Consider the following 48882-nt stretch of genomic DNA (forward strand, 5'->3'; position numbering starts at 1 on the left):
CTCCTAACTCCCAACCCCTAACTCCCAACTCCCAACCCCTAACTCCCAACTCCCAACTCTCAACTCCCAACTCCTAACTCCCAACCCCTCACTCCTCACTCCTAACTCCTAACTCCTAACTCCTCACTCCTAACTCCTAACTCCTCACTCCTCACTCCTAACTCTTAAATATTCCCTAAACTACTAGAATTTTTTTTAAATCTCCGCTTAGATAGTCGCGTAAACCTCTATTCTAACGATGGGAGTTACGACTCCTAATTTGAACGAAAATAGTTATAACTCATTCATACAAAGGAACCCAAACAGATGATGGATACTACTATTGAAGCGATTGTCGCCCGCGAAATTCTTGATTCCCGTGGTAGACCTACTATTGAAGCTGAGGTACATTTGTTCAATGGTGTTGTCGGATTAGCTCAGGTTCCCAGTGGCGCTTCTACAGGGACTTTTGAAGCCCATGAATTGCGGGATGGGGATAAAAGCCGTTATGGCGGTAAAGGTGTCCTCAAGGCGGTACAGAACGTGAATGAGACGCTAGCACCAAAGCTGTTGGATATGGATGCTCTCAATCAAGAACAGCTTGATAAAATGATGATTGCTCTTGATGGTTCTCAAAATAAATCTAATTTGGGTGCTAATGCGATTTTAGGGATTTCTTTGGCGGCTGCAAAGGCAAGTGCTGAATCTTTGGGACTTCCCCTATATCGTTATTTGGGTGGACCTTTGGCAAATTTATTACCCGTACCGTTGATGAATGTGATTAACGGTGGCGCACACGCTGCAAATAATGTTGATTTCCAAGAGTTTATGATAGTCCCGATTGGTGCATCTTCTTTCCGGGAAGCTTTGCGCTGGGGTGCGGAAGTGTTTGCGACTTTGAGTAAAGTTTTGGATGAGAAAGGTGTGTTAACTGGGGTTGGTGATGAAGGTGGTTTTGCTCCGAATTTGGAATCAAATCAAGTTGCTTTAGAATTATTAGTTGCTGCAATTGAACAAGCTGGTTACAAGCCAGGGGAAGAAGTTGCTTTAGCTTTGGATGTTGCAGCCAGCGAATTTTACAAAGATGGACAATATGTTTACGACGGTAAACCTCATTCCCCCGTTGAATTCATTGATTATATGGCACAATTGGTAAATCAATATCCCATCATTTCGATTGAAGATGGTTTACACGAAGAAGACTGGGAGAGTTGGCAGTTACTTACTGAAAAATTGGGTTCTCATGTTCAATTGGTTGGTGATGATTTATTTGTTACCAACGTTCAACGCTTGCAAAAAGGTATTGAGCAGAAAGCAGGTAACTCAATTTTGATTAAACTCAATCAAATTGGTTCCTTAACAGAAACTTTGCAAACCATTGACTTAGCGACTCGTAACGGGTTCCGTTCCGTAATCAGCCATCGTTCCGGTGAAACCGAAGACACCACAATTGCTGATTTAGCAGTAGCTACCAGAGCCGGGCAAATTAAAACAGGTTCTTTGTGTCGTAGTGAACGAGTAGCTAAGTATAATCGCTTATTAAGAATTGAAGATGAATTAGGAGACAGTGCTGTTTATGCAGGTACGGTAGGAATGGGACCTAAGTAATTTTGGATTTTAGATTTTAGATTTTGGATTGAATTTGAGAAACCCGGTTTTTTTGTTGAAAGAGCCGGGTTTCTTGGTTCGTAATAAACGATTGATCGCAATATTTCATTATTAATAACTGTTTAGAGTGTTATATTGGTACTATTAAAAAATTTGTAAAAAAGGATAATAGAATTGACTAATTTTACCTACGAACCTCCCGAATCAAAGAAGTTTATTCATTCATTAATAAAATACTTCCGACAGAAATATAAAGACGAATTAGCAGCTTTGCTTACTTATTCAAGTTATGAAGTTTTTTCAACTGGACGTTTTTCTAACATTCGTTGGAATGAGTATGATGCAATATTAAAATTTTATGTACCTATTGATTACATCCAAAAATTTACAGAACAAATAAAAAAAGATTTATTAGATTCATCTCGTCAATTTTTTCCAAGTGAAGTTGGTTATTTCATATCAGATTTGGAAATAATTCCTATGCTCGAAGCTCCACCAGACGATGAAAGCAGTTTATCAAATTCTGCTTCACTGGTTTCTACTGGGACTATCGAACATGATGGTTTAAGATTCCGTTCCAGTACTGAAATAAAAGTTTACAAGGCACTTGAAAAACGTAATGTTTTACTCTTCCCTAATGCTACAGCAGTTTTAGGTGGTAAAGGTGTCAAAAGGGAACCAGATTCTTTAGTTTGTCAGAATGGAAAATGGGGGATTCTTGAGGTTATGGGAGACCAGTATCATTCCAGTAATACAGCAATGCGAGACCATAATAGAGCAAGACTTTTCAAAGATTATGGTCTGTTCTGTATAGAATTTTATGATGCAACAAGATGTTATGAGAAACCTGATGAAGTCGTTGATAATTTCCTAGAAATTTTATCCAAAGCTACTTCATAATTAATAGTTAGGAGTTAATAGTTTAACTTGTTGAAACCCGGTTTTTTGAAAAAGCCGGGTTCTTTGGGTTTTAGTAAGGACTTTAGTACTTTCTTCTTTTAATCTGTATGTTTAACTTCCATTTTTGACGGATTATTGCATAGGGTAGCTTTCAGTAGTTCAAATATCTTATTTTTGTCGTTTACCGTTTATTAGTTCTCCTAACTTTTAACTCTTAACTCCTAACTCCTAACTCTACAACAACATCCCCGCAATACAAGCCGTCATAAAACAGGCGATCGCACCACCAATCATTGCTCTAATCCCCATTTGTGCTAAATCTGCTTGACGATTCGGTGCGATCGCGCCGATTCCCCCGATTTGAATACCGATGGAGCCAATATTCGAGAATCCACATAGAGCGTAAGTAGCAATTATTCTCGCCCTTTCAGAAATTGCCGCATCTTTTACCATTTGTTGTAGGTCTTGATAAGCGATAAATTCGTTTAAAATCGTCTTTTTACCCAGCAATATCCCCACTTGCCCGCAATCTGCCCAGGGTACACCCATCAACCAAGCTACGGGGGCAAGTAGGTAAGAAAATATCCACTCTAATGATAATTGTGGTAAACCAGTCTGCGAACCAATATAACCCAAAATACCGTTTACTAAGGCTAATAACCCCAAAAACGCAATCAACATCGCAGCAACATTTAAAGCTAATTTCATCCCTTCACTAGCACCAGTTGCAGCTGCATCAATCACGTTGGAGTAAGCACTTTCTACCTGGATTGTAACTTTACCTGCGGTAGGAGAATCTTCGGTTTCAGGATAAAGCAATTTAGAAACAGCTAATGCAGCAGGTGCAGACATTACTGAAGCTGCAATTAAATGTTCTGCTGACACCCCAAAGGAAATATAGGCAGCCATCACTCCACCTGCGATGGTAGCAAATCCTCCCGTCATAATTGCGTGTAATTCGGAACGAGTCATTGTTGCTACATAGGGTTTGATTAACAAAGGTGCTTCACTTTGTCCGACAAAGATATTCGCAGCCGCACTTAAAGATTCAGAACCCGATGTTTTCATGGTTTTGATCATCACTGCTGCGACGATTTGCACTATTCTTTGTAAGATTCCATAGTGGTATAAGATGGTGATAAAAGAAGAGAAAAATATAATTGTCGGTAGTACTTTGAAAGCAATGTAGTGTTCTTCAAAGTTGTCACCAAAAACGAATCTTGCTCCTGCATCGGAATAGTTGAGAAATTGACTGACTATATCTCCGATAAATTTGAATACGATAAAACCAGGTTTTGTTCTGAGAATTAATACCCCGAAAATCAATTGTAAAGCAATTCCCCAGAGTACCGGAAGCCACCGGATAGCGCGACGATTGACAGACAAACCATAAGAAATACCTACAAATGCAAAAATTCCCAGCAACGATATCAAACGTTCCATAATCAATTATCAGTTAAGTAAGTAGGCACCACTAAAGTCAAAGTCCGATAGTTATAAATACAAGACTTACGTATGTGAAGCCAGAAACCCGGTTTATGCAACGTAAGTCAGAATCAAAATATTTTTTTCTACTATCATATGCCCTAAATGTAATGCTGTAACATTTAGGACATATGATGTGTTTGATTCAAGTAAGCCAGAATTGAATCATGCGGAACACAGGTTTTGATGGGATTACGCAAACACAGTATCAATATTATCAATAAAGGTGCTAGCTGATTGCCAACTGACAACTGCTAGAAGCTCTCCAAACTGAGAAATTTCAGCACCATTTGCACCATCAACAATTGAGAGTTCGTTGAGATTACCAGAAACATCAAAGGTGGTTTGACCTAACTGGAAGTTATTTATCGTATCAATTCCCTTCCCTGCTTCTAAAACAACTATATCCTGACCACCACCAAGCCAGATGATATCGTTGCCAAAACCACCAACAATTTTATCGTTACCAGAGCCAGTGTAAATAGTGTCATCACCAGCACCGCCAAATACGATATTGTCGCCTTCAGCAGCGAAAATCAGGTCATTACCAAAGCCACCATAGATAGTATCAGCTTGAGAACCACCATACATAGTGTCATCTCCAGCACCACCGAATACAATATTTTCACCTTCAGCAGCGAAAATAGCGTCATTACCAGCACCACCATACATAGTATCAGCTTGAGAACCACCATACATAGTGTCATCTCCAGCACCACCGTAAAGAGTATTCATACCCTCGCTGCCGAAGATTTGGTCGTTGCCTCCTTTACCGAAGATAGTATCATCGCCGACTGTACCAAAAAGGGACTCACTATCCTCTGTTCCCAACATTGCCTCCGAAGCTGAAACAATTTTAAAATCGTCTACTAGCAATCCAGAGTCAACAACAGTATCTTGCAAATCTACGACTCCGATACCTACTGTATAGGTACCACCTGCGGAAAACTCAAAGGTGAAATTATCGTAGTCTGTCTCTTCAGAGAAGACTGTGGGGGATAGCTCAAAGAAACTGTTGGTATCAGCTAATTCGGATAATGTATTGGAAGTGATGAACACAAAGGCAAAATCATTGAAGAATGTGGGTGTTCCTTCGTTAGTCAGGAAGTTAAAATCAAAGCTCAAAACATCCCCAGCTTCCACAGTAATTGTTTTCTGCAAGGCTGAACCTTCTGTAGCATCTCCGTTACCGATACTGTCTATATCTCCAGAATTCAAACCCAAGAAGCTTTCTAGAGTGTTATCACTAACTGAACCAACACCTGTGGTTAGCAAAGCTTGGAAATCACCTTGAGTGGGAACAGCACCAAATTCAGCGGTTTGGATACTAGCATCACCGATAGTTCCCCAAGCGGTGAAGTCTCCAGTTTCAAACCCGCCATTTCCAATAACTTCTACGGTAATATCAATATCGTATGTACCAGTACTGGAGCCAAAACCACTACCTGCAATGAAAGGGTTGTAAGAGAAGTTTGCAAAGCTGCTAACGCCAACATAATAGTTATCAGTTGCAGTTGCAAAGAAATCGATGAAAGAGTCTAAGGTAAAGGGTTCTCCAGGAGCAGGATTATCATCACTTACAGCTAATTCATTACCAGCAGAGTCAAACAATCGCAGGATTGGATCTAAACCGGAAGCAAATTCAGCCGAGTCGATGTCGATAGTAAGGCGATCGCCAGCATCAAGTTGCAACTCATAAATATCTACGTCATCGCTAGGTGGGACATCCGGATTGTTGCCAATCTGACTAGATAGGAAGAAGTTTCCTGGATTCGTCGAACTCAAGTTAGTTGTAATTGCTTGAGAAATAGTATCGTTGGGTTCGTTTTCCTCTACTGTTACTGTTAATTCATCAGGAGGATTCGACTCGAACGGTTCTTCTCCTGAAGGAAACCCAGGAGAAGTAAAAACAGGTTCTTCTTCATCGAACGGTTCTTCTCCTGGATTTAAAATCAACTCAGGAAGAATAAAATCGAAATCCATTTTCTTTTTTCCTTTTTACTTAGGTTATTTTTTCGCAGGCATATCTGTACTCGAAGCTTCGATCTGCTTGAAATAAGCACATTCTTAAAAAAATGCGAGTTTTTAAAAGACTAAAATTCCAGCCTTTTTCACCAAACTTATTGACGATTGCAAAATATACTCAATCGCTGATACTAAGCATCTTTTTGCTCTACACAATAGCTAGTAGTCGATTGCATCAAACGCCTGGGACTGCAAGTCCCAGTCTAATAGCGAAAATCGTCTAAAGACGATTGAGAAATAATCCTCAAAACTAATGAAATGAACTACTAGTACTCCACCACATTAATTTTGTGGGGTATTACTTTAGTCCTATTTATAGGACTTATGCTATTAGAGCGGGGAATTTCATTCCCTGGCGGATTGGATGCCCACCTAGCAAAATTAATGAGATAAACAATTAAGAGCAATAACAGGGAACAGGATTTTAACCAGCTAATGAGAAATTAGACTTACACCTATTCACTGTATAATTTTTATCTTCAATAAAAACCCGTATCAACTATCTTTAACTAAAATTTATTTTGAATATGAGAGTTAAAAATCCTCTATTCCTTGTATTAAAGGGAAAATTTCTAATTTATTCAATTAAAAACGGCTATTTAAAATAAAGACTTTGTAATATGTATATTTTATACTTAGACTATTTAGTAGCCGTGAAAATACGTTTAAAATATGTTCGCTTAATCACTTACGATATGTCATTGCGAGCGGAACGGAGTGAAGCAAAGCAATCCCAGGATTTTGGGATTGCTAACGCTTCGCTCGCAATGACAATTGTTTGTCCGGACATGATATAAATGGGGGGGGAATACAGTCCCGACAATATATTTATCTTTCAAAAATGGCATACTTGCCGCAATCAACTGCTAACTAATTTACAATTCCATCACTCCCCGATAATGGGTTTCAATTTCTTTAACAGTTTTTGATTTACGCTTGGTTTGCCATTGACTATGTTTGAATAATTCTTGACGCAAGCTATCAACGTCGATATTTTTAACGTTACCATTACCAACAATTAACTTACCATTTACCCAGACGCTATCTACTACATTTGTAGGTCTTCCCAACACCAATAAACCTACTGGATCGGTACGGGGCAATAATGATAAACTGGTTAAATCGTACATGACTAAATCAGCTTTTTTCCCTACTGTTAAAGAACCAATCTCTTCTCCTAAATTAAGTCCTTTTGCACCACCTAAAGAAGCCATTTCAATTGATTCTCTGGGTGTAATCCAATGCTGATAATCTAAATCAGTAACGTTATGTAAAATCGAACCAATTTTAATCGCTTCTAATAAATCTTGAGAATCATTACTTGATGCACCATCGCAACCAAAAGATACATTTACCCCAACTTGACGATATTTTAAAATCGGTGCAATTCCACTTCCCAAACGTAAATTACTCAAGGGATTATGAACTACTGTCGATTGAGTTTGTGCCAAAATATTAATGTCGCTGTCAGTTAAATGAACGCAATGAGCTAAAGAAGTGCGATAATTCAAATAACCAATTTCGTGTAAATGTTCGACAGCCGTACAACCGTATTTTTCTTTGGCTAACTTTTCCTGAGCTTTGGTTTCCAATAAATGGGAATGACGACAAAGATTGTATTTATCACTTAACTCAATACATCCTTTAAATAAAGCATCGCTGCAAAGTTGAATTCCCGTCGGTGCTAAAGCGATATAAATCCCATCTTCCGGTTGATGAAATTGATTTATTGCTGATTCCATGATTTCCAATGTTGCTTGAGTCGAGCGAAAATAATCCTCATGAATTACATCCGATTCACCCGAAGGAATCCCAGCAGTGAGCGATTGATCTTGAATTAATGGTGCAATAATTGCCCGAATACCAACTTTTCGGTAAGCTTCAACTGCAACAGTGATGGTTTCGAGTTCCTTTCCAGGAATCAAAACTAAATGATCAACTACACTCGTACCACCCGACAATAAAGTTTCTACCGCAGTCCCCAAAGCGCTAAGATAAACTTGTTCCGTATCGAGGGGTGCAAAATCATAAAGTTCTGCCAACCATAATTCTAAAGGATAAATCGACATTATCCCCCGCTGCCACATTTCCGAAGAATGAGTGTGAGCGTTAACAAATCCCGGTAACAGTAACTTATTTTTACCATCAATTACTGCGCCAATTACATCTAAATTGGAAGAAATAGCTGCTATTTTTCCATCCTTAATTTGTACATCAACCGTAGCGTAATCATCTTCAATGGGAATTAAAACATTTTGAATTGTAAAGTTCATGAATTTAAGTTTAATTAAGTATTACAAAGAATTTGAGGTTAAAGGTTAAATAACTCCGAACACGGATTAAATCGATGACGCTGATGACACTGATTAATAATTCATAACTCCTAACTCTTAACTGCTAACTTTTATTATGAAGCCATTACGAACCCTGGGAGTTGCACCAAATGCTTGGATGGTAAATGATACTATCGCAGATATTACTCGTCCTCCCGTCGAACCACAACCCGTTATTGTAGCCACAGAAACCAAAAATGTGCGCTTCGATTTAGCAAAATCCGCTATTATCGTTATCGATATGCAAAACGATTTTTGTCATCCCGATGGTTGGTTAGCTCATATCGGAGTAGATATAACACCTGCACGCCAACCAATTAAACCTTTACGAAGCTTGCTGACTGTATTGCGATCGCAAAATGTACCTGTAATATGGCTCAATTGGGGCAATCGTCCCGATTTACTAAATATTAGTGCAGGTTTGCATCACGTTTACAATCCTACTGGTGAAGGTGTCGGTTTGGGAGATGCTTTACCCTCTCAAAATACGAAAGTTCTCACCAAAGATAGTTGGTCAGCAGCAGTTGTGGATGAATTAGAACAATTACCTCAAGATATTTACATAGATAAATTTAGAATGAGCGGCTTCTGGGATACCCCATTAGACAGCATTTTAAGAAATTTAGGTAAAACAACATTATTTTTTGCAGGTGTTAATGCCGACCAATGCGTTCTCTGTACCCTACAAGATGCTAATTTTTTAGGATACGACTGTATTTTGATCAAAGACTGTACTGCTACAACTTCCCCAGAATATTGCTGGTTAGCAACCCTTTACAACGTTAAACAATTGTTTGGCTTTGTTACAGACTCGAAAGCGCTTATTCAAAGTATTGAGAAAAGGGGTACTCTTAACTCCTAACTCCTACTCCCTACTCCCTACTCCCTACTAAAATGATTAACAGTTGCGTAATTCCGGTTATTAAATCTCCATCTGATTATCAAGCGTATCGGATTAGTCCTAACGATTCTAACCGTTTGGCGATTGTTTTCGACCCGGCGATCGCCAATTCGTCGTTAACTTGTTGTGTGGAGATTTTCGATGTGGGTGGGAAGACTCCCCCTAATCGTCATTTGTTCGCTTTGGAAATGTTTTTTATCCTTAAAGGGGAAGGTCAAGCAACTTGTGATGGTAAAACTGTAAAAATTAAAGCGGGGGATAGTTTATTAGTTCCTGCTACTGGTACTCATGTTATCGAAAATACAGGTTCGGGACGTTTATACACTTTAACTATTATGGTTCCCAATGAAGATTTTGCCGAATTAATTCGCAGCGGTATACCTGTAGAATTGGATGCGGAAGATATGGCAGTTTTGGGTAGACATTCGTCAATGAATAACTAAGAGCAGAAATTGATACTACCTGCTGCTTATGGACTTCCAGAGTCTAATAAAATTATTAAATGAACTTTTAGCTGATTACAATTTTATACATTAAAGCTACTTTGACGACTTAGAGACTGATGAGAATGCAAGGAAAGCTGAGAATGATAATCGTCAGCTGCACGGTGGTTCCTGTAACCTCAATCCGGATTACTGTTGTAGTGGGAGCTTCTAGCTCGCTAGCTGTTACCATCAGGGAGCGAGACGCTGCCACTACGAATAGATGACTCATCATAGCGAGGTTTTCCGTATGTCCTTATGGACACCTAAGAAACTCGCACTACTGAATCTTACGTATTTTTTAATTTGAAATTACTCAAAAAGATTGTTGAACATTAAACAGCTAATTCCAACAAACTTGGATAACCGTAAGAATTCTTTGCTTGTAACGGAAAACTATCGTAATTGTGAAATACAAAATCAGCAGTTACCTGAAGATTATTCTTTAAATGACAATCTTCTCCAAAAGCTTCCAAAGCGATACTCCACCAGCTATTACCATTAATTTCTGTATTAGTAAGTTCAAAACTACAACCGTTATCTATATCAGTATCGGTATTAGTAGAAACAGGTTCTGCTGTATTGGCAGTGATTTGATAAAGTTGCGAATAACGAACTTTTGCGACTCTTACCCATATAGGATTATTGCCAATTTGAGCAAGTTGAAAAGTTTCTTCAGTAGAATCTAAACATCGCCACTTTTTCCATTTTTCCAGATTACCTCTTACCATAGAACCAAAATTTATCTCATTAGAGTCGGGATAACGCCATTTGATTTCCAAGGCTCCTTGACGTAACTTAATCCCTAAATAATCGCATTTTGGAATGTAAAGATACACATCTTGGCGTTTTTCTGGTACTTTTATGGGTGATAAAAGACAATTCTGCTTAAACCAAGATTCAACATTTTCGGGAATATTACCCGAGTAAAACCAGCGCACTTCGTAAGTTGTCAACATACGTGGGACAATAAAACGAGAATTTACCCTTATGGTTACGCATTATTTCCAGCCCAAAGGAACCAAAGCAAATGTGGAAACGAATTTCAGTTACTTTATTTTTAGTATTTAGCTTGTGCCTAACTAATATTAGTACAGCCGATGCTGCCGCACTTAATAGTTATATAGACTCAACCGATGGCTATCAGTTCTTATATCCTACCGGCTGGGTGGAAGTAAAGGTAGGTAACGGTCCGGATGTTGTTTTTCACGATATCATCGAAACAACTGAAAATGTTTCCGTGGTGATTAGTCCGGTAGCATCAGGTAAAACTTTAGCGGAATTAGGTACACCCACAGAAGTAGGATATAAATTGGGAAAAAATGCTCTTGCTCCCCAAGGTTCTAATCGTATAGCAGAGTTAGTTAATGCCGAACAAAAAATCGGGGAAGATGGTAAAACTTACTATTTATTAGAGTTTTTGGTGAAATTTCCCAACAAACGAGAACGTCACAATCTTGCTAGTGTTGCCGTTAGCCGTGGTAAATTATTTACTTTCAATGCTTCAGTACCCGAAAGACGTTGGAATCGCATGAAACGTATGATTCAAGATTCTGTAGGTTCTTTCCGTGTAGATTAATCGATTATCAATTAGAGATTGGGTATTAAGAGTATTAAGTTTTTAACTCTTAACTCCTAATTCATAACTCCTAACTTTTCCTAAATATGGGTACTCCAACATTTGTCCTCGCTTCCGCTTCAACTGCACGTCGTCGTCTACTGCAAAATGTGGGAATTCAACCTTTTGTTTGTCCGAGCGATTTTGATGAGTCTCAAATTCAAATTGAAAATCCAGCAGAATTGGTAGAAACTCTGGCTTTACGAAAAGCCGAAACTGTAGCACCGAATTTTCAATCGGCTTTAGTTATGGGCTGCGATTCGGTTTTGGCTATTAATGGCGAAATTCATGGTAAACCCGTTAATCGAGAAGAAGCACGTCAACGCTGGATGATGATGCGGGGTAACTGCGGTGAACTTTTCACTGGTCATGTATTTATTGATAATCTACAAAAACTAAATTTAGTCAAGCATCAGGTTACAAAAGTTTATTTTGCTTCAGTAAGTCTTACGGAAATAGATGCTTATGTAGCTACTGAAGAACCCCTAAAATGTGCTGGTGCTTTTGCAATGGAAGGAAAGGGTTCTGTTTTTGTTGAAAAAATTGAAGGCTGTTACAGTAATGTAGTGGGATTGAGTTTACCTCTGTTGCGGATCATGTTAGCGCAGATGGGCTATTCTATTGCTGATTTTTGGATTTGAGAAATCGGTTAAAAGTTAGCAATTATTATTAGTATTTTCTTCTCTTGCGGTTCCCTATTCTCTTTTTTAATAATGCTCCCAGTTATTTCTACTATCCCTGTGCGTCAAATGGCTTCGGGTGATGTTTTATCGCTACAAGTTTACAAATTTATCGGTGCTAATGCGGGTAAAAAAGTTTATATCCAATCAAATCTTCATGGTGCAGAAATAGTCGGCAATGCTGTTATTCACCAATTGATTGAATTTTTATGGATGTTAAATAATACAGATTTAATTGGAGAAATTTGGCTGCTTCCAGTTTGTAATCCCATGGGAACTAATCAACGTTCTCACAATTTCTCTTCTGGTAGATACTGTGTTTATGAAGCAAAAGATTGGAATCGTATTTTTTGGGATTATGAAAAGGATATATCTAAAATTAGCAATCACGGAGAAAATCAATTATTAGCATTCGCAAAATCTCAGCTTGATTTGGATACAGAGGAGATTAAAAAGAATTTCCTGAGTGCAATTAAACAACAATTTGTCAAACTTTCAGAACAGATTAATTCTGCTAATGGAGTACCCTATACCGAGAGATTTCGCTACAAATTGCAATCTCTAAGTTTAGATGCAGACTACTTAATTGATATCCACAGTTCGACAAATCAAGGCTTAAATTATCTTTATTATTTTCGCGATCGCCAGGAAAGCGCTAAATATTTTCTACTCGATTTTGGCATTTTATTAGATGAGTATGACGGAGATGCTTTTGACGAAGCTTTTATTAAACCTTGGTTAGCCCTAGAAGAATGTTTTTTGCAGTTGGGTAGAACCGTTAAATTTGATGTGGAAGCTTGGACACTCGAACTTGGCAAGGGAATGACAATGATTCCTGATTCAGTGACAAAAGGTGTTAAAGGTGTAAAAAATTATTTAAAACAAAAGGGTGTGTTATCTAAAGAGTTTAAATTAGATGATTTGCCACAAAAGAATAATCAAATGAGTTTTAAAACTAGAAGTCAAGTTACAAAATATTACGCACCAGTTGGTGGGATGATTAACTCAATCATCGAAGTTGGTAAGGAAGTACAAGCAGGAGAACAACTTTATCAAATACTTAGTTTTAATAAGCAAGGTAAATTACCTACGACGGTAGATATTTTTGCTACTGTTGATGGGTTTGTGTACGATGTTTCGATAAATCAAGCAGTAAATGAAGGTGAATTTGTACTTTCGATTGTTTAATATAGAAAATGAGGAATAAAACCGAAGGGCATTGTGATGAATTAAGCCACCGGAGTTAGGAGTTAATCAAAATTATCCATAATCAGTATATTTCCCTATGGATGAGGCAGATTCGGACGGGCAAGGATGCCCATCCTACAAGAGCTTTATAATATAATGCTGTACCTTATTTATCTGCAAAATGCTGTAACTGTTTGTTTAATACTTATAGTGCTATTCAAGTTTGTTGAACTCCGTTATTTACCCAGTTGATAGAACATTGTTGTATCAGGAACGCTATGTCAGATTCAAAGTTTTTCAATGAAGCTCTAGAAGCACTATATAAAGCCGCGAAGGCATCTGCTAATTTTGTCGAGGTGGCATTAACTTCAAAAGATATTGATTTTAATCCAGCCTATGAAGAGCGTTTAAAAGCGGCGCTTTCGGTATTGAAAATTACATGGTCAAATGAAGACGATGACGAAGATGAAGAATATGAAGACGACGAAGAAGACGAATTACCCTACATACAAAGTAACAATTAGAAGAAAAATATCTGCAAATTAGAACCCTTGTGAAGACGCGATGTATCGCGTCTCTACATTCTTTTTCGGAGATAGATATCTATTTAATTAATAACTTTTGATTGCGCGTTGCATTTCACGCTGATCTTGACGTTTTTTGATGGTTTCTCGCTTGTCGTGAAGCTTTTTACCTCTACCAAGAGCGATACTAACTTTTACCCAACCACCTTTAAAATACATTTTTAAAGGCACTAAAGTCAAACCTTGCTGTTCTGTCTTTCCGATCAATTTGCGAATTTCGTCACGGTGAAGTAGAAGTTTACGGCTGCGACGCGGTTCGTGATTAAAGTATTGTCCGCTAAAATTGTAAGGTGAAATATGTACGTTGAGCAGCCATGCTTCATTGTCACGAATTAACGCATATCCATCTTGAAGATTAGTTTTACCAGCCCGGATAGACTTGACTTCGGTTCCTGTTAGCTGAATTCCAGCTTCGTAGGTTTCCATAATTTCGTATAAAAAACGGGCTTGACGGTTGTCAGCAATAACTTTGTAACCTTGATTTTTTTTATCTTTATCTTTATCTTTGCTCATTGATGATTTTTTGAAACTCCAATAATTATTCCCAATAAAAACTTTCTAAGATTTTATTTTATTAATTTAGCCTTTTTAAATATAGAACCGCTCTCGTTTGACAAAATTTGATGGATTTAGAGTATATAAGTACTATTTGTGAAGCATGATTAACAAATTCAGGACTTACGCAAAACAAATACGAGAGTAGAGCTAATTCATGAATTACTGCAAAAAGAACTCTTTGAGTCACATATTGCTTAAGTCCTAAAATTTTAAAACTTTTATCTAGTAAGGATTTGAGAATTTTGATGACAATGTGCTAGTTTAACTTGCCTGGAAACAATTTAACACCTTTAACCTTTGCTTACCGAAGCTGACTCTACTGTGGGAAGATTATAAATATGTTACGACAAAATCTAAAATAAATTGATGTTGCATTATTGGATTTCATGTTCAACTTATTAAAATCTTGTTTGAAGAGTAGTCTAATTACACTAATGCTGGTAACGCTATTTTTAGGAATAAGTGTAACTGGATGGACTTCTTCGAGTATTGCTGCTCTACCAGCAGGAAATGCAATTACCGATGGTAAAGCTTTATTACGGTATGCACTTCCCATAGAGAATCAACCAGTACGGAAATTGCAAAAAAGCTTGGAAGATATTGCTACCCAACTACGAGCTAATCGGCGGTGGGGAGCTATTAACAATGACTTAAAAACTGCTTCGCGGGTTCTGAGTAAACCAGAAAGTTTACTGACAAGTGTTCCAGAAGAAAAACAAGAGCAAGCAAAGGTTTGGATTAACGAACTGCAAACTGGTGTAGAAAAACTGCAAGAAGTAGCGAAAAATAAAGACAAAGAAGAAACTTGGATCGAACGAGCCAAGCTTTTAGATTTAGTCGGACAACTTGAAGAATCGATGGTGGTGGGTTTTCCCTATGAAGTACCCGCAGAATATAGTAACTTACCCCAATTAAAAGGACGCGCTACGGTATCGGTAAAAACGACTCAAGGAGACTTAGAAGTTGTTGTTGATGGTTACAGCGCTCCCGTTACTGCTGGAAACTTCGTGGATTTGGTCAAACGGGGTTTTTACGATGGTTTAGAATTTTTACGTGCTGAAGATTTTTATGTACTGCAAGTTGGAGATCCGCCGGGTAAAGATGTAGGTTTTATTGACCCAAAAACAGGCGAATATCGTGCTATTCCCTTGGAAGTACTTGTAGAAGGTGATAAAGAGCCAATTTATGGTATTACACTCGAAGAAGCTGGACTATACACCGAAATGCCAGTTTTACCTTTTTCCTCTTACGGAGCGGTAGCAATGGCTCGTCCTGAAACTGAAGTTAACGGGGCTTCTTCCCAGTTTTTCTTCTTTCTATTTGAAGCCGAACTGACTCCCGCTGGACGTAACTTATTAGATGGACGTTATTCGGTGTTTGGTTATGTCACCAAAGGTAAAGAAGTTTTAGAGAAAATTAAGCAAGGAGACAAAATCGAATCAGCCAAAGTTATTCAAGGAATTGAGAATTTAGTTGAACCGCAAAATGCATAGATGTTCAAGGCTTTGTTCCGATTTTTGGCGTTGCTGAAAAGATGCATGAAGATGGTTTTGCGTGATTTTAAAAACCTTGGGAGACGTGATATATCACGTCTCTACATTATTTAAAATTCATCGCTGGATTCAGCAACGCCCGATTTTTGTAAACCAAAAAGTTTAACTGCAACCATCATGTTGATTTTGATCGGCAATGGTTGCGGTTTGTTTTTGCGATCGCCTTGGACGATATTTAACCTCTAACCTCTAACCTTTGACCTTTAACGTGTATTTAACAAAACAAATAAGTACTCACGCAAAATTAATTGTACATTGTCATTGCGAGTGTAGCGTTCGCGCAGCGTCTCGCGAAAGCGACTCAGCGAAACGAAGCATTCACCCGAAGGGTGAATGCTTCACTTCGTAAGCGCTTGCGCGAACGCAATGACACAAATAATTTTGCATACCCACTTATTTCAGTATTTATACTCCAGTTATTCTAACCTCTGAGAGACAAAAATATGAAAAGAGGTCTTATCAAAGCTATTGTTTTGTGTTTTGTCAAGATTTCCTTAAAACGTATTTATCATAGTCGAATGGATTTATCTTATGCAAGCAGCCTTTCCAGTTTCTCCGCTACGACCATTAGAACAATTAATTGACTACACTCCACTGACTGTAGCACCAGAAACAACAGTTTGGGATACCATCGCATTGATGAATAAACATCAACCACCAGCACCATACATTTTGGTAGTGGAAAATTGGCAGGTTGTAGGGTTGTTTTCCTGGGAAGATGTTTTACGGGTTGTAGAATCGGAAATGAATTTAAAAAGCAGTAAAATTACTGAAGCAATGAATATTTCAGTAGTCAAGCTTAGATATTATCAAGTTCAAGACATAAAATTAATATTGGATATTTTTATTCAACTTAAAAATCTACCTATTATAATTGAAGATGAAAAAAAACAATTAGTAGGTTGTATTTCGCCTGAAACGATTACTAATTTTTTACTCAAAGATTACAAATTTAAAATTAGAGAAGCAGAAGATTTCAGGAATATAAATCATCAAAAAATATGGGTAAATTTAGATTCAGAAGAAAAAAGCAAAATTGAAAATTTAGAAACTTTACTTTACCTTCAACAAGCTTTAGAAAGTAGTCGTGAAGGCATTATTATTACAGATTTAGCAGGTAAGGTAATTTATATAAATTCCAGCTTTAGTAAAATTTTGAACTATACTCGTGAAGAATTAAATGCATTAGGAGGATTCTCATTCATCTGGAACGATATAGCAAAATATCAACAATTATTAGCAACCATAAAACAAAGAAAATCATGGCATAGTGAATTAGAGATAAAATCCCGTAATGATGACGTTTTCTATATTAATCTACGGACTGATGCAGTAGAAGACGTTACGGGCAAAATTATTGCCATGATCAGCATTAACACTAATATTGGCGAAGAAATCAAAGCGCAAAAAGCTTTACATTTAAAAAATCAAGCAATAGCTGCTAGTAATAACGGCATAGCAATTTTTGATGTGAGATTACCTTCTAAACCGATTGTTTATGGTAACGCTGAATTTGAACGCTTGAGTGGTAATAGTGTATCGGAAGTATTAGGACTAACAAACGATTTTATTCAAGAGATTAATCATGCAATAAATAAACTAAATAAACTAAATAAATTAAATAAACTAAATAGATTATCTCAACTAGACTCTGAGATTTATTCAAAAGAATTTACACCAATTATACGTAACTACTGTAAAGATGGGAATGAATATTGGTATCAACTTAATTTTTCTCCTATTTTTAACGACAATAATAAATTAACTCACTACATATGCATTCAAACTGATATCACTAAACATAAGCTTGCAGAAATGTCGCTGTTTTTAACACAGGAAAAATTCAAGCACTTACTCTTTTCAAACACGGGAGTAATTTATACTTCTGATTTTTGTGAAGACTATAGTATAACTTTTATCAGCGATAATATTTTTGAGATAATCGGTTATCAAACAGATGAAATTGTGTCCGATTCTAATTTTTGGTTAACTCACATTCATCCCGATGATTTATCCTTATTTCGTACAGAATTGCCCAAGGTATTTACTCAAAAAAAAGTAATTATCGAATATCGTTTTCTCCACAAAAATGGTAACTATATTTGGATATACGAACAATCAAAATTAGTCAAAGATTATAACAATAATCCTGTAGAAATTGTTGGTCATAGAATTGATATTACCGAACGTAAACAACTTGAAGAAGACTTCAAACAAGCATTAGAGAAAGAAAAAGAACTTAACGAACTTAAAACCCGTTTTATTTCTATGACTTCTCATGAATTTCGCACCCCTTTAAGTACTATTCTTTCTTCTTCAGAATTACTAGAAAACTACCGCAATCAGTGGGAAGAAGAAAAGCAACTCAAGCATTTTAATCGGATAACAACAGCAGTCAAGCACATGACTAATTTGTTGAATGATGTCTTATTTTTCGGCAAAGCAGAAGCGGAAAAACTTGATTACAATCCAGTTGAGATGGATTTAGTTGAATACAGTCGGCAGTTAGTAGAAGATGTACAAATTAATCAAATCAAAAATCAAGTTGGTCGTCTAGATGTAGAAATTAACTTTATAACTAATCAAACTCAAATCATCGGTAATCTTGATGAAAGAACTTTAGGACATATTTTAAATAACTTACTTTCAAATGCAACTAAATATTCTCAACCTGGAACTACCGTTAACTTTACTGTTTCTTCTCAAAAACAACAAGTAATATTTGAAATTGAAGATAAAGGTATCGGAATTCCCCCAGAAGATTTACCTTTTTTATTCGACTCTTTTCATAGATGTCAAAATGTAGGGAATATCCAGGGTACAGGATTAGGATTATCGATTGTCAAAAAGTGTTTAGATATGCTCCAAGGCAAAATTAGCGTCACAAGTCAAGTTGGAGTTGGAACAAAGTTTACAGTGACAATTCCTTTAGAATATTCCTGTAATAACTCTTAGATGTTTGCCAATATTTATAATTAACTAAAAAAAATGTAGGTAGATAGTTTTAAGTGTAATTACTATGGCGATCGCAAATAATCCTCTTGTAAAATAAAATCTTATATGATGATTAATTAATGTTTATTTATCTAAACATTATTCATTAATTTTCAATTATTAAATAATAATAAAACAAAAAAATAATTTTATCGCGATGACTAAAATATTAGTAATTGAAGACGAAGAATCAGTTCGTGAAAATATTTTGGATTTACTGGAAGCTGAAAGTTTTGAAACTCTAGCTGCTGCTGACGGAAAAATAGGAATAGATTTAGCAATTTCTGAAGTACCAGACTTAATTCTGTGCGACTTAATGATGCCAAATCTTGATGGTTATGAAGTTTTAAAAAAGCTACATTTACAAGCAGTTACAGCAACCATTCCATTTGTTTTTCTTACAGCTAGAACTGCTAAGGCTGATTTACGTAAAGGAATGAATTTGGGTGCTGATGATTATCTTACCAAGCCATTTACTCGTTCGGAATTGTTAAATACAATCATGAGTCGCTTGGAAAAGAAAGTAACTACTTTCAAATATATTTCTAAAACAAATAAAAATACCGCTAGATTTTTACCAGAATTTCAAATTTTAAAAACTTGTTTGCTAAAAACTTTAGCAAAGAGAAATCTCAAAGAATTTCAAGTTAATTATCAACCAATTGTTGATAGTGGTTTGGGTAATATAGTTGCTGCTGAAAGTTTAATCCGTTGGGAAAGTCCAGAATTAGGTTTAATTTCTCCAGCAGAATTAATTCCTTTAGCTGAATCTACAGGTTTAATTACTCCAATTGGAGAATGGTTAATTAAGAATGTTTGTAACCAAACCAAAATATGGCAAGATGCAGGTTACAAAAATTTCTACTCAACAGTTAATATTTCAATTAATCAATTAATTCAGCCAGATTTTGTTTCCAAAATACTTACAGTATTAGCAGACAATAATTTGCATCCCTCATCTTTAGAATTAGAAATTACAGAAGGGATGGTTGAGCAAGATGTGAATACAGCAATTAATCGAATGGAGGAATTACAATCTTATGGTTTGAAACTTGCTATTGATGACTTTGGTGTAGGTCGTTCCTCGCTGATTTATTTGAAGCAACTACCAATAAATACTTTGAAAATAGACCACTACTTTATCCATAATATTGATAAAGATATACAAAAAGCAGCCATAACTAAAGGCATTATTGAAATGGCTCATAATCTGAATTTAGAAGTAGTTGCTGAGGGTGTGGAAACTAAAGCAGAATTAAATATTGTCCGCGCATATAAATGTGATAAAACACAAGGTTATCTTTTAAGTCATCCTTTACCAGCAGCAGAGTTTGAGGAATTATTACTTACTGATAAACGCTTAATAACCTAGAACTTGCAAATTACTTCTTTTATCAAAAAATAATATACCATATATTGTATTCAATTAACAATATAAATGAAGAAATATAAAGTTGTTTGCCACTATAATTGACAATATTTACATCATATACATGACATCAAGTCTCAGAAAATACTCAAATTCTGGGACTTTGTTGTGTTACTATAAAAAGCTAGATTATATGTAATACTACAGTTGAATATGTTTTTATTTCTCTTAAGGAAGTAATTCTTTGGAAGCAAAAAAATCTCATAATCAAGAAAACTATAAAGCAAGTATTAAGTAATCTCTGATAAAAGTAAATTTTCTGCAAATTTTCAGTTTAGTTTAGTTGATGTCACGAAAAATATGTAATTGTTTATTTGGCTACTTTAATCATATTTTATACACCTATTTTTCAAAAATTGTTTACCTTTCCGTTATTCCTGTGCTTTACCTCTAAATAAAATTATGTATAAAAGGATTGCCTACAAAATTCGGAACGAAGTTTTGTTAAATACTCGTCAACTTCCGTTTTTCTGTACTCAAGCTGAACTTAATTTCCGAACAGCCCAGAAAAAACACTGTGAAAATTTACCAGTTATTTCGGATTACGAGCAAGATTTAATCGCTAAGTTGAGAACAGAAGGAGTAGCAATAACTTCTTTAGAAGCCTTATCAATTCCTTCTACTGAGTTTATGCTTGAAGCTGCTGAAATATTAATGCCAAAAATACCAGCAAACATTTCTGACAATAAGAACGAATTTGTAGTTCATGCTACACCACAGCAAATTTTAGAACATGAAGAAATTTTTCTCTGGGGTTTAGAGCAGCGTTTAATTAACATAGTTGAGAATTATATTGGCTTACCAGTGGCTTATCACGGAGCCTATTTTCGTAGGGATATTGCCAACGAAGTTCAACTAAAATCAAGACTATGGCATATAGATCCTGAAGATAAAAAAGTCTTGAAAATTGTAATTTATCTCAATGATGTTGATGATAATAATGGTCCCTTTGAATATATTCCTAAGTGTTTTACTCCTAAATTAGTTTCTTCTTTAAAATATAATCATGGTTACGTTCAAGATAAAACAATGGAGAAACTAATATCTCCATCAGAATTTAAATCCTGTACAGGAATTGCTGGAACGGTTATTTTAGCTGCTACTGGTGGTATATTTCATCGAGGTAAATTACCAGTATCTTCTGATCGGTATACAGTATTTTTTGATTATACTTCTAGGAAACCAATAGTACATAATCATTATGGTGCCTCTTTCCTTAGTCATGAAGATTTACAATTGTTAAGTAAAAATCTTTCACTTCAACAAAGACAATGTGTTTTTTGGAAAGAAAATTTTTGGTAAACTTTTAGTGGTAATGGGTAATTGGTAATTGGTAATTGTTGACAACCGGACATGATATCATGGGAGAATATCAGCTATTTGAGATAAAACAGTAGTGCAATTCCTGCAATTGAAATGAAAACACCTAAAATTGCTCGAATACTGACTTTTTCTCCCATGCAAATCGCAAAGGGTATAATAAAAATTGGGCTAGTTTGTAAAAGAGTAGAAGCAATTCCCACAGATGTAAATTTAATTGCCGTTTGTTGTAACCAAATTCCCAAGTAAGTTCCGCAGAAAGCCGCAAAAATAGTACCTGCGATTACTCGTAAATTGCGAAAATTACTAATTCTAAAGCTGGTTTGCTGTCTACAAGATACCCATATGAGTAGAATTAATATTCCCGCGCTCAGCCTCAACAAAGCTGCCCATAAAGGATTAATATTACTATCTGCAATCGCACTCCGTGAAAGTACGGCACCAATTGCACCAGCTATTGCTGTTAATAACCCAAAACTTATACCGCGTCGAAATTCCGCAGTTGAAATATCTTTGACATCGGTAGTACGTTCTGTTACTACCCAAGCCACACCCAATATTGTTAACAAAATACCACATCCAGCCAAAATATTTAACTTTTCTTCAAGAAAAATCAGTCCAAAAATTGCTGACATTGGGGAAGTTAAAGTTTGCATCAGCAATGTTCGCCGCGCCCCCAAACAGTTTATAGTAATAAAGAATGCTGTATCCCCCAAACTAATACCAATCACACCACTAAGTAGTAACAAAAACATTGGTAAACTCGGAATGGAGGGAAATATTTCCCCAGAAACAACAATAGTCAAAACAAAAAGTGCGATCGCAATTATTCCTTTAACCAGATTTAACTGTAATGGCGGAATACGCGCACCCAAACGAGCATAAACTATAGATGCTATAGCCCACAAACAAGCAGCAGCCAAAGCTGCTATTTCCCCTAAAAAATCTGTCATTACAAATATTAAGAAATATTAAAAAGAGTAAATGACCCTTTTCAATTAGTGAAAATCTTTAATATTTTAATATAAATAGGGTTTTAAATATTAGCACTCTATGAAGCTGTCTGCTAATTTTCTGTGGAACAAAGATTTTGTTCTTTCGATGATTAAATGCTGACTTTTCACAAAGGTTATTTTAGCACTATATACGGTCTATTACTAGTTTTTTATTGAAGAATAAATCCCATATAGATTTTATTCAAGAATTTGTCCGTAGAAAACGCCTAAAACATATCTTTAAAAATCAAAAGTTTCTTTTACAACCTGGAGGAATGCAATGAAATATACTTTCGATATTGTCGGTGTATCTCCAATTTGGCAATTTTTTAATCATCAACAACAAAGCGAAGAAAATCCTCAAAGTCAAGGTATAGAGTACTTGGGAACTCATAAATGTACTCTCGATGCATTTCTAGAAACAGTCGAACCAGTACCCTCAAAATGGGGATGGAATATGGATGAAGTCGTAGATACCGTCATTAAGTTTTGGATGAATAATTCCGAGAGTATTAATTATTGGAAATCTCGTTTAACCGATGCGGGTAAGGATAATGTAATAGTTGCAAGGATAGCGGATATTAAAGCTTTGAAGTCGGAATTTAATTCCTTGTTGGGAGAAGGTTGATATTTGGGTTGACGATAATACCCACAGATTGAAATCTGGGGCTACACAAACAAAGCCCACCTACGTGGGCTAATAATTTAATTTATTTTCAGTTTAAAATTATATTTTTTTTGCGAATTTGGGAAATATAAATACTAAGACTATCAATGATTAGTCTTGATTTTGATTGAGAAAAAATAATTATCAAATTAGGTGCAAATAATTTTTATGCTTATATTTATTGTGACTTTTATAATTTCATCATTAATTTTTGAATATTGTATAAATGAATTTAAAAGACAAATGAAACGTCAAAAATATGGAATAAACCCGATGCTTATTCCAAAAATGGATGAAGTTGATCACATGAAGGGTAAAGAATTTGACGAATTTGTATTAACTCTATTTGAAAATACTGGTTATAGAGTAGAACTAACTCCCAGAAATCAAGGTTATGGTGCTGACTTAATTCTGTACGAAGATAAATTGAAATTCGCAGTACAAGCAAAAAGGTATAAAAATCCTGTTGGTGTGAAAGCTGTTGAAGAAGTCTTAAGAGGAATGAAATATCATAAAACTAACAAAGCAATGGTTATAACTAATAGTACATTTACTATAAGTGCCTATGAACTTGCCCGTTCTAAATCAGTAGTACTATGGGATAGAAAAAAGCTAATTAAATTAATGCGTCGTGCAACAAGAAAAGTATATTATTAGCATTATAAGGTTGTTTTTATCGATTTTATTAAAAATGTAGTGCTATTTTAATAAGGGAGTTGGAATTGCGATCGCAAATTTCCTATTTACAATATTTAAGCCGTAGAAAGTAGCAAGATATACAAAATATCCAAATACAGGTTATTCTTAACACTCGTCAATGTCAAATTATGTCGGGAATATCAGCACGTAACCGTTGCGTAATTCGCCTTTTATAATAAACAATTAATCCCACAAATTAAGTTGAATTTGTTCTATTTTGTTTTCTATTAAAGGTGTCTTTTTACCATTTCCATTTAACTTTTTATCTATAGGTAGTTCTTCTCCACGCAAATTAGCAGCAAAAGCAGCTTCTTCATAAAGTAATCTTTCTTCCATCTGCTGCAAGTGGTATTCTTCAGAATATATTTTCGCTTTGCTACGTTCTGATGCTTTTTTCGCGACTTGGACATCAAAACAAAATTTTTCAATAGATTCACCAGTTTTTTCTACATAATCTCGCAATGTTTTCAAATTAGGAAAACACCCATCTTCTGAAGGTACTTTACTCAGACGACGTAGCGCGACTTGATGATATTTTGCCTCTAATTCTGCTCCTATAAAATATCGTTCATAGTCTTGAGCAACAACAGCCACTGTACCAGAACCCATATATGGGTCAAATACAATATTATTCTTATTAGTAGTAGATAAAATAATTCGGGCAATCATATCTTCTGGAAACTGACACGGATGTATCGTTTGTTCCTCATGATTGTGTTTGACATTCCGAAATAACCAGATATCACCGGGATTTTTACCATCAGGATTACAAGAAAATTCACCCTTACGATTTCCCCGATAGTGTTTTTTATTTTGATATTTTTGCGGAACTCTAATCGCGTCTAAATTAAATATATAATTATCAGATTTAGTAAACCAAAGTAGCGTTTCATGTCGGCAAGAAAACTTTTTTCGAGCATGAAGCCCGTGCTGTCTTGCCCAAATTATGCGATTTTTGGGAATCAACCCGCAAGATTCCAAAATAGGAAAAAACCTAATATCTAAAGGAATCAACATTCCCTTATTGGAAAAAGCACCAATCTGCCAGAATAACGAACCCGTACTTTTAAGAATTCGGCTACACTCGCGCAGTACAACCGTTTGTTGTAAATAAATTTCTAAACCCTGCTTCGCTTCGTATTCCTTACCTAAATTGTAAGGTGGAGAAGAAACAACTAAATCAACAGATTCATCTGGCAAGCTTTTCAGCAGTTTTAGACAATCTCCTAGGAAAATTTCATTTAAAGGGAGTTGGTTGTTATTATCGGTCACTACCACACCTAATTTTAATAATACTTTTGAACTATTAAGATAATTTAATTTATTTTGGGTTGTGGAGCAAGGGGTAGGTTAATTTTTATCAAGTACTTACATATCTTCAGTTTCTAAAGAAGCCAAATATTTGAGAGCTTCTTCTTTAGATAGTCTTTCTTCTCCTTCAACTTCCTTCATCGCCAAGATTAGCACTTTATCTTCAATGGCTTCTACAATACGTTGGTAATCGCTAAAATCTATTACTACTTTACGGATATTACCTTCAGTATCGGTAATAAATTCTTTCGCAAATGGATATTTATCGGCTTGCATGGGTTTAAACGCAATTGATTATATGTGCTTCTATTTTAATGCTTAAATAAATATTTCGGTTTGAGAGAAGGAATATTTTTAGGCATAAACTTTTCTCAATTCGTAAACATCAACATCTGATTTTTGTTCTTCTACTGTTAAAAAGTCATGTAGTTCTGGGATAGGAATAGATACTTGATAAATATTGTCTTCAGCGTTATAAACTTCTTCAAAAGACTCAATTGCTTCTTTTAATTTAGCAATTGCATTCTCTTGATTATCTCCTTGTCCTACAATGCCATTTTCCAAGCATAAAGCTACCCAATAGCCTGCACTTTGTCTTAATATTACTGTGTAAAAGTCCATTGCAATTTATCTGCTGGGGTTGTAATTCAAGTTTAGCTTGGAATATTATGTTGATTTTCGAGAGTTTTGTTCCGGAGGATGTAACCCAGCTTGAACCCAAAAACCTCGCGCACTCTGGATTGAATCATCTTCGGGGTATAGAGAATTTGCTCTTGTGCGTACCTGTTCTTTAGTAACATCATCAATAGTCATTTTTGAGCTACTAAAATTGCATTTATATAAGTAAAAATTTTATCTAGTTCTCCAATTTCTTCAAGTTCTATAATTTCTTCTAGAGTTAATAGATCGGCTTTTTTACGTTCTAATAGCTCTTCCATCCGTGCTTGCAGTTCATCATTAAATTTGAACAAGTTAAAATTATTTATCGTTTCTACTTTGATGCTGGCAAGTTTTGATGAAGGTCTAGCAATTACAGTCGTCATCGGATTAGAGGCAATTTATTATATGTGTTTCTATTTTAATGCTTAAATAAATATTTCTGGAGAACTATCGCAGTTGTTCAAATTCTTCCTCAGTAATACCTAACTGCTTCAAAATTTCATAAAATAACCAATAACCAATTTCAGATTTACCATGAATCGGAATTGTAGTTGCTCGTCCGTCAGGATGTTTCCAACGAGCATGACTACCCTTTTGCCGAACTTTCTCAAACCCAAGTTTTTGAGCAACCCTTTCAAAATCTTTCGCTTTAGCTGGCATTGGCAATTACTAATTCAACATCTTCTGGTAATAAACGTCCTTCTTCAGCATACTCCTCTTGTATCATCTCAAAAACATTAACGAGTTCAGCACGAGCTTCATAATCAGTTTGTCCCCAAGCGTGACAACCGGGAATTGCTGGGACGTAAGCGACAAAGGTATTATTGTCTTCTGGACGGATAACTATTGTGTAGTCTTGTAGAGACTTCATAAGGTTCGCGAAAGTAAGTTTTATCAATAATGTAGCGCGATTTTAGTTGAAGAAGTAGGAGTGCGATACGCGAAGCGTCAAGCCTCCGGCTTATCGCGCTTCTCAAATCACACGCTAGTGGTAATCGTAGGTTGGGTTAGGCACACGATAATACTTGATATGTAACGAATAATTAGTCATGTGCCGTAACCCAACATCGAATATTGTGATTAATCCAATTATTTTGTGTTGGGTTTTGCGATCGCTCTACCCAGCCTAATTGGTTTCAGTTTCTAAAAATAAGTAGCTTCCAACAATCAGCAATAGATAATTTTCGTATACTTGAGTCATCAAAAATATTTTCAGGCAGATACTCTATTTCGCGGTAATCATAAATTTGAAAAGTTCCGAAATGCAATCTACCAATTTTAGGCTCTGTGTCCATGACAATAAATAAATTTAAAAAGCTTTTTACATATTTGATTTTTTCTCTGAATTATTTAATATATTATCTCATATACTTTGCGTCCCTCTGCGTTAACCTCCGCGCTCCTCTGCGTTTAAAAATAAATTATAAGGTGGGCAATACCCACCCTAAATCAACTACTTCCCAGCCCCACTTGGCATTCCCAAAATATCCTCAATCTTCGGCATATCTTCCAAAGCAATCACCCTCCCCTCATCCTCAAAACCTTGAATTTGATCAAAGTTCAAATAACGATACAAATCATCAGCAAAAGGATGAATTTTCTTCGCCACAATATCCATATATTCTTGCACTGAAGGCAATCTTCCTAACAATCCACAAACCGCTGCTAATTCAGCGGAACCAAGGTAAACTTGTGCGCCTTTACCCATACGATTGTTGAAGTTTCTCGTAGATGTGGAAAACACTGTTGCATTATCTTCTACTCTTGCTTGATTACCCATACACAAGCTGCAACCGGGCATTTCTGTCCGCGCATTTGCGCCTTTAAATACTTCGTAAATACCCTCTTCTTGCAATTGCTTTTCATCCATCCGTGTAGGCGGACAAATCCACAATTGAGTAGTAACTTTTCCGGAGTTTTCTAACACTTTGGCAGCAGCACGATAGTGTCCAATATTGGTCATACAAGAACCAATAAACACTTCATCAACTTTATTCCCTACTACTTCCGATAATAATTTTACGTTATCGGGGTCGTTCGGTGCGGCAACTATGGGTTCTTTGATTTCGTTCAAATCAATTTCGATGATTTCTGCATATTCGGCATTTTCATCACCTGACATTAACACCGGATTCGCTAACCATTCTTCCATTTTAGCGACGCGACGCATAATAGTACGAGCATCTTTGTAACCCCGTGCTGCCATATTCTTTAATAAAGCAACATTAGAACGCAGATATTCGGCAACTGTGGATTCGCTTAATTTAATCGTACAACCAGCACAGGAACGTTCGGCGCTAGCATCTGTTAATTCAAACGCTTGTTCGACTTTCAAATCTGGTAAGCCTTCGATTTCCATTATCCTGCCAGCGAAGACATTTTTCTTGTTCTGCTTCTCTACCGTTAACAAACCTTTTTGAATTGCAACGTAAGGTATAGCGTTAACAACGTCTCGTAAAGTAACTCCCGGTTGCAATTCACCTTTAAATCTTACCAAAACCGATTCTGGCATATCCAAAGGCATTACACCCAAAGCTGCTGCAAATGCTACCAAACCAGAACCTGCGGGAAAAGATATTCCCAAGGGAAAACGAGTATGGGAGTCTCCACCTGTACCCACGGTATCGGGTAACAGCATCCGATTTAACCACGAGTGAATAATACCATCACCGGGACGTAAAGCCACACCACCGCGTTGAGCGAAAAAGTCGGGTAATTCTTTGTGAGTTTCTACGTCAACAGGTTTGGGATAAGCTGCGGTGTGACAGAAGCTTTGCATTACCAAGTCAGCGGAGAAACCCAAACAAGCAAGTTCTTTTAATTCATCGCGAGTCATCGGTCCTGTGGTATCCTGAGAACCAACGGTAGTCATCAACGGTTCGCAAGACATACCGGGGAGTACTCCTGGTAATCCGCAAGCTTTCCCGACCATTTTCTGTGCTAATGTAAACCCTTTACCACTATCTTGGGGTGCTTGGGGACGAATAAATAAGCTACTTGGTTCTAAGTTTAATGCTGCGCGGATTTTATCAGTTAGCGCACGTCCGATAAGTAACGGAATTCTACCACCAGCGCGTACTTCATCAAAAATTGTATCGGGTTTTAGCTTAAACCTAGAAATAACTTCGCCATTTTCGTTGGTAATTTCACCTTTGTAAGGATAAATATTAATTACCATACCCGTTTCCATCTTGGTGACATCGCACTCGATGGGTAAAGCTCCCGCATCTTCAGCAGTGTTGAAGAATATCGGCGCGATACTACTGCCTAAAATATATCCTCCCGCACGCTTATTGGGTACGTAAGGGATATCTGTTCCCAAATGCCACAATACCGAATTAATCGCCGATTTACGCGAGGAACCAGTTCCCACTACATCCCCAACATATGCTACAGGATGCCCTTTCTTCTTTAATTGTACAATAGTTGCCAACCCATCAGGCATGGCATTTTCCAACATTGACAGGGCGTGCAAAGGAATATCCGGGCGTGTAGTAGCATGAGTCGCCGGGGATAAGTCGTCTGTGTTGGTTTCGCCAGGAACTTTGAAAACGGTAACGGTAATTTCTTCGGGTACTTGTGGACGAATTGTAAACCATTCCGCTTCTGCCCAAGAATCAACTACCCGTTTAGCGTAAGGGTTGGTTTCAGATAATTCTAAAACATCGTGGAAGGCATCGTAAACCAACAAGGTTTTACTCAAAGCTGTTGCTGCGTAGGCTGCAATCGGTTCCTTACCTTCACCACCCATTACCAAAGGTGTTTCGGAAGAATCGGATAAGGATGTAGTTGGGGTTTGTAACAATTCAATCAAGGACTGAACGTTGTAACCACCCACCATTGTACCCAGTAATTGTACTGCTTCAATGGGTGAAATTAAAGGCGATTCAATCTCTTTTTTAGCAATCCCTGTAAGAAATCCAGCCTTTACATAAGCTGCCGGATCGACTCCGGGTGAAACTCTTTCTCGCAGCAAATACAGTAAATATTCCTCCTCACCTTTCGGTGGATTTTTCAGTAATTCACACAGTTCAGATGTTTCTTTCGCATCTAGCGGTAAGGGAGGAATCCCTAATGCAGTTCTTTCTTGGGCGCGATCGCGATATGATTCAAGCATTTTCATCTCCATAAATACAATTTAATAATTGATAGTTGGATTTGGATATTTATTATTTACTGTACTTTTTTAGATTAACTTTTCTTAAAATTTTTCCGATTCTCCTACGGATAGAATTATTAGTAATATGATGCCTTTTCTGTTTTATAGGATACAAACCATATTGTGACAAAAATCAAAAAATACTTTTTGAGAAACAATTGTAAGTATAGATAGTTACTTTTATCTGTGACGGCAAATTAACTTATGGCATCGTGGTAATAATCGAAACGAACAGACTCATAAAACCGTTTTAGAATTATTATTATCACTTTATAGCCAATGGTGGCAAATTTATCTAATTAGAAATAATTATTATTTATTTGATTTGATTTGATTTGAGTTTTATTGTTTGTTAGTTGAATTGTCAGATGATTGATAATATAAAATATTAATTGAGTATTAAAACTGCCACATACCGTAATCTTGATATATGTCAAAAATTTATACTGTTGAGTTCATCCATCAAGGTAAAACACATACTTTACAGGTACCTGAAGACAGAACAATTCTATCTGTTGCCGATGAAACTGGCTTAGAATTGCCCTCCTCATGTAATGCTGGTGTTTGTACCACCTGTGCTGGTAAAATCCTTAATGGTGGTAGTGTAGACCAAACCGAAGGTATGGGAGTTAGTCCAGATTTACAGAATCAAGGTTTTGTATTGCTTTGTGTTGCTTATCCTCGTTCCGATTTAAAAATTGAAACTGAGCAAGAAGACATTGTTTATCAAAATCAGTTTGGTAAGGTTTAGTTGCTAATTTTTGTGAGTGATTAACTGTTATTGAATGGCAGTTAATCATTTACTGTCAAATAAATTATTAAGTGAATTAAAATGAATGATTACTCATTTTATTAGTGCGGAAATTGATTTCTCAGAAAATATGATTGAATTACACAAGTTTATAGAAGCTGAATTACATAAACATGGAAAACCTTTACGCTGGGCTATTACTGCTGTTGATTTTAAGAAAAGAAAAGTTACTTTAGAAGGGGTTGTGACAAAGCAAAATTAATAATTACATCTTTATTTGAGTAATTTTATCTAATCATCTATCTTGGATGACACTAAAGGCAATAAATCAAGCGATTTGAGAATATATTGATTAGAATATATTAAAAAGACGAAGTAATTAAATACATTCATCAACAAATGGCTTATAGTGACTTAACATTAAGTAAGTTTAAAAATAATTTTGATATTTCTATAGAAGAAGCCGAAGATTTATTTACCAATGTTGAACCTTTAGAAGCCAGCGATAAATTGAAAAGCGACTTGAAGGAGACTGCTGAATTAGCTTTAGCAATTAATACTAAAAAAGCCCGTTCAGAAATGACGCTTAATGTGAATTAAAATTATCCTTTTTTTAAAAGGGTTCTAAAGCCTACTGAAATTCCTGTTGTGAAATTATTAAATTAATAATTAATAACAAATAACAAAGTCAAAGGTTAAAATTACCAATTACGAATTACCCATAACTAAATATAGCAAATTTCAGTTGAGTCCAACAGAGTAAAACCTCACCCCCTTCCCCTCTCCTTAAAAAGGAGAGGGGTGCCCGGAGGGCGGGGTGAGGTAAAATTTGTATTGCACCCAAGTGAAAACCGCTATAAATGCGTCCATATACCGCTATCTTAATTATTCCCACAGGAGTTGGAGCAGCCATCGGGGGTTATGCAGGAGATGCATTACCCGTCGCTAAAGCGATGGCTGAAGTTTGTGATGTTTTGATCACTCATCCCAACGTTCTCAACGGTGCAACGTTGTATTGGAATCTACCGAATGCTTTGTACGTGGAAGGTTATGGTATTGACAAATTTGCTCAAGGATGTTGGGGTTTGCGTCGAGTACATCAAAATAAAATCGGGTTAATTCTCGACAAAGGAATAGAGCCAGATTTACGTTTGAGAAATCTTCAAGCGGCAGATGCAGCTAGAGCAACCCTAGGATTAAACTTAACCGATTATGTTATTACTGATGCCCCATTAAATGTAGAATTACACTCTGCTGCATCTGGTGCAAGTTGGGGAACTATAGGTAATCCAGATAGTTTGCTAAGGGCTGCGGAATTGTTGATAAATAAAGCTGGTGCAGAGGCGATCGCAGTTGTTGCTCGTTTTCCCGATTATGTTGATGAACAAGCAGAGCAAAATTACCGTCAAGGTAAAGGAGTAGATCCAATTGCAGGTGCGGAAGCAGTAATCAGTCATTTAATCGTGAGAGAATTTCAGATTCCTTGCGCTCATTCTCCGACTTTTGATCCACCACCCTTAGATGCAAATTTATCACCACGTTCGGCGGCGGAAGAATTGGGTTATACTTTTTTACCAAGTGTACTTGTAGGTTTGAGTCGCGCACCCCAGTTTACCACCGGGGATTCTAACCAATTTCCTAACAATAGGGATATATGGATCGATCAAGTTGATGCAGTCATTGTACCGGCAAATGCTTGCGGTAGCAGTGCGTTGCTGAATTTAAGCCAAAGGAAATGTCAGATAATTACCGTAGAGGAAAACCAAACACAGATGCAGGTTACTCCTCAAAGCTTGGCAATCAAAACAATATCGGCAAGTTCTTATTTAGAAGCCATCGGAATATTAGCGGCTCACAAAGCCGGAATTAATCCATATGCTTTAAGTTCTACAATATTTTCTTTACAGCCGTTAGTTTAAATGCTAAATGTTAGTTGTTTAATGGTCTTGCCTTCATTCTTAATTAACTGTTCCCTAGCATTAAAATAACTGTGACACAACAGCAAAAAAACGAGCCAGAAATTCCATACTTGACACGTACTCAAGTCCTAATGGCAATGGGATTGACAGCTATTATTTTGTGGATTATAGCCAAATTATGCCTGGAATTTGGCAATTTTTACTTGATGTCTTGGCATTGGAATCAAAAGGAATTTTTGATCGGAGTTGTATTAGGATTAACTATTACCGGCTTAAGTAGTTTAGCTTATCGCTTTTTTCCAGTTTACCGCCGCAGCGCCAATTATTACTTGGAAATTGTACTCAAACCTTTAGCATTACCAGATTTGATTTGGCTGGGGCTATTACCTGGATTGAGTGAAGAATTATTGTTCAGAGGAGTTATGTTACCGGCTTTAGGCTTTAATCACTTAGCCGTAATTGTATCAAGTATTTGCTTTGGCGTTTTACATCTTAGCGGTTCTGGGCAATGGGCTTATGTGATTTGGGCAACTATTGTGGGAATGATTTTGGGGTACAGCGCTCTTTTAACTGGTAATTTATTAGTTCCGATAGTTGCTCATATTGTAACTAATTTAGTTTCTAGTTATTTTTGGAAAATACAGCAGTATAATTGATAATTGAAAATCATAATTCAAAATCTCCTCACATTTATTTTGGATTTTAGATTTTAAGGACAGTATGGTCTTAGGGTCTCCCCAAGTAGAGTAACTGTCCGGGATTTTAGATTGAAGCGCTTACCCTGGATTAATAACTAAAAAAAATCAACGATTAGACCATGATCCGTATTAAATTTAGGATAAATCGTTCATATTTTTAATCTGTGTATTATTAATAGGGTTTCATGAAACTTACCCGACTTCTCTCCCCACAATTAGAAGTCGGGTTTCTGTTAAAAACCCGACTTCTATTACCTATTACCTATTACCTATTACCTATTACCTATTCAAGCAGCAATGTCTGTGTGAGCAAAATTTTCGTTTGAATTGTTGCGTAAAAGTTGTTTGATTTTGGGTGATTGTTTGTTACGGAATTTATCGGGAAAAATCAGTTCGATGGCAACTTTTCCGTGTTCTTCTTCTACGACATTGATTTCAGCAACAAATCTAGTCGGTGGAGTATTTTCACTTTTTAAGTTTAATAGCAAGCCAACCAGCGGTTTCATATTCCGCATTTTTTCTAAATCTTGTTTTCCGAGTAATCTATCATCATTGGATATCGCTTTTTTACTATCTAACTCTAACCGTAATCCGGTTATTCCTAATTCTGTCGCCACTCCACTAAAGAAATGACCATCCCAATAAAGTTGAGCGTGGTTATTAACCTGTTTGCGTATTTTTTTCGTCGTAGTTGGTTTTAGTTCGCGTAAAGAACGAGTTATACTGCTGGCTAAGAAACCGAGAGAAGCAATTGGTTTATCAGCGTTTTCTCGTTTTTGAGAATACCATTCTTTGACATCAGAATACATCACTAAGGCTAAATCATCCATTTGGGTACGGGTGAGATTAATAAAATCCACTCCTAAATGAGTTTCTCTTTCATTTACAGGAGTAACTCGGATAACCCTTGCAGTTACCAAAACACGAGCGTCAAAGTCTCCCATGACCTCAATTTGGACTTCATCTGGTAAATTAGACCATGATTCCAAAGATATTAAAGCACCAGTTTCGGAGATGTTAATAGTTTCTCCCATGATGGTTTGGTCATCGCTAGAAATTACCACCGGAAGCCGTCTTTGTAAACGGTGGGCGGTACGAATTTGTGGTTGTTCAAAGCCGACGAGTAAAGCTGCTGTGAGCAAAATTAAGTTAAAGCCAGACCATAACGTGTTAACTAATACCGCTTCGGAATCTTCTGGACGCAATAACAACCAATAAGGAACCGCTAGCAAGGAACTGATTACTAACACTGTTACTATCACCAAACCGCGCATTGATGTCCAGTCGAAGGTACGTTTGGTAACATTTATCCCTTTATCGGTAACGTTGAATGTACCCATTTTGGGATTAAACAGTGCTAGCAAAGTTACCCAACCCGCTTGGAAAGACATGACAAATTCAAAAATTTCGTTCCAGAAGGAAAAACGGACGTGTTTGTAAATAATATGGTTAGTAGCCAGAGAGAGAATAATATGCGGTAAGGCATATGCTAGAGTTTCTAAACCCAAACCTTGAATGGGATTAATTCCAAATAGTAGGAATAATGTGGGAATGATGGCATATACCAGTCGAGGATAGCCATATAGAAAGTGAGAAGTAGCGCTTAAATAACAGATACGTTGAGCAAAATTGAGATTTAACTTGGAATTAAATAAAGGGTTTTCAATTCTGAGAATCTGAGCCATTCCCCTAGCCCAGCGTACTTGTTGACCTACATAGGCTGAAAAGGTATCTGGTGCTAATCCCGCTACCATAATTTTGTCATAGTAGATTGATTTATAACCTTTGGAATGCAAGCGTAATGCTGTATGACAATCTTCTGTTACAGTTTCTACTGCAATTCCTCCTACTTCTAAAGCGTGGGTTTTACGAATCACCGCAGCCGAACCACAGAAAAAGGCTGCGTTCCAAAAATCATTACCTTTTTGCAGTACTTTATAAAATAGTTCGTTGCCTACGGGAATTTTACCATCGGTAAGTAAGTTACGCTCGAAAGGGTCTGGGTTATAAAACCAGTGGGGTGTTTGCACAAAGGATACTTTAGGGTCATAAAAGAAACCGATTGTATGTAGCAGAAATTGCCGGGATGGTACGTGGTCGCAGTCTAAAATTAAGACTAAATCACCATCAGTTTTATGAAACGCAGTGTTGATATTACCAGCTTTAGCATGGTCGTTGTTATCTCGTCCCATATGAATACAGCCAAGTTCTGCACACATTTGCTGTAATTTTTCTCGTCTTGCTCGGAAAGTTTCTCGACGTGGGTCATTTTCTTGGTATTTTTCTGGACGACCATCATCGAGAACATAAACCTTTTTTTTGCCGGGAGCATAATCGCAAGCCAAAGCTGCTAATGCTGTTTTACGAACAATCTCCACATCTTCGTTGTATGTGGGAATGTAAATATCAACGTTAAACCATTCTTCTTGAGGAATACGAGAGATATCAATCGGTTTACGTTCTTTGATTTTTAAAGTTTGAAAGTATGCTAATACCAAGGAGAAAATTGCATACAATTCTGCTCCGAGTAGGGTTAAACAAGCAATACTATTTATCCATCCGTCAAAGTTAAGTGTATAGCTCAGACGGTAATATAAATACCGCATTGTTGTTACCAGACTCAACCACACCATAAACAGGTGATAATAATCGCTAACTTTTGTGGAAGATTCTTGTTCTTCTGCTCCTAATACTAATTGACCTAGTAGTACGAGAAATACGGCTATTGCTCCTTGTTGCCAAACTTCTAATGGTGTAATAATCAGTGGTATTGAAAATACTATTAGTAGTAAAATTAGCCATTTAAATTGTTTGATTCCTACTTTTTCTAAGGTGCGGTCAAAAAAGCTGGGTGTCAGGTCAATTAGCCATCTGCTTAAGTTAAAATGTTGGCGTTTTTTGGAATTGCGGACTGATGAGGACATGGTAGGTTGATTAATTTGTGATTTTTAATTAAAAGTGATGCAATTACTCTTTTTCCGTTAAAAGATTACTGAAAAAAAAACCGCAGAGACGCAGAGAACGCAAAGGCAAGAGATCAAGAGAAACAGCTAATTTTCGAGCGGGATAGGAGTAATTGGTGATGAAAAAAATATTTCCAGGAGTAGGGAATAGGATTAGAATTCTGCTCCCGTTGTCCCTACCCCTTCTGATCAAATTTACTTTCTATCAGCAGTAGAAACCCGTTTTAAATACAGTTGGACAATACCGTAGAGTATCAGAGATAAACCAACAATCCCCGCAGGTACTAACAGCCAGTTTTCTTGTAACATTCGCGACATTTTACTCAGAAGATTAGTATTTTCGATGCGACGAGTAGATGGAGCATTGTCAAAAAATGCTAGCTGATAACCGTCTGGATCATAAGCTAGGGGGTTTTTCTCTTCGCTACTAATTAATACGGTATCCTTCTGAAGTTGGAAAAACCAAGGGTCTTTATTTAATACTTGTCCGACTCTCTCTAACCCTGTTTCCGTCTGAGCAGTCAAAGCCAACACAACGCGATCGCCATTCCAAGGTGAGAGAATTTGCTTGATCATTCCTTGCTTATCTTGAGGAGCTTGGACGCTTGCTCTAGCTGAACCACGTAAGAATGATTGATTCAAGTTGAAACCTGAAGATTTAAAAACTTCGGGAAATGGAAATTTCTCTCGCATCCCAATTCCGACTAAATGCTCATTTTTACGCACTTCTTCGGGTAAGCTGTCTGAAGTATAAACATCTAGTTTGACTGAATCTGCACTACTCAATCTTCCTAAACGTTCGCTAAAAGCCAACATTGTCAAAATATCTGTACTATTAGGCTCTTGGGGAAGGACAATTGCTGTTTTCGATAAATCTTGGGGTGCAGCAAAGGGGAACCCATATTGCATTAATTTTAAGTCGGGTAGCTGTACGGAATTTTCCCGTTTTAAGTCGAAATTGGTATCAGCATGAACTGTACCTGTAAGTTGTTGGTCTGGGGGACTGATACAATTTGCTTTATCAAAGGGTTCTTTCGGATTCATCCGGAAAAATACCTGAAGTTTAGAATCAGGCTTAACCAATTTAGCTGGTAAATCTACTTTGAGATTTTTACGTATTTCTCCCTGATCTGAATCGAGACGCGCTCCACCGATGAAAACCCCATCTAATAAGACTTCTACAGCGGAAGTTCTCGGATTCATCTGTGGACTGTAGCTATAGACCAAGTTCATCGAACTACCACGTACAAATCTGTCATCCGGTAATGCACGGAAATCGATTTCAATCGGTGGAGCCGCAGAACCACGGACGCTAGAATCTCTAAAGGCATCACCGTTAAATTGAGTTTTAATCTCGCTTAGTTGAAAATTATTAGATTCGGGTAAAAAACGAGACCATTCTCTCTCTCCTGGTGTGGGAGCCTCTTCAAGCTTATTGATTAAAATTACTTGACCTGTACCCATTTTACGTGCAGAAGGTTGTGCTAAAAACTGTGCGGCTTTTGCAACTCCTTTTGCACCATTTCCAGTAGCAATTAGAACGGGAACTTTACCTTTTTGAGTAGTAGTTAAGATTAAGACTCCCGTATCTTCTGATATTGGGTTCTGATTAGAGTCTAAAATTTGAGATGCGACAATTTTACGAGGTAAATTCAAATCCGCTAAGGCTGGTTGTTCGCTGGGAGTACCGATGATTACCAATCTTTCATTAGTTGATGCATCTGCAATATCAGAGATCAGGTTTGTCTCGATAGGTCGAAAATCTGCCTGTCTTCCTAAAGAAGCTTGCAAACGTGCTGCTCCTTCTAGCCAAGATTGACTAGCCTTTTGAGGCTTTAAATATACTATCCGATTGGTTTCTAAATTCAGATTGTCAAAGAAAGGATAAGGATAGTTACTAAAGTTGAGCGGAATTGCTTTACGCTCGAATTTAAAAGCTAAATTTGAGTCTGGTAGAATTTCCGTCCATAAAGTTGGGTCTCCAGGGTCGCTACATCCGGAGGTATTATTTTGCTGGGCGACAATTTTAAGTTCGTTATATTCTTGTAGTAGTTTGGGGGGAATATTTAACAATACTTGACCTACCTGAGATTGTTTGCGATTCAGAGGGATACTACCGACAGCAGTGTCATTGACTAGTACTGTTAAGTTAGACCGATTAGCATACAGTGCTGGGGAATGTTGGAAGCGAATCAAGGCTTTTACTGTACCGATATTCCAACCACGAGGACGAGTAAAACCTAAACGACCTTCAGAATAGACCCCTCGTAAACGCATCCTGTTACCCACTACTGGACTACGATTGAATTCTAAAATATATTCTTCGTCGTATTTCGTGGAGGAAGTTGTTGATTTTGCGGTGTTATTGTTTCTATTTATAACTGCTTGAGCTAACAAAATATTTCCAGAGTTTTCTGAATCATATTTAGTAGCAGCTTGAGCATTTGGTAAAGCTGATAGCATACAAAAAGATACAATAAATGCTTTATTAACGGCTTTAGAGTTAAATAGATGCTTCATAACACAACTTTTTAATTATTAGGTGAATAAAATATGAAAAGGTTTTAAAATGCTTTATTTTTTGATGTGTAAAATACTTGAGTTAAGTATTTTGACTACTTAAGTATGACTGACTTATTTTATTCGCTTTTCAGAGAAAGATGCCATAACTTTTTAATTATTTTGTAAAAGTTCTTGAGAAATTGCTTCTGGAGATAGCAATCCTAACCAAGCTAAATTTTGAGTGTAATAAGCTCGATTATCATCCCAAACTTCTTGCTGATATTGAGGTAGCAATTTTTTCTCTAGCAATTCTTGAGCCAATTCTGGTTCTATCAGCCTAGCCGCAGCATAAAGCATGGCATATTGGGATGTCGCTTCGTAGTTTACTAAAGCTTTACCTTCAAGGTCGATCTGGGCTGGAATACTCGATTGTTCCCGCCACAGTTTGATCAGATGCCCAGTAGATGTTTCAAGATAGCTGCGTGCTTGAGATGAATTGAACCAACTGGCATCTAATGCGATTCGCCACCAAACTCGAAATGCATCAAAACTGTATATACTGCTTAACTGGCTCTCAGATGGTACAGGTTGATATTTCCCTGTCTTCGCATCAAGAGCAACCCAGTCACTAGGTAGATTTACTGCACTAATTTTGCGAGAATCTTCCAATACCTGATAGCTAGAATCTACCAAGCTCAACCAATCTCGTTCCGGGTCAACTTGAGCAAACAAGCGGAAAGCGTAGGGAGCAAAGTAGGAAGGGTTGAGATAAAATATGGATGAATTTTTCACAAACGCAGCCGCAGGACCTGGTAACAGATAGCGCTTTTTACCTGATGGTTCGACTACAGTGGAAAATTTCCACAAATCTTGCAGTTTCGTTTTAGCTAGTTTGAGGTATTCTGGACGATTCCACCGTCTGGATGCCAATATTAAAGCAGTAATCGCATCTATATCCCCATCACTAGCAAAGTTATCATCAACAGAACCCCAGCTACCGTCAGTTTTACGACCCCATTTCCAAGCCCATAAACTATCTACAGGTTTGCCGTTTTCCAACCTTTTTAAATTGTTTTCTCCCCAGTTTAACGTCAAAGCAAAGGTTGCAGGGTCATCGATCATTACCGCTCGTAACATCCCATAAGCTTGACCTTCACTAGTAGAACGATCGCTAGCTTCATAATCAATGACTCGTCCATCTCTTTGGATAAATCGCCGACGATAGCTTTCCCAACTTTCTACTAATAACTCTCTATTAGGAGTTGATGGAGGCAGGGCTGCCAAAAATTGAACGCGATTGTCCTCGATCGCTGATGATGTAGGTGGTGATTCCCAAGAATTACTGGGCGGTTTTTCGATGTTGGTGATTGAATATCCCCCTTTACAAGCATTTAAAGCAATCAAGCCGCATATAGCGATTATTTTGGGAATGTAATTCATTTTCAGAACCGTTTGCATTAATTTTGACGATTTATTCACAGGAAAATTATTGCAAGGAGAATTGGGTGTGAGAGCGAACAAAGTAAATATAGTTGAATGGTATTACTATTCCCTCAATAATACGTATAATTACCACAAAATTTCTTCTTCATCAAAAATTTGCCTGAAGATGATTTTTTACCGATTTTTACCACGACGTTCGTAGCTTTCCCAAGGTGGTTGAAAACCCCGTCGTTGGAGAAAGTCTTCTTGTATTTGCTGCATTTGGTTGGCAATTTCTGGGTTTCGTTCACCGTTGGTAATTTGTTCAATTTGCAGTTGTTCCAGAGCTTTCATCGCTGTTAAAGGTTTGTCAAAAATCGCATTGAGTCCAGCAAGAGCGCGACGTGCTTGTGTATCTTGGGGTTTTTGTGCCAATACTGCTGAATAAATTTGTTCTGCTGATGCAAATTGCCTCTGCTCAAAGCGAATTCCCCCCAAAGCGGCTAAAGCATCGACATCATCTGGTTGCTCTTTGATAATATTTTCATAAGCTTTACCAGCCATGCTTAAATCACCAACAGCTTGAGCCAACAGTGCTATTCTACGACTGGAATTAGCATTATTAGGAGTATTGCTAATCAACTGCTTCATTCGTAACCGTGCTTCATTTGGGTCACGTTGGGCGATCGCCTTTAACAGGTGTTGTTGCAATTGAATATTACTAGAATCTACTTCTACTAAGTAATTATACAGAGATTCGCGAGCTGGGTCAGTGGGTAGCTGTACGACTAAACTATACAATTCTGGTGGAGTATTGGTGACTTTTTGAGTTGCCAACCAATTATTTAAAACAGCTTCTGCTTCTGATTTAGAAATGCGTTTGGCTTGATAAGCAACACTAGTACGTCCCAACTGAGCAGTTATATCTTGGGGGTTGCGTTCTAATACTTGCTCGTATACTACTAAAGCTTCTTCAAAACGCTTTTGCTGCACTTTGACACCGACTAATCCCCGCAAAGCACCATCAATGATATCTGCTGGGGGATTATTGGTAAGTATGGCAAAATAGCGTTGAGCGCTGGCTTCTAAATTACCTTCCCGTCGTTCGATTTCTGCTGCGAGCAACTGTGTTGCCATGTCTGAGGCACCTGGGGATGTTGCCGTATAATTGGCTAAAGCCAGTCTAGCTTCAATGGTATTATCGAGTTGCAGATACATCTGAGCTACCCGAAAATTTAAAAACGGTACATTCACCCCTGTTTGCAAAAGATTTTGATACAAAGGTAAAAGTTGGGAATCGGGAGCATCCAAATCGGCTAATGCTACAGCTAATTGTTGCAGTTCTACTGAGTCTGCGGGTAAATTTTGCAATGTAGCCGTTAAGCGCTGCTTGACATCACTTTTGGTAATCATTGCCAATTTATATTCCAAAGCTAGCTGACGCACTATCAAACTTTTATCGTTGGGTAAGGTAGCAGCTAAACGTTTGTAAAGTTGTAATGCCGTTTCTTCTCCTTGAGGTAAACCACTAAATACATCAGCAATTTCCCGCAGCAGGGTAGGGGAAGGATTAGGGTTGTTTGCCAGAGCTTGACGGTATAAATTAGTGATTCTCTCGGTCAGGGTAGCATTGTTTGTATATTTACGGATTTCATTTAGCGATCGCGCTAAAGGTAAAATCGCATCTTCTCTATCCTGTAAAGGATCTAATACAGCTAAAGCTTGGGCTTCTTGTTTATTAGCAATATATGCTTGAGACAATTCCCCACGAGTAAGTATAGCTAACTGATCGAGGGTTTGAGAACGCTGTAGCTGTTTTTGTAAAATGTCTATGGCTGCTTGAGGATTGCCAGTTTTACGCAAGGTTAGAGCGTAAGCAACCGCAGCATAATCGGTGATTGGTTTTCCAGTGGTTTGATAGCGGTTGAATAATTCCTTGGCTTTTTGATAATCACCACTGTAACTATAAGTTTGAGCAGCACCGATGATTGCTTCCTCAGTCGGATTGTTGGCTAAGACAATTTGAAAATCGGCGATCGATTCGCTAAACTGTCCTTGATAAGAATACAACAAAGCTCTGTAGTAACGAGCTTGCACGTCCGAGGGGTTCAATTCAAGTAAGGTATTAAGAGCTTTAATACCGGGTTTGTTCCATTCGGGACGATAAGTACCCATCATCCCCACAATTTTCAAAGCCCCTTGATTGCTAGGGTCTTGCATCAATACTTGTTGATAAGCTTGAAAAGCGTCCTCAATGCGTCCCGCACGGTTGTAAGCAATGGCTAAACCGAGTTTGGCTTGCAAAGATTGCGGGTTGCTTTTTAGAGCTTGTTGAAAAGCACGAATCGCATCATCAACCCATCCTTTTTTGAGTAGATTATAACCTTGTTGGGTGGCTCCCGATGACTGAGCTTGTACAGGGGCTATATTGTGCAAAGCTGCCAGTGCAATTGGCAAAGTAAAAACGAAAAGATGAAAAGGTAACAAAGTAATGCCCAGAATTGCTTTACTATGTGTTTTTACTTGAAAAATCGCTAAATTCGCTTTGTAGAGCAAGTTTAGTTTATACCTCATCGCGCAAATCTCCCCCTTGGAGTTACATCAAAATCAGATTTAACTCTTACACCCAGCACTGTTTCGTTAAAGTCGTCTCTTCCCTGAACGGAAAAACCTAATCTGAGATTAGGAAGAAACTGAAAGTCGTAATAAAGCTCCAATACATCAAGCTGCTTTCCTTGACGCTTTTCATCGTTAGATAAACCGCGTCCATAGGCTAATCCCAATCGGTCATCAGGTGTAAATAAATCTAACAGACTAGCTCCAATTACATATGTATCTGCACCTTCTCCTAAATCTCGATTTTCATAACGACCATAGCGTCCAAAAAGCCCTAGTTTCATGCTGGGAATAAAAACTTCAGCATTTAAACCATATGCTTCTTCACGGTCATCTTCCAAAACCCCAAACCTGTCATTTCCGCGAGCAATTTGAAAGCTTTCTGGAAAAGAATCGCGATTTCCAGCATCTCTAGCAGTACTATAAGTACCGCGAATAATCGCATTACCGTAGCGAACCCCGACTTCACCAGCGAATCCATCCAAAGCAAATTCGCTCAAACTATCAGAAGATGAAAAAACAGCAGCTTTAGCATCAATATTGTCCGTAACGCTCCAATTAACCAGCAATCCAGGCTTCGATGATATCCCCGTCGCTGCTAAAGCCGGATTAGTTTGAAACACCGGATTAAAAAACTGACTCGCTCCATCTTTAGCAAAACTATTGCGGTCAAAATAAGATGTCAAATCCAACTGACCAACTGCAAATCTAAGATTAGGTAATCCTGATAAAGATGTTGCCAGATAAAGTTCATTGATATTCAAACCTTCCCGTCGAGAATCATCAAAAGAGCTACCTTCGCTTGTCAAATCCAAAGTTGCCCCAAACAACACTTGCGGAGTCAACGGATAAACTCCCGTAAGTCTAGCTCTTGCTGAAGTATCATCCCCTTGAGTTACAAAAACACCTTGCACCTGTAATGATGATTCCCTTAAAGCCGCACTAGTCCTCAAAGGGTTCAATTGATTATTACCTTGAGAAATCTGTGAAGCTGTCGGAATAATTGGAGTTGTTCCCAACTGTTGACTTGTAGTCAACGGAGCTGATGGAAGCATTCCCCCTTGAGAATTAAGCAATTGATTAAAAGTTGGTAAAGGTGCAGAAGTGGCAGAAACCTGTGGTTGTGACCTACGATAAGCATCAAGCATTTGCTCAAAAGTCGGTACCGGATTTAAACCTAATCTCTCTTTACCTCTTTCCTCAGCGTTCTCAGCGCCTCTGCGGTTTTTATTTCCGTAATCTTCTAACGGAAAACCAATTGTAGAATTCAACAATTGATTAAATGTTGGTACATAACCTGCATCCGACTGCTGCGGAACATTAACACCAGGAAGAGGTGGTAAAGGAGCAACTTGAGTAAATTCCTGACTGTTACTACCCGGAGGTGCTGGAAATGGAACAGCTTGAGCAATCTCAGTTTGAGAACCACCAATTGCAATAGATTGTTCGATGAGACGCTTAGTTTTACCAGTTATCTCTTCCTGGATAAAACTATTTTCTAATTGCTTGATATTGTCGAGCGGTGCATAAGTCGCTGGTTTTTCCGTGGGTAAAGTAGCACCAATAGGAGAAACATTCGGTGGTGGTGGGACTTCTTTTGATCGAAGTTTTGTTCTTCCACTGGGTATCGATGACTGTGGTACTCGCAGCAAATCACCAGAATAGGAAGTTTTATTTTCTTGTTTTTGAGAAGATATCAATTGGGCTTGAGAGCGATCGCCTAAACCCAAAGTCCCTAACACCGACATTGAAGCAGCGCAAAACAGCACATAAGATTTGTGTTTATGGAACTCTTTGATGAAAATCAATTTTTGGCTCTCTAGTATTTTAAGCTTCATTACCCCAGTTAATGTATAAATAAATATTTTGTTGCATAATGTCGCCACTTTAACAAAAAAAACTTATATCATCGAGGGGATAATACGTACTTTTGCAAACCTCGTAAATTTACAAAAAGAGTTGGTAAAGGTAGTAATTTTACGCTTAAATTTGGGCAAAATAAATAAAAATGTGGAAATTACACAGTTACTGAATCTGATTTTATTAACATTGATTTTATGAAACAGCAACATCTGGGATTTTTCAGCCAAAAAATAATTAAAATTTCTTTAGGGACCAATGTATTTATTGCTTCTAGTATGGCTTTGCTAGTAACTTCCGGTTGTATAAATAAATCACCAAATGAAGTCCAGTTAGAAATACAGGGCATACAAAGAGAGGATAGCAACGGTTTATACAAACTTATTGGCAGTACTAATTTACCAGAATCTAGCCGTATTGCCGTTACAGCAGTCCGTTATTTGCGATCGACTCCAGCAAATACAGAAGAAATAATCGATGATGATAAAAATATCAACCGTTCAATTTTGGCTCGCCAAATTGTAGAAGTCAAACAAGGAAAATGGCAAGCAGACTTGAATCTTTGGCAAGTCGCACCCAACGGAAATTTTCAGGAAGTATGGCAATTAGATCGAAATGACAAAAAATTAGCTCCGGAAAATGAAGTTAGTTTTATTGCAACTTTCGATCCCGCAGCTCAATTATCATCTTCAGATAAACAAAATTCTCAACAATCTACTCCGCAATATCAAAATCTGGAAGGTAAATCTTTACGATTTACTAATGAAGGAGAAAAATACGTACAAGCAAGTCAGTACCGCTCAATACCTTTACCTGTAGGTAAAACAGTAGCACCTCGTTTAGAGCCAGAAGATTTTAATGATGGCTGGGGAAATCGATATCAAATTCAACCTCAACCGCAAGATTCCACACCTATTTTACCTCCACTAACTAAATCCCAGCAGACTAATTTTCCTCTGATAACTTCGGAGTTTTTACGTTAATTAATATTCGGTTTATTTGTACAATAATCTGAGGCAGAGCCTCAAATATTAGTTCCCAAGCTGAGCCTGGGAACTAGTATTCTGACGGGTTCGTTTATTGCCGAAACCATGTAGAGACACTATATTATCAGCATCTCTACAACCCATCATATTTAATGGGACAGACTACTAGTACTCCGCCACATTAATTTTGATGGGTAATGGGTTCGTAGTGTCCGGGTTTCGCTCCCTGGTAGTAGCTAGTGACCTTTTCGAGTCGCACTACCTCAACCCCTCAAAACTTGTGTGGTCAAGTACTAGAATAGATAATATAAAAATAGCAGTAATTAATAAATTACTGCTAATAAAAAGAGATTTTTTATTTTTAAAATTACTTATTGTTTACGATTTTATCGAAGTGTAAACCTTTTAGATTTGAGCCATTAATACTTAAATAAATTTTATTTGTTGAGGCTCGTGAGTATCGTAGTAAATATTAATTGTTTCGGAATTTTTTGTGGGAATGTTATTTGTAGATTGAGTCATTAATGGTAGATTATTTTGCATTGCCTGCATTTGCAACATCATATCTCTAAGTTGTCTTTGTAGTTGTTCAAATTCTGCTGGTGTTATGCTAGTTTGACTTGTTTGGGATATATTAACAAGTTCTTTTTTAATATTGTTGCTTGATTGAGTATAGCCGAGGAAGTTTTGAGCAGAAGCAAATCCAGATGCAGCATTAGCTGGAGTTGTATCTCGCTTTTTATTTTCAAGTACACTATGTGAAGCTTTATCTGCTTGCGGTGGAATTTGCTCTACATCAAGTTGAGATGCATTTGGAGGATTCAAAGTCGGATAACTTTTGCTTGCTTTCAATGAGACTTGTTCATCCAAAAAATTATTCAGTCCAGAAACTTGCAATCGAGATTCTGAAAGTTTAAATTCCTTGAGTAATTCTTCTTTTTGCTGTAATTGCTGCTCTAATTGCGATAGTTGTTCTTCGATTTCTGCTGATTTACGAGAAGAATTCCGCCATCCACAAATCGCTACAGCAGCAATTCCAGCTCCTAAACTAAGTCCGGTAGAGACTACTACATAAGGTAAAGCAACATCTCTGAGCTTACCAAAGAAAAGAGTTTCTTCTTGAAACTTGATATTAATTTGTTTATCACCGATTGCCGCAAGTGGTATTGTCATCGCCGAAAAAACAGCCGCAGAAGCTAAAACTGGAGGTAAAATAAATTTTGTTAATGCAGATAGAGACATATTAAAAAGTTTAGTTATTTAAACAAAAAACGACAGATGCTGACCTTACTACTTTTATACTCTTTGTTTGAGAAGAATAAAAATAGTCATATATACAATTTGTTTGCTCTATTCGTTTCTAATCTATTCGTTAAACACTTAATTAACAAGAGTTTAAAGATAAAGAAATAGGCAAAGTAAATAAATTTTTTATAAACTATTTTTTGTGGTTAGCTGTACCGACATCGATTAAGTCTTGCTAAACGGGGATTTGATACTGTTCGGAACAATTTATCTTAATAGTTTCTCATACTTAAGTAATAAGTGATGTGTGGCAATAATCTATCTCTAGTGTTAGTTTGTTGATTTAACTTTATTCATCTGATTAAATCTGATTAAATAATTATTTTTTGATGCTATTTGCCGACAAAACAATCTGCAAATAAACGTATCAGGTATCAAGACTAAACTGCGATTAAATGAAAATAGGACTCAGTAATTATGCGTATTTTATTGATGTTTTTATCTTTAATTCATCTATTTATCAAAATTTTTCTGCTGCAAGCAGATACTCTTAGAGAATATCTAAGCAAAAATAAAGCACCAAAAAACAACTTCTACAAGAAAATACTGGTATTTACCATCACCTTAGTTTTGTGTTTGAATGGTAATTTTACAAACAAGTTAGGCAAACAAACGAGTTTTGCTAGAGCTACAACAGCCATGCAGCTACCACTTTCAACTCATGGTGCGAAAATTGTAGACGACAGAGGAAATCCTGTATTACTTCGGGGTGTCAACTGGTTTGGAATGGAAACAGAAACCCATGCTCCCCACGGTTTATGGTTACGGGATTATCAAGAAATGATGGCGCAAATCAAGAAACTCGGCTATAACTTGATTCGTTTACCATACTCCGTGGAAGCATTACGCTCATCTCAAGTTAGCGGGATTGATTTTACTATCGGTAGCAATCAACAACTTGAAGGTAAAACTCCCATAGAAATAATGGACGCGATCGTAGAGGAAGCCCAACGTCAAGGCTTATTGATTTTGCTGGATTCCCACCGTCTTAACGATCAACGAATTCCCGAACTATGGTACGGAGATGGATATACTGAAGCTGATTGGATTAATACCTGGTTGCAGTTGGCTCAAAGATATCAGAATCAAACTAACGTTATTGGTGCTGATTTAAAAAACGAACCCCATGGTAAAGCTAGCTGGGGTACTGGTGATTTAGCAACCGATTGGCGATTAGCAGCAGAACGTGCTGGTAATGCTATTGGAAATATAAATCCTAATTGGTTAATTGTAGTTGAAGGTGTGGAAAAAAATGTTCCCGGACAATATTTAGCTCAACATTGGCAAGGGGGTAATTTGGAAGGTGTACTGAAATACCCGGTACGTTTATCAGTCCGCAACAAGTTAGTTTATTCTCCCCATGAGTACGGACCTGGGGTATATAATATGCCTTATTTCTCCGATGATAAGTTTCCGCAAAATCTCGTCCATCGCTGGCAAATCGGTTTTAATTATATTTCTAGTCAGCAGAAGGCTCCCATTTTTGTGGGAGAATTTGGCGGACGTTTGAATGATAGTGAGAAAGAAGCCATTTGGCTGAATAAGTTTGTTAAATATATCGATGAACAAAACTTGAGTTTTGCTTTTTGGAGTTGGAATCCAAACAGCGCCGATACAGGAGGTATTCTTTTAGATGATTGGAAAAGTGTAGATTTACCGAAACAAAAATTAATTTCTCAATTACTCTCGGTTAAATTTACTGAGATATTCAGAAGGGAGTAGAGGATGGGGA

43 protein-coding genes are annotated in these 48882 nt (G+C 37.1%); 22 read left to right on the forward strand and 21 right to left on the reverse strand.

Annotated elements, in window-relative coordinates:
• The first annotated feature begins 306 nt into the window (after positions 1-306).
• Both eno and IQ247_RS14410 read left to right on the forward strand, forming a co-directional pair.
• Positions 307-1587 (forward strand): phosphopyruvate hydratase, encoded by a 1281-nt coding sequence (gene eno / locus IQ247_RS14405; RefSeq protein ID WP_193921050.1) that lies wholly within the window; start codon positions 307-309, stop codon positions 1585-1587.
• Between the two features lie 174 nt (positions 1588-1761).
• Complete coding sequence (locus IQ247_RS14410) at positions 1762-2487, forward strand: hypothetical protein (RefSeq protein ID WP_193921052.1); 726 nt, start codon at positions 1762-1764, stop codon at positions 2485-2487.
• Positions 2488-2721: 234 nt separating this feature from the next.
• On the opposite strand, the gene IQ247_RS14415 is transcribed toward IQ247_RS14410, so the two are convergent.
• Together IQ247_RS14415 and IQ247_RS14420 are read right to left on the reverse strand one after the other, a co-directional pair.
• Positions 2722-3930, reverse strand: coding sequence for a NupC/NupG family nucleoside CNT transporter (locus tag IQ247_RS14415; protein WP_193921053.1), 1209 nt, complete (start codon positions 3928-3930; stop codon positions 2722-2724).
• Between the two features lie 234 nt (positions 3931-4164).
• The gene (locus IQ247_RS14420) at positions 4165-5955 is read right to left on the reverse strand and encodes a pre-peptidase C-terminal domain-containing protein (RefSeq protein WP_193921056.1); all 1791 of its coding nucleotides are present in this window, start codon (positions 5953-5955) and stop codon (positions 4165-4167) included.
• Between the two features lie 662 nt (positions 5956-6617).
• Between IQ247_RS14420 and IQ247_RS14425 the strand changes: the two genes are divergently transcribed.
• Complete coding sequence (locus IQ247_RS14425) at positions 6618-6794, forward strand: hypothetical protein (RefSeq protein ID WP_193921058.1); 177 nt, start codon at positions 6618-6620, stop codon at positions 6792-6794.
• A 78-nt stretch (positions 6795-6872) separates the two neighbouring features.
• On the opposite strand, the gene IQ247_RS14430 is transcribed toward IQ247_RS14425, so the two are convergent.
• Positions 6873-8270: an amidohydrolase gene (locus IQ247_RS14430; RefSeq protein ID WP_193921060.1), complete on the reverse strand. Its 1398-nt coding sequence runs from the start codon at positions 8268-8270 to the stop codon at positions 6873-6875.
• Between the two features lie 136 nt (positions 8271-8406).
• Here IQ247_RS14430 and IQ247_RS14435 point away from each other — a divergent pair, with 136 nt between their 5' ends.
• On the forward strand, positions 8407-9192 hold the full coding sequence (locus IQ247_RS14435) for a cysteine hydrolase family protein (protein WP_228059744.1): 786 nt from the start codon (positions 8407-8409) through the stop codon (positions 9190-9192).
• A gap of 32 nt (positions 9193-9224) precedes the next feature.
• Positions 9225-9674: a cupin domain-containing protein gene (locus IQ247_RS14440; protein ID WP_193921062.1), complete on the forward strand. Its 450-nt coding sequence runs from the start codon at positions 9225-9227 to the stop codon at positions 9672-9674.
• A 109-nt stretch (positions 9675-9783) separates the two neighbouring features.
• Here the strand turns inward: IQ247_RS14440 and IQ247_RS14445 are convergent, their stop codons facing one another.
• Positions 9784-9948, reverse strand: coding sequence for a hypothetical protein (locus tag IQ247_RS14445; protein ID WP_193921064.1), 165 nt, complete (start codon positions 9946-9948; stop codon positions 9784-9786).
• Positions 9949-10048: 100 nt separating this feature from the next.
• Positions 10049-10672: a hypothetical protein gene (locus tag IQ247_RS14450; RefSeq protein ID WP_193921066.1), complete on the reverse strand. Its 624-nt coding sequence runs from the start codon at positions 10670-10672 to the stop codon at positions 10049-10051.
• A gap of 71 nt (positions 10673-10743) precedes the next feature.
• Between IQ247_RS14450 and psbP the strand changes: the two genes are divergently transcribed.
• The 4 genes from psbP to IQ247_RS14470 all read left to right on the forward strand — a co-directional run bounded on the left by psbP (position 10744) and on the right by IQ247_RS14470 (position 13723).
• The gene (psbP, locus tag IQ247_RS14455; RefSeq protein WP_193921068.1) at positions 10744-11292 is read left to right on the forward strand and encodes a photosystem II reaction center PsbP; all 549 of its coding nucleotides are present in this window, start codon (positions 10744-10746) and stop codon (positions 11290-11292) included.
• Positions 11293-11378: 86 nt separating this feature from the next.
• Positions 11379-11972: a Maf family protein gene (locus tag IQ247_RS14460; RefSeq protein WP_193921070.1), complete on the forward strand. Its 594-nt coding sequence runs from the start codon at positions 11379-11381 to the stop codon at positions 11970-11972.
• Between the two features lie 72 nt (positions 11973-12044).
• Positions 12045-13199: a succinylglutamate desuccinylase/aspartoacylase family protein gene (locus tag IQ247_RS14465; RefSeq protein WP_193921072.1), complete on the forward strand. Its 1155-nt coding sequence runs from the start codon at positions 12045-12047 to the stop codon at positions 13197-13199.
• A 278-nt stretch (positions 13200-13477) separates the two neighbouring features.
• Entirely contained in the window at positions 13478-13723 is a 246-nt protein-coding gene (locus tag IQ247_RS14470) for a hypothetical protein (RefSeq protein WP_193921074.1), read from the forward strand.
• An 87-nt stretch (positions 13724-13810) separates the two neighbouring features.
• Here the strand turns inward: IQ247_RS14470 and smpB are convergent, their stop codons facing one another.
• Complete coding sequence (smpB, locus tag IQ247_RS14475; RefSeq protein ID WP_193921081.1) at positions 13811-14296, reverse strand: SsrA-binding protein SmpB; 486 nt, start codon at positions 14294-14296, stop codon at positions 13811-13813.
• 479 nt (positions 14297-14775) lie between these two features.
• Here smpB and IQ247_RS14480 point away from each other — a divergent pair, with 479 nt between their 5' ends.
• From IQ247_RS14480 to IQ247_RS14495, 4 genes are all read left to right on the forward strand, one after another.
• Complete coding sequence (locus tag IQ247_RS14480) at positions 14776-15834, forward strand: peptidylprolyl isomerase (RefSeq protein ID WP_228059745.1); 1059 nt, start codon at positions 14776-14778, stop codon at positions 15832-15834.
• A 591-nt stretch (positions 15835-16425) separates the two neighbouring features.
• The gene (locus IQ247_RS14485; RefSeq protein WP_193921085.1) at positions 16426-18849 is read left to right on the forward strand and encodes a PAS domain S-box protein; all 2424 of its coding nucleotides are present in this window, start codon (positions 16426-16428) and stop codon (positions 18847-18849) included.
• Between the two features lie 196 nt (positions 18850-19045).
• Entirely contained in the window at positions 19046-20260 is a 1215-nt protein-coding gene (locus IQ247_RS14490) for an EAL domain-containing response regulator (RefSeq protein WP_193921087.1), read from the forward strand.
• A 459-nt stretch (positions 20261-20719) separates the two neighbouring features.
• Entirely contained in the window at positions 20720-21619 is a 900-nt protein-coding gene (locus IQ247_RS14495) for a phytanoyl-CoA dioxygenase family protein (RefSeq protein WP_193921089.1), read from the forward strand.
• A 74-nt stretch (positions 21620-21693) separates the two neighbouring features.
• Here the strand turns inward: IQ247_RS14495 and IQ247_RS14500 are convergent, their stop codons facing one another.
• On the reverse strand, positions 21694-22590 hold the full coding sequence (locus IQ247_RS14500; protein ID WP_193921091.1) for a DMT family transporter: 897 nt from the start codon (positions 22588-22590) through the stop codon (positions 21694-21696).
• Positions 22591-22912: 322 nt separating this feature from the next.
• Here IQ247_RS14500 and IQ247_RS14505 point away from each other — a divergent pair, with 322 nt between their 5' ends.
• Both IQ247_RS14505 and IQ247_RS14510 read left to right on the forward strand, forming a co-directional pair.
• Positions 22913-23260, forward strand: coding sequence for a hypothetical protein (locus IQ247_RS14505; RefSeq protein ID WP_193921093.1), 348 nt, complete (start codon positions 22913-22915; stop codon positions 23258-23260).
• Positions 23261-23542: 282 nt separating this feature from the next.
• Positions 23543-23956, forward strand: a complete 414-nt coding sequence (locus IQ247_RS14510; RefSeq protein ID WP_193921094.1) for a restriction endonuclease — start codon at positions 23543-23545, stop codon at positions 23954-23956.
• Between the two features lie 225 nt (positions 23957-24181).
• Here the strand turns inward: IQ247_RS14510 and IQ247_RS14515 are convergent, their stop codons facing one another.
• The 8 genes from IQ247_RS14515 to acnB form a co-directional block, all read right to left on the reverse strand.
• Positions 24182-25270, reverse strand: a complete 1089-nt coding sequence (locus IQ247_RS14515) for a DNA-methyltransferase (RefSeq protein WP_193921096.1) — start codon at positions 25268-25270, stop codon at positions 24182-24184.
• Between the two features lie 96 nt (positions 25271-25366).
• Entirely contained in the window at positions 25367-25585 is a 219-nt protein-coding gene (locus IQ247_RS14520) for a RelB antitoxin-like protein (RefSeq protein WP_193921098.1), read from the reverse strand.
• A 78-nt stretch (positions 25586-25663) separates the two neighbouring features.
• Positions 25664-25930, reverse strand: a complete 267-nt coding sequence (locus tag IQ247_RS14525) for a type II toxin-antitoxin system HicB family antitoxin (RefSeq protein ID WP_193921099.1) — start codon at positions 25928-25930, stop codon at positions 25664-25666.
• A gap of 45 nt (positions 25931-25975) precedes the next feature.
• Positions 25976-26122: a hypothetical protein gene (locus IQ247_RS14530; RefSeq protein ID WP_193921100.1), complete on the reverse strand. Its 147-nt coding sequence runs from the start codon at positions 26120-26122 to the stop codon at positions 25976-25978.
• Complete coding sequence (locus tag IQ247_RS14535) at positions 26119-26352, reverse strand: hypothetical protein (protein ID WP_193921101.1); 234 nt, start codon at positions 26350-26352, stop codon at positions 26119-26121. Before IQ247_RS14535 ends, IQ247_RS14530 begins: the two co-directional genes overlap by 4 nt.
• A gap of 64 nt (positions 26353-26416) precedes the next feature.
• Entirely contained in the window at positions 26417-26629 is a 213-nt protein-coding gene (locus IQ247_RS14540; RefSeq protein ID WP_193921102.1) for a type II toxin-antitoxin system HicA family toxin, read from the reverse strand.
• On the reverse strand, positions 26619-26840 hold the full coding sequence (locus IQ247_RS14545) for a type II toxin-antitoxin system HicB family antitoxin (RefSeq protein WP_193921103.1): 222 nt from the start codon (positions 26838-26840) through the stop codon (positions 26619-26621). Before IQ247_RS14545 ends, IQ247_RS14540 begins: the two co-directional genes overlap by 11 nt.
• Before the next feature lie 582 nt (positions 26841-27422).
• A complete protein-coding gene (gene acnB, locus IQ247_RS14550) occupies positions 27423-30086 on the reverse strand; it encodes a bifunctional aconitate hydratase 2/2-methylisocitrate dehydratase (RefSeq protein WP_193921104.1) in 2664 nt (887 codons plus the stop codon).
• 472 nt (positions 30087-30558) lie between these two features.
• Between acnB and IQ247_RS14555 the strand changes: the two genes are divergently transcribed.
• From IQ247_RS14555 to IQ247_RS14575, 5 genes are all read left to right on the forward strand, one after another.
• Positions 30559-30879, forward strand: a complete 321-nt coding sequence (locus tag IQ247_RS14555; RefSeq protein WP_193921105.1) for a 2Fe-2S iron-sulfur cluster-binding protein — start codon at positions 30559-30561, stop codon at positions 30877-30879.
• An 85-nt stretch (positions 30880-30964) separates the two neighbouring features.
• Entirely contained in the window at positions 30965-31141 is a 177-nt protein-coding gene (locus IQ247_RS14560) for a DUF8621 family protein (protein ID WP_193921107.1), read from the forward strand.
• Between the two features lie 137 nt (positions 31142-31278).
• Positions 31279-31479, forward strand: a complete 201-nt coding sequence (locus IQ247_RS14565; RefSeq protein ID WP_193921109.1) for a hypothetical protein — start codon at positions 31279-31281, stop codon at positions 31477-31479.
• 260 nt (positions 31480-31739) lie between these two features.
• Positions 31740-32798: a DUF3326 domain-containing protein gene (locus tag IQ247_RS14570; protein WP_193921111.1), complete on the forward strand. Its 1059-nt coding sequence runs from the start codon at positions 31740-31742 to the stop codon at positions 32796-32798.
• Between the two features lie 71 nt (positions 32799-32869).
• Entirely contained in the window at positions 32870-33454 is a 585-nt protein-coding gene (locus IQ247_RS14575; protein WP_193921113.1) for a CPBP family intramembrane glutamic endopeptidase, read from the forward strand.
• Positions 33455-33783: 329 nt separating this feature from the next.
• Here the strand turns inward: IQ247_RS14575 and bcsA are convergent, their stop codons facing one another.
• The 5 genes from bcsA to IQ247_RS14600 all read right to left on the reverse strand — a co-directional run bounded on the left by bcsA (position 33784) and on the right by IQ247_RS14600 (position 44837).
• On the reverse strand, positions 33784-36420 hold the full coding sequence (gene bcsA, locus IQ247_RS14580; protein ID WP_193921115.1) for a UDP-forming cellulose synthase catalytic subunit: 2637 nt from the start codon (positions 36418-36420) through the stop codon (positions 33784-33786).
• Positions 36421-36654: 234 nt separating this feature from the next.
• Positions 36655-38979, reverse strand: coding sequence for a cellulose biosynthesis cyclic di-GMP-binding regulatory protein BcsB (locus IQ247_RS14585; RefSeq protein WP_193921117.1), 2325 nt, complete (start codon positions 38977-38979; stop codon positions 36655-36657).
• A gap of 153 nt (positions 38980-39132) precedes the next feature.
• On the reverse strand, positions 39133-40401 hold the full coding sequence (locus IQ247_RS14590; protein ID WP_193921119.1) for a family 8 glycosyl hydrolase: 1269 nt from the start codon (positions 40399-40401) through the stop codon (positions 39133-39135).
• A 177-nt stretch (positions 40402-40578) separates the two neighbouring features.
• Entirely contained in the window at positions 40579-42957 is a 2379-nt protein-coding gene (locus IQ247_RS14595; RefSeq protein WP_193921121.1) for a tetratricopeptide repeat protein, read from the reverse strand.
• Entirely contained in the window at positions 42954-44837 is a 1884-nt protein-coding gene (locus IQ247_RS14600) for a carbohydrate porin (RefSeq protein WP_193921122.1), read from the reverse strand. Before IQ247_RS14600 ends, IQ247_RS14595 begins: the two co-directional genes overlap by 4 nt.
• 219 nt (positions 44838-45056) lie before the next feature.
• On the opposite strand from IQ247_RS14600, the gene IQ247_RS14605 reads away from it, so the two are divergent.
• Positions 45057-45842 (forward strand): hypothetical protein, encoded by a 786-nt coding sequence (locus IQ247_RS14605; protein WP_193921124.1) that lies wholly within the window; start codon positions 45057-45059, stop codon positions 45840-45842.
• Positions 45843-46271: 429 nt separating this feature from the next.
• Here IQ247_RS14605 and IQ247_RS14610 read toward each other — a convergent pair whose 3' ends face one another.
• Positions 46272-47087: a hypothetical protein gene (locus IQ247_RS14610; protein ID WP_193921126.1), complete on the reverse strand. Its 816-nt coding sequence runs from the start codon at positions 47085-47087 to the stop codon at positions 46272-46274.
• Between the two features lie 480 nt (positions 47088-47567).
• Here IQ247_RS14610 and IQ247_RS14615 point away from each other — a divergent pair, with 480 nt between their 5' ends.
• Entirely contained in the window at positions 47568-48872 is a 1305-nt protein-coding gene (locus IQ247_RS14615; protein ID WP_228059746.1) for a glycoside hydrolase family 5 protein, read from the forward strand.
• Positions 48873-48882 lie beyond the last annotated feature (10 nt).

It is taken from the genome of Plectonema cf. radiosum LEGE 06105 (assembly GCF_015207665.1).
In the GTDB taxonomy this organism is placed as follows: domain Bacteria; phylum Cyanobacteriota; class Cyanobacteriia; order Cyanobacteriales; family Nostocaceae; genus Rivularia; species Rivularia radiosa_A.

Excerpts from the sequence above, each read along its gene's own strand:
- IQ247_RS14595 (WP_193921121.1), bottom strand. The coding sequence starts at position 42,957 with ATGAGGTATAAACTAAACTTGCTCTACAAAGCGAATTTAGCGATTTTT.
- IQ247_RS14470 (WP_193921074.1), top strand. The coding sequence starts at position 13,478 with ATGTCAGATTCAAAGTTTTTCAATGAAGCTCTAGAAGCACTATATAAA.
- IQ247_RS14440 (WP_193921062.1), top strand. The coding sequence starts at position 9,225 with ATGATTAACAGTTGCGTAATTCCGGTTATTAAATCTCCATCTGATTAT.
- smpB (WP_193921081.1), bottom strand. The coding sequence starts at position 14,296 with ATGAGCAAAGATAAAGATAAAGATAAAAAAAATCAAGGTTACAAAGTT.
- IQ247_RS14415 (WP_193921053.1), bottom strand. The coding sequence starts at position 3,930 with ATGGAACGTTTGATATCGTTGCTGGGAATTTTTGCATTTGTAGGTATT.
- IQ247_RS14585 (WP_193921117.1), bottom strand. The coding sequence starts at position 38,979 with ATGAAGCATCTATTTAACTCTAAAGCCGTTAATAAAGCATTTATTGTA.
- IQ247_RS14570 (WP_193921111.1), top strand. The coding sequence starts at position 31,740 with ATGCGTCCATATACCGCTATCTTAATTATTCCCACAGGAGTTGGAGCA.
- IQ247_RS14450 (WP_193921066.1), bottom strand. The coding sequence starts at position 10,672 with ATGTTGACAACTTACGAAGTGCGCTGGTTTTACTCGGGTAATATTCCC.
- IQ247_RS14530 (WP_193921100.1), bottom strand. The coding sequence starts at position 26,122 with ATGACTATTGATGATGTTACTAAAGAACAGGTACGCACAAGAGCAAAT.
- IQ247_RS14600 (WP_193921122.1), bottom strand. The coding sequence starts at position 44,837 with ATGAAGCTTAAAATACTAGAGAGCCAAAAATTGATTTTCATCAAAGAG.
- IQ247_RS14615 (WP_228059746.1), top strand. The coding sequence starts at position 47,568 with ATGCGTATTTTATTGATGTTTTTATCTTTAATTCATCTATTTATCAAA.
- IQ247_RS14590 (WP_193921119.1), bottom strand. The coding sequence starts at position 40,401 with ATGAATTACATTCCCAAAATAATCGCTATATGCGGCTTGATTGCTTTA.
- IQ247_RS14445 (WP_193921064.1), bottom strand. The coding sequence starts at position 9,948 with ATGATGAGTCATCTATTCGTAGTGGCAGCGTCTCGCTCCCTGATGGTA.
- IQ247_RS14420 (WP_193921056.1), bottom strand. The coding sequence starts at position 5,955 with ATGGATTTCGATTTTATTCTTCCTGAGTTGATTTTAAATCCAGGAGAA.
- IQ247_RS14460 (WP_193921070.1), top strand. The coding sequence starts at position 11,379 with ATGGGTACTCCAACATTTGTCCTCGCTTCCGCTTCAACTGCACGTCGT.
- IQ247_RS14465 (WP_193921072.1), top strand. The coding sequence starts at position 12,045 with ATGCTCCCAGTTATTTCTACTATCCCTGTGCGTCAAATGGCTTCGGGT.
- IQ247_RS14480 (WP_228059745.1), top strand. The coding sequence starts at position 14,776 with ATGCTGGTAACGCTATTTTTAGGAATAAGTGTAACTGGATGGACTTCT.
- IQ247_RS14485 (WP_193921085.1), top strand. The coding sequence starts at position 16,426 with ATGCAAGCAGCCTTTCCAGTTTCTCCGCTACGACCATTAGAACAATTA.
- IQ247_RS14510 (WP_193921094.1), top strand. The coding sequence starts at position 23,543 with ATGAAACGTCAAAAATATGGAATAAACCCGATGCTTATTCCAAAAATG.
- IQ247_RS14540 (WP_193921102.1), bottom strand. The coding sequence starts at position 26,629 with ATGCCAGCTAAAGCGAAAGATTTTGAAAGGGTTGCTCAAAAACTTGGG.
- IQ247_RS14505 (WP_193921093.1), top strand. The coding sequence starts at position 22,913 with ATGAAATATACTTTCGATATTGTCGGTGTATCTCCAATTTGGCAATTT.
- IQ247_RS14495 (WP_193921089.1), top strand. The coding sequence starts at position 20,720 with ATGTATAAAAGGATTGCCTACAAAATTCGGAACGAAGTTTTGTTAAAT.
- IQ247_RS14535 (WP_193921101.1), bottom strand. The coding sequence starts at position 26,352 with ATGACGACTGTAATTGCTAGACCTTCATCAAAACTTGCCAGCATCAAA.
- IQ247_RS14560 (WP_193921107.1), top strand. The coding sequence starts at position 30,965 with ATGATTACTCATTTTATTAGTGCGGAAATTGATTTCTCAGAAAATATG.
- IQ247_RS14610 (WP_193921126.1), bottom strand. The coding sequence starts at position 47,087 with ATGTCTCTATCTGCATTAACAAAATTTATTTTACCTCCAGTTTTAGCT.
- IQ247_RS14490 (WP_193921087.1), top strand. The coding sequence starts at position 19,046 with ATGACTAAAATATTAGTAATTGAAGACGAAGAATCAGTTCGTGAAAAT.
- IQ247_RS14430 (WP_193921060.1), bottom strand. The coding sequence starts at position 8,270 with ATGAACTTTACAATTCAAAATGTTTTAATTCCCATTGAAGATGATTAC.
- IQ247_RS14605 (WP_193921124.1), top strand. The coding sequence starts at position 45,057 with ATGAAACAGCAACATCTGGGATTTTTCAGCCAAAAAATAATTAAAATT.
- IQ247_RS14520 (WP_193921098.1), bottom strand. The coding sequence starts at position 25,585 with ATGCAAGCCGATAAATATCCATTTGCGAAAGAATTTATTACCGATACT.
- IQ247_RS14525 (WP_193921099.1), bottom strand. The coding sequence starts at position 25,930 with ATGGACTTTTACACAGTAATATTAAGACAAAGTGCAGGCTATTGGGTA.
- acnB (WP_193921104.1), bottom strand. The coding sequence starts at position 30,086 with ATGCTTGAATCATATCGCGATCGCGCCCAAGAAAGAACTGCATTAGGG.
- eno (WP_193921050.1), top strand. The coding sequence starts at position 307 with ATGATGGATACTACTATTGAAGCGATTGTCGCCCGCGAAATTCTTGAT.
- psbP (WP_193921068.1), top strand. The coding sequence starts at position 10,744 with ATGTGGAAACGAATTTCAGTTACTTTATTTTTAGTATTTAGCTTGTGC.
- IQ247_RS14565 (WP_193921109.1), top strand. The coding sequence starts at position 31,279 with ATGGCTTATAGTGACTTAACATTAAGTAAGTTTAAAAATAATTTTGAT.
- IQ247_RS14545 (WP_193921103.1), bottom strand. The coding sequence starts at position 26,840 with ATGAAGTCTCTACAAGACTACACAATAGTTATCCGTCCAGAAGACAAT.
- IQ247_RS14555 (WP_193921105.1), top strand. The coding sequence starts at position 30,559 with ATGTCAAAAATTTATACTGTTGAGTTCATCCATCAAGGTAAAACACAT.
- IQ247_RS14500 (WP_193921091.1), bottom strand. The coding sequence starts at position 22,590 with ATGACAGATTTTTTAGGGGAAATAGCAGCTTTGGCTGCTGCTTGTTTG.
- bcsA (WP_193921115.1), bottom strand. The coding sequence starts at position 36,420 with ATGTCCTCATCAGTCCGCAATTCCAAAAAACGCCAACATTTTAACTTA.
- IQ247_RS14425 (WP_193921058.1), top strand. The coding sequence starts at position 6,618 with ATGTATATTTTATACTTAGACTATTTAGTAGCCGTGAAAATACGTTTA.
- IQ247_RS14435 (WP_228059744.1), top strand. The coding sequence starts at position 8,407 with ATGAAGCCATTACGAACCCTGGGAGTTGCACCAAATGCTTGGATGGTA.